Origin of the sequence: Xylanibacter ruminicola (assembly GCF_900142525.1) — a bacterium.
Classification (GTDB): Bacteria; Bacteroidota; Bacteroidia; order Bacteroidales; family Bacteroidaceae; genus Prevotella; species Prevotella ruminicola_A.
Genome location: NZ_FRBD01000024.1, coordinates 1 through 56549 on the forward strand (window position 1 = coordinate 1; position 56549 = coordinate 56549).

Annotated in this window: 55 protein-coding genes, 1 tRNA gene and 3 pseudogenes; 36 read left to right on the forward strand and 23 right to left on the reverse strand. The window is 49.5% G+C overall.

All coding sequences use genetic code 11. The features are described 5' to 3' along the window. Positions 1-379 precede the first annotated feature (379 nt). From BUB86_RS14340 to BUB86_RS14410, 15 genes and pseudogenes are all read left to right on the forward strand, one after another. Positions 380-982: a DUF4923 family protein gene (locus BUB86_RS14340; protein ID WP_073210739.1), complete on the forward strand. Its 603-nt coding sequence runs from the start codon at positions 380-382 to the stop codon at positions 980-982. 84 nt (positions 983-1066) lie between these two features. Further along, a complete protein-coding gene (gene argR, locus BUB86_RS14345) occupies positions 1067-1543 on the forward strand; it encodes an arginine repressor (protein WP_073210741.1) in 477 nt (158 codons plus the stop codon). A gap of 20 nt (positions 1544-1563) precedes the next feature. Next, positions 1564-2166: a GNAT family N-acetyltransferase gene (locus BUB86_RS14350; protein WP_073210743.1), complete on the forward strand. Its 603-nt coding sequence runs from the start codon at positions 1564-1566 to the stop codon at positions 2164-2166. Positions 2167-2207: 41 nt separating this feature from the next. Continuing rightward, positions 2208-3410, forward strand: coding sequence for an argininosuccinate synthase (locus BUB86_RS14355; RefSeq protein ID WP_073210745.1), 1203 nt, complete (start codon positions 2208-2210; stop codon positions 3408-3410). Positions 3411-3445: 35 nt separating this feature from the next. Continuing rightward, the gene (gene argC / locus BUB86_RS14360) at positions 3446-4411 is read left to right on the forward strand and encodes an N-acetyl-gamma-glutamyl-phosphate reductase (RefSeq protein WP_073210747.1); all 966 of its coding nucleotides are present in this window, start codon (positions 3446-3448) and stop codon (positions 4409-4411) included. Between the two features lie 20 nt (positions 4412-4431). After that, on the forward strand, positions 4432-5571 hold the full coding sequence (locus tag BUB86_RS14365) for an aspartate aminotransferase family protein (RefSeq protein WP_073210749.1): 1140 nt from the start codon (positions 4432-4434) through the stop codon (positions 5569-5571). Positions 5572-5576: 5 nt separating this feature from the next. Then, positions 5577-6356 (forward strand): pyrroline-5-carboxylate reductase family protein, encoded by a 780-nt coding sequence (locus BUB86_RS14370; protein WP_073210751.1) that lies wholly within the window; start codon positions 5577-5579, stop codon positions 6354-6356. Positions 6357-6385: 29 nt separating this feature from the next. After that, entirely contained in the window at positions 6386-7030 is a 645-nt protein-coding gene (locus tag BUB86_RS14375) for a hypothetical protein (protein WP_139261650.1), read from the forward strand. Between the two features lie 14 nt (positions 7031-7044). Next, a complete protein-coding gene (locus tag BUB86_RS14380) occupies positions 7045-7602 on the forward strand; it encodes a helix-turn-helix domain-containing protein (protein ID WP_073210754.1) in 558 nt (185 codons plus the stop codon). Positions 7603-7642: 40 nt separating this feature from the next. Then, positions 7643-9310: an AMP-binding protein gene (locus tag BUB86_RS14385; protein ID WP_073210756.1), complete on the forward strand. Its 1668-nt coding sequence runs from the start codon at positions 7643-7645 to the stop codon at positions 9308-9310. A gap of 24 nt (positions 9311-9334) precedes the next feature. After that, on the forward strand, positions 9335-9694 hold the full coding sequence (locus tag BUB86_RS14390; protein WP_073210758.1) for a YraN family protein: 360 nt from the start codon (positions 9335-9337) through the stop codon (positions 9692-9694). Positions 9695-9697: 3 nt separating this feature from the next. Beyond that, a pseudogene (gene proB, locus BUB86_RS14395) lies at positions 9698-10456 on the forward strand (glutamate 5-kinase); the annotation flags it as partial. Positions 10457-10472: 16 nt separating this feature from the next. Further along, complete coding sequence (locus BUB86_RS14400; RefSeq protein ID WP_073210762.1) at positions 10473-11660, forward strand: glutamate-5-semialdehyde dehydrogenase; 1188 nt, start codon at positions 10473-10475, stop codon at positions 11658-11660. Between the two features lie 23 nt (positions 11661-11683). After that, positions 11684-13747: a PP2C family protein-serine/threonine phosphatase gene (locus tag BUB86_RS17080; RefSeq protein WP_254795184.1), complete on the forward strand. Its 2064-nt coding sequence runs from the start codon at positions 11684-11686 to the stop codon at positions 13745-13747. A 25-nt stretch (positions 13748-13772) separates the two neighbouring features. Then, positions 13773-14738 (forward strand): acetylornithine carbamoyltransferase, encoded by a 966-nt coding sequence (locus BUB86_RS14410; RefSeq protein WP_073210764.1) that lies wholly within the window; start codon positions 13773-13775, stop codon positions 14736-14738. 8 nt (positions 14739-14746) lie between these two features. Here BUB86_RS14410 and BUB86_RS14415 read toward each other — a convergent pair whose 3' ends face one another. The 6 genes and pseudogenes from BUB86_RS14415 to BUB86_RS14440 form a co-directional block, all read right to left on the reverse strand. Beyond that, positions 14747-15586, reverse strand: coding sequence for a hypothetical protein (locus BUB86_RS14415; RefSeq protein WP_139261652.1), 840 nt, complete (start codon positions 15584-15586; stop codon positions 14747-14749). A gap of 12 nt (positions 15587-15598) precedes the next feature. Beyond that, on the reverse strand, positions 15599-16816 hold the full coding sequence (locus tag BUB86_RS14420) for a hypothetical protein (RefSeq protein WP_073210767.1): 1218 nt from the start codon (positions 16814-16816) through the stop codon (positions 15599-15601). 59 nt (positions 16817-16875) lie between these two features. Further along, a complete protein-coding gene (locus BUB86_RS14425) occupies positions 16876-18093 on the reverse strand; it encodes a DUF4421 family protein (protein WP_081373272.1) in 1218 nt (405 codons plus the stop codon). A 216-nt stretch (positions 18094-18309) separates the two neighbouring features. Beyond that, positions 18310-18966 (reverse strand): annotated as a pseudogene (locus BUB86_RS18070) (alkaline phosphatase family protein); the annotation flags it as partial. Between the two features lie 59 nt (positions 18967-19025). After that, the gene (locus tag BUB86_RS14435) at positions 19026-19589 is read right to left on the reverse strand and encodes a hypothetical protein (RefSeq protein ID WP_073210770.1); all 564 of its coding nucleotides are present in this window, start codon (positions 19587-19589) and stop codon (positions 19026-19028) included. Between the two features lie 14 nt (positions 19590-19603). Then, a complete protein-coding gene (locus BUB86_RS14440) occupies positions 19604-20314 on the reverse strand; it encodes a hypothetical protein (RefSeq protein WP_073210772.1) in 711 nt (236 codons plus the stop codon). Between the two features lie 280 nt (positions 20315-20594). Here BUB86_RS14440 and BUB86_RS14450 point away from each other — a divergent pair, with 280 nt between their 5' ends. Further along, positions 20595-21776 (forward strand): helix-turn-helix domain-containing protein, encoded by a 1182-nt coding sequence (locus BUB86_RS14450; RefSeq protein WP_073210776.1) that lies wholly within the window; start codon positions 20595-20597, stop codon positions 21774-21776. 2 nt (positions 21777-21778) lie between these two features. Here BUB86_RS14450 and axeA1 read toward each other — a convergent pair whose 3' ends face one another. Next, positions 21779-23224, reverse strand: a complete 1446-nt coding sequence (gene axeA1, locus BUB86_RS14455; protein WP_073210778.1) for an acetylxylan esterase AxeA1 — start codon at positions 23222-23224, stop codon at positions 21779-21781. Between the two features lie 14 nt (positions 23225-23238). Continuing rightward, positions 23239-24204, reverse strand: a complete 966-nt coding sequence (locus BUB86_RS14460; protein WP_073210779.1) for a DUF3089 domain-containing protein — start codon at positions 24202-24204, stop codon at positions 23239-23241. Between the two features lie 126 nt (positions 24205-24330). Between BUB86_RS14460 and BUB86_RS14465 the strand changes: the two genes are divergently transcribed. Genes BUB86_RS14465 through BUB86_RS14475 form a run of 3 tightly spaced genes read left to right on the forward strand, consistent with a single transcriptional unit; the run spans position 24331 to position 30069 of the window. After that, positions 24331-25359, forward strand: a complete 1029-nt coding sequence (locus BUB86_RS14465; protein ID WP_073210781.1) for a threonine aldolase family protein — start codon at positions 24331-24333, stop codon at positions 25357-25359. 42 nt (positions 25360-25401) lie between these two features. After that, positions 25402-27759, forward strand: coding sequence for a glycoside hydrolase family 9 protein (locus BUB86_RS14470; protein WP_073210782.1), 2358 nt, complete (start codon positions 25402-25404; stop codon positions 27757-27759). 48 nt (positions 27760-27807) lie between these two features. Beyond that, a complete protein-coding gene (locus BUB86_RS14475; RefSeq protein ID WP_073210784.1) occupies positions 27808-30069 on the forward strand; it encodes an alpha-xylosidase in 2262 nt (753 codons plus the stop codon). Here the strand turns inward: BUB86_RS14475 and BUB86_RS14480 are convergent. From BUB86_RS14480 to rpmH, 6 genes are all read right to left on the reverse strand, one after another. Continuing rightward, the gene (locus tag BUB86_RS14480) at positions 30066-30758 is read right to left on the reverse strand and encodes a hypothetical protein (RefSeq protein ID WP_081373274.1); all 693 of its coding nucleotides are present in this window, start codon (positions 30756-30758) and stop codon (positions 30066-30068) included. The genes BUB86_RS14475 and BUB86_RS14480 overlap by 4 nt on opposite strands. Before the next feature lie 12 nt (positions 30759-30770). Beyond that, positions 30771-31925 carry an acyltransferase gene (locus BUB86_RS14485; RefSeq protein WP_073210837.1) on the reverse strand — a complete coding sequence of 385 codons (1155 nt, stop codon included), beginning with the start codon at positions 31923-31925 and terminating at the stop codon, positions 30771-30773. 5 nt (positions 31926-31930) lie between these two features. Next, a complete protein-coding gene (locus tag BUB86_RS14490) occupies positions 31931-32923 on the reverse strand; it encodes a D-alanine--D-alanine ligase (protein WP_073210786.1) in 993 nt (330 codons plus the stop codon). Positions 32924-32929: 6 nt separating this feature from the next. After that, complete coding sequence (locus BUB86_RS14495; protein WP_073210788.1) at positions 32930-33967, reverse strand: RluA family pseudouridine synthase; 1038 nt, start codon at positions 33965-33967, stop codon at positions 32930-32932. Then, positions 33964-34611, reverse strand: a complete 648-nt coding sequence (locus BUB86_RS14500; protein WP_073210790.1) for a PASTA domain-containing protein — start codon at positions 34609-34611, stop codon at positions 33964-33966. Before BUB86_RS14500 ends, BUB86_RS14495 begins: the two co-directional genes overlap by 4 nt. A gap of 90 nt (positions 34612-34701) precedes the next feature. After that, a complete protein-coding gene (rpmH, locus tag BUB86_RS14505) occupies positions 34702-34857 on the reverse strand; it encodes a 50S ribosomal protein L34 (RefSeq protein ID WP_013063965.1) in 156 nt (51 codons plus the stop codon). A 175-nt stretch (positions 34858-35032) separates the two neighbouring features. Here rpmH and efp point away from each other — a divergent pair, with 175 nt between their 5' ends. Genes efp through BUB86_RS14530 form a run of 5 tightly spaced genes read left to right on the forward strand, consistent with a single transcriptional unit; the run spans position 35033 to position 38432 of the window. Next, entirely contained in the window at positions 35033-35599 is a 567-nt protein-coding gene (gene efp, locus BUB86_RS14510) for an elongation factor P (protein WP_073210792.1), read from the forward strand. A gap of 29 nt (positions 35600-35628) precedes the next feature. Then, positions 35629-36633: a glycosyltransferase gene (locus BUB86_RS14515; protein WP_073210794.1), complete on the forward strand. Its 1005-nt coding sequence runs from the start codon at positions 35629-35631 to the stop codon at positions 36631-36633. Next, positions 36630-37319 carry a RadC family protein gene (radC, locus tag BUB86_RS14520; RefSeq protein ID WP_073210795.1) on the forward strand — a complete coding sequence of 230 codons (690 nt, stop codon included), beginning with the start codon at positions 36630-36632 and terminating at the stop codon, positions 37317-37319. Before BUB86_RS14515 ends, radC begins: the two co-directional genes overlap by 4 nt. Positions 37320-37337: 18 nt before the next feature. After that, entirely contained in the window at positions 37338-37658 is a 321-nt protein-coding gene (locus BUB86_RS14525) for a metal-sulfur cluster assembly factor (protein ID WP_073210797.1), read from the forward strand. Between the two features lie 9 nt (positions 37659-37667). Then, positions 37668-38432, forward strand: a complete 765-nt coding sequence (locus BUB86_RS14530) for a UDP-2,3-diacylglucosamine diphosphatase (protein ID WP_073210799.1) — start codon at positions 37668-37670, stop codon at positions 38430-38432. Between the two features lie 47 nt (positions 38433-38479). On the opposite strand, the gene BUB86_RS14535 is transcribed toward BUB86_RS14530, so the two are convergent. Further along, the gene (locus tag BUB86_RS14535; protein ID WP_139261654.1) at positions 38480-39004 is read right to left on the reverse strand and encodes a hypothetical protein; all 525 of its coding nucleotides are present in this window, start codon (positions 39002-39004) and stop codon (positions 38480-38482) included. Between the two features lie 212 nt (positions 39005-39216). Between BUB86_RS14535 and BUB86_RS14540 the strand changes: the two genes are divergently transcribed. The 6 genes from BUB86_RS14540 to BUB86_RS14565 all read left to right on the forward strand — a co-directional run bounded on the left by BUB86_RS14540 (position 39217) and on the right by BUB86_RS14565 (position 43953). Continuing rightward, positions 39217-40254, forward strand: a complete 1038-nt coding sequence (locus BUB86_RS14540; protein WP_073210839.1) for a sugar kinase — start codon at positions 39217-39219, stop codon at positions 40252-40254. 87 nt (positions 40255-40341) lie between these two features. Beyond that, positions 40342-41079, forward strand: coding sequence for a porin family protein (locus tag BUB86_RS14545; RefSeq protein WP_073210803.1), 738 nt, complete (start codon positions 40342-40344; stop codon positions 41077-41079). 17 nt (positions 41080-41096) lie between these two features. Beyond that, on the forward strand, positions 41097-41786 hold the full coding sequence (locus BUB86_RS14550) for a hypothetical protein (protein WP_073210805.1): 690 nt from the start codon (positions 41097-41099) through the stop codon (positions 41784-41786). Positions 41787-41792: 6 nt separating this feature from the next. Further along, complete coding sequence (locus BUB86_RS14555) at positions 41793-42332, forward strand: RNA polymerase sigma factor (RefSeq protein ID WP_073210807.1); 540 nt, start codon at positions 41793-41795, stop codon at positions 42330-42332. After that, on the forward strand, positions 42329-43474 hold the full coding sequence (locus BUB86_RS14560) for a porin family protein (RefSeq protein ID WP_073210809.1): 1146 nt from the start codon (positions 42329-42331) through the stop codon (positions 43472-43474). Before BUB86_RS14555 ends, BUB86_RS14560 begins: the two co-directional genes overlap by 4 nt. Continuing rightward, positions 43471-43953, forward strand: coding sequence for a hypothetical protein (locus tag BUB86_RS14565; protein WP_139261656.1), 483 nt, complete (start codon positions 43471-43473; stop codon positions 43951-43953). Before BUB86_RS14560 ends, BUB86_RS14565 begins: the two co-directional genes overlap by 4 nt. Before the next feature lie 58 nt (positions 43954-44011). Here the strand turns inward: BUB86_RS14565 and BUB86_RS14570 are convergent, their stop codons facing one another. Genes BUB86_RS14570 through folP form a run of 4 tightly spaced genes read right to left on the reverse strand, consistent with a single transcriptional unit; the run spans position 44012 to position 47872 of the window. Continuing rightward, the gene (locus tag BUB86_RS14570; protein ID WP_073210813.1) at positions 44012-45202 is read right to left on the reverse strand and encodes an acetate kinase; all 1191 of its coding nucleotides are present in this window, start codon (positions 45200-45202) and stop codon (positions 44012-44014) included. 31 nt (positions 45203-45233) lie between these two features. Further along, positions 45234-46244 (reverse strand): phosphate acetyltransferase, encoded by a 1011-nt coding sequence (gene pta, locus BUB86_RS14575; protein WP_073210815.1) that lies wholly within the window; start codon positions 46242-46244, stop codon positions 45234-45236. A 40-nt stretch (positions 46245-46284) separates the two neighbouring features. Next, on the reverse strand, positions 46285-47064 hold the full coding sequence (gene cdaA, locus BUB86_RS14580) for a diadenylate cyclase CdaA (protein WP_073210817.1): 780 nt from the start codon (positions 47062-47064) through the stop codon (positions 46285-46287). 4 nt (positions 47065-47068) lie between these two features. Beyond that, entirely contained in the window at positions 47069-47872 is an 804-nt protein-coding gene (folP, locus tag BUB86_RS14585; RefSeq protein ID WP_073210818.1) for a dihydropteroate synthase, read from the reverse strand. 139 nt (positions 47873-48011) lie between these two features. On the opposite strand from folP, the gene BUB86_RS14590 reads away from it, so the two are divergent. The 4 genes from BUB86_RS14590 (at position 48012) to BUB86_RS14605 (ending at position 52429) form a co-directional block, all read left to right on the forward strand. Next, a complete protein-coding gene (locus BUB86_RS14590) occupies positions 48012-49364 on the forward strand; it encodes a UDP-N-acetylmuramoyl-tripeptide--D-alanyl-D-alanine ligase (protein ID WP_073210821.1) in 1353 nt (450 codons plus the stop codon). A 5-nt stretch (positions 49365-49369) separates the two neighbouring features. Then, on the forward strand, positions 49370-50248 hold the full coding sequence (locus BUB86_RS17300) for a hypothetical protein (RefSeq protein WP_073210823.1): 879 nt from the start codon (positions 49370-49372) through the stop codon (positions 50246-50248). Then, a complete protein-coding gene (locus BUB86_RS14600; protein WP_073210825.1) occupies positions 50226-52271 on the forward strand; it encodes a hypothetical protein in 2046 nt (681 codons plus the stop codon). Before BUB86_RS17300 ends, BUB86_RS14600 begins: the two co-directional genes overlap by 23 nt. A gap of 85 nt (positions 52272-52356) precedes the next feature. After that, positions 52357-52429: transfer RNA gene (locus BUB86_RS14605), tRNA-Pro, on the forward strand. Here the strand turns inward: BUB86_RS14605 and BUB86_RS14610 are convergent. From BUB86_RS14610 to BUB86_RS14615, 3 genes are all read right to left on the reverse strand, one after another. Then, entirely contained in the window at positions 52383-53966 is a 1584-nt protein-coding gene (locus tag BUB86_RS14610; protein WP_073210840.1) for a recombinase family protein, read from the reverse strand. The two genes, BUB86_RS14605 and BUB86_RS14610, sit on opposite strands and share 47 nt — an antisense overlap. Continuing rightward, positions 53950-54105, reverse strand: a complete 156-nt coding sequence (locus BUB86_RS17750) for a hypothetical protein (protein ID WP_175549516.1) — start codon at positions 54103-54105, stop codon at positions 53950-53952. Before BUB86_RS17750 ends, BUB86_RS14610 begins: the two co-directional genes overlap by 17 nt. 162 nt (positions 54106-54267) lie before the next feature. Next, positions 54268-54888, reverse strand: a complete 621-nt coding sequence (locus BUB86_RS14615; RefSeq protein ID WP_073210827.1) for a recombinase family protein — start codon at positions 54886-54888, stop codon at positions 54268-54270. A gap of 146 nt (positions 54889-55034) precedes the next feature. On the opposite strand from BUB86_RS14615, the gene BUB86_RS14620 reads away from it, so the two are divergent. Together BUB86_RS14620 and BUB86_RS14625 are read left to right on the forward strand one after the other, a co-directional pair. After that, on the forward strand, positions 55035-55325 hold the full coding sequence (locus BUB86_RS14620) for a helix-turn-helix domain-containing protein (RefSeq protein WP_073210829.1): 291 nt from the start codon (positions 55035-55037) through the stop codon (positions 55323-55325). Between the two features lie 8 nt (positions 55326-55333). Beyond that, a complete protein-coding gene (locus BUB86_RS14625) occupies positions 55334-56128 on the forward strand; it encodes a hypothetical protein (protein WP_175549517.1) in 795 nt (264 codons plus the stop codon). A 173-nt stretch (positions 56129-56301) separates the two neighbouring features. On the opposite strand, the pseudogene BUB86_RS14630 reads toward BUB86_RS14625, so the two are convergent. Further along, positions 56302-56549 (reverse strand): annotated as a pseudogene (locus BUB86_RS14630) (hypothetical protein); the annotation flags it as partial.

Below are 56549 nucleotides of genomic sequence, written 5' to 3' on the forward strand. Positions count from 1 at the left end.
CTCTCGCTTCTTGTACTACTTCTGTCTATGTAAATCTTTCAAAGAACTCTTTCTTTTTGTTGCTTGTCAGGTGGTGTTCCTGATTTGCGGGTGCAAAGGTACGGCTTTTTTTTGAACTACCAAAACTTTTCCCAAGAAATTTTCATTTTTCATGCATTTTTTATACTGCTCTTGATAATCATCAATCACAAAAATAGATTCACCTTATTATATATTATATAAGGGCAATAGAAACAAAGAATCTATCCCCTCTCCACTATTCCCCTCATCCCGAGAGGAGGGGAGTAAAAATTTCCCTAAAAAAGTTTTGGTGTTTAGAGGAATTAAAGTAACTTTGCAACAGGAAACGAAATACATTCATCTAAAAAAAAAGACGAACATGAAGAAAGTTGTGTTAGGTTTAGCTGCTCTTGCCTGCTTAGCGATGGCAAGCTGCGGTAACATGAACCAGGTATTAAGTGCTATGACAAATGGCACGGGTATAACAAACGCCATCTCAAGCGTTATCGGTCTCGACAAAGTGAAAGCCCAGACTCTGATCGGCACATGGAAATATTCTGCACCTGGTTGTGCATTCACCAGCGAAAACCTGTTGGCTAAGGCAGGTGGTGAGGTGGCTGCCGTACAGATTGAAGAAAAGCTACAGCCCTACTATCAACAGGTTAAGATATCAGCCAGCAACACATTCATCACCTTTAACGAAGACGGCACTTTCTCATCTAAGATAGCTGGCACACCATTCAGTGGTAACTACACTTTCGACGAGGCTTCGCAGAAAATCACCCTGAAGGGACTGCTGCTGTCAGTGAACTGCTACACTAAAAAAGAAACTAATGGCATCTCTATATTATTCGAAGCCAAGAAACTGCTCACCGTACTGCAGACGATGTCGGCCTTGAGTGGCAACAAAGACCTGCAAGCGATAGGCGATTTTAGCAAAAATTACGACGGCGTACGCGTTGGATTCGATATGAAACGGTAATATTTGCAAATATATTCATAAATATTTGGTCGGTTGCGAAATTTTGTATAATTTTGCAACCGATTTCTGAATAAATATACTGAGATGAAAGTAAAGACCAACAGATTAGAAGCGCTGAGACTGATTATATCAAGTCAGCAGTTAGGAAGTCAGGACGAGTTATTGAATGCCTTGCAGAAGGAGGGATTCAAGTTAACCCAAGCTACGCTAAGCCGTGACCTAAAGCAGTTAAAGGTGGCCAAGGCCGCATCAATGAGCGGCAACTACGTTTATGTACTACCTAACGAGACGATGTACAAGCGAGTAAGCACCCCCAACAGCGTCCGCGAGATGATGCGCGTACCCGGCTTTATCAGCATTAACTTTTCGGGCAACATGGGTATCATCAAGACCCGTCCTGGCTATGCCAGTTCAATAGCATGGAACATTGACAACAGCGACATACCAGAGATTCTGGGTACCATCGCTGGTGATGACACCATATTTATAGTAATTAAAGAAGGCATCAAATATCAACAGGTGATTGAAGCACTGAGCGATGTGGTGCCAAACATGAAGTAATTCACAATTCATAATTAGAAATGGAAGAAGAAATTGAAGTCTTGGTAGCAGGCCCAGAGCACGAGAAATACGTAGATACGATTCTCGACACCATCGCCGAAGCAGCGAAGGTACGTGGCACTGGTATCGCCAAGCGTACCCATGAGTACTTAGCCAAGAAGATGCTGGAGGCCAAAGCAGTCATCGCACTTACCAAGGACGGACGATTTGCAGGTTTCAGCTATATCGAGACATGGGAGAATCAGCAATATGTTACGACCTCTGGTCTGATTGTACATCCTGACTTCAGAGGCAAGCACATTGCCAAGCGCATCAAAGACATGACCTTTACACTGGCTCGTACCCGCTGGCCACACGCCAAGATTTTCTCACTGACGAGTGGCGCCGCAGTGATGGCCATGAACACCGCACTAGGCTATCAGCCAGTAACCTTTGCCGACCTGACCGACGACGAGGCATTCTGGAAAGGTTGTGAAGGATGCTGCAACGTAGATGTGCTGCATCGCACAGGTCGCAAGTACTGTATCTGCACAGCTATGCTCTACGACCCAACCGAGCATCTGCCCGCCAAGATTTCAGACGAGGTATTGGAGCGTATCCGTAAGATTGACGGAGAAGAGTGAAAAGTTAAGAGTTAAGAATTAAGAATTAAGAAATTAAAGATATGGCAAACAAGAAAGTAGTAGTCGCATTTTCAGGAGGTCTCGACACCTCTTACACAGTTATGAAACTCACCCAGGATGGTTGGGATGTTTATGCAGCCTGCGCCAACACCGGTGGATTCAGCGACGAGCAGCTGAAGAAGAACGAGGAGAACGCCTTTAAGCTGGGTGCAAAGGCATACGTTACCCTCGATGTTACTCACGAGTATTACGAGAAGTCTCTGAAGTACATGATCTTCGGAAACGTTCTGCGTAATAACTGCTATCCTATTTCTGTAAGTAGCGAGCGTATTTTCCAGGCCATCGCCATTGCCCGTTATGCCAAGGAGATTGGTGCCGATGCCATCGCACACGGCTCAACAGGTGCCGGTAACGACCAGATCCGTTTCGACATGACCTTCCTGGTGATGGCTCCTGGCGTAGAGATCATCACCCTGACCCGCGATAAGAAGCTGACTCGTAAGGAGGAGGTTGACTATCTGAACGAGCATGGTTTCTTTGCCGACTTCACCAAGCTGAAGTATTCTTATAATGTAGGCATCTGGGGAACCAGTATCTGTGGCGGCGAGCTGCTCGACCCCACACAGGGTCTGCCAGAGGAGGCATACCTGAAGCACGTGACTGCTCCTGAGCAGGAGGCTACACTCAAAATCACTTTCGACAAGGGTGAGATTGTAGCTGTTAACGACGAGAAGTTCGACGATAAGGTCAAGGCCATCCAGAAGATTGAGGAGATTGGTGCATCATACGCTATCGGTCGCGATGCCAACGTGGGCGACACCATCATCGGCATCAAGGGTCGTGTAGGTTTCGAGGCTGCCGCTCCAAAACTGATCATCGAGGCACACCGTCTGCTGGAGAAGTCAACACTCTCTAAGTGGCAGCAGTACTGGAAGGATCAGGTAGCCAATTGGTACGGCATGTTCCTGCATGAGAGTCAGTATCTGGAGCCAGTGATGCCAGATATCGAGGCTATGCTCACCAGCAGCCAGCGCAACGTAACAGGTACAGCCATCCTGAAGCTCCGTCCTTACGGATTCGAGACTGTAGGTATCGACTCTGCCAACGACCTCACTAAGAGTAAGCTCGGCGAGTATGGTGAGACACAGACTGGTTGGACAGCCGACGAGGCTAAGGGATTCATCAAGGTATCGAGCACACCTCTGCGTGTTTACTACGGTATCCATAAAGACGAGAAAAGATAATATTAGGCAACAAACTACAGGACTTTAGGACTTATATGATTAAAATTGGAATCCTTGGAGCAGCAGGTTATACAGGCGGAGAGTTAATTCGTCTGCTGCTCAACCATCCTGAGGCGGAAATTGTATTCGCCAACTCTGAGAGTAATGCAGGCAATCTGGTATCAGATGTACATGAAGGTCTGATAGGTGACACCAATCTGAAATTCACCAACGAGATGCCTTTCGACAAGGTTGACGTTGTGTATTTCTGCTTCGGCCACGGCAAGAGTGAGGCATTCCTTAAAGAGCACACCATCCCTGAGAACGTAAAGATTATCGACTTGGCACAGGACTTCCGTATCAAGGGCAATCATGACTATGTATATGGTCTGCCTGAGATTAACAAGGAAGATATCACAAAGGCTCAGCATGTAGCTAATCCTGGTTGTTTTGCCACATGTATCCAGGTAGCATTGCTGCCCGCCGCCTACTTGAACATACTGAAAGAGGATGTGGCCGTGAATGCCATCACAGGTTCTACAGGTGCCGGACAGAAGCCAGGTGCCACCACCCACTTCTCATGGCGTAACAACAACCTGAGCATCTATAAGCCCTTCCAGCATCAGCACATCGCTGAGATTCGTCAGAGTCTGAAGCAGGTTCAGGGCTATCTCGATGCCGATATTGACTTCATCCCCTACCGTGGCGACTTTGCCCGTGGCATCTTCTGCACAGCAGTCATCAAAACACCTGCACCAGTTGAGGATGTGATCGAGGCTTACAAAGACTTCTATAAGGATGCAGCCTTTACCCACTACAGCGACAAGTCGATAGACCTGAAGCAGGTGGTGAACACCAACAAGGCATTGGTACATGTAGAGAAATACGGCAATAAGCTGCTGGTAACCTCTGCTATCGACAACCTGCTGAAGGGTGCCGTAGGTCAGGCTGTACAAAACATGAATATTATGTTCGGCATCGACGAGACCGCCGGACTCAAACTGAAAGCATCAGCTTTCTAAATCATTAAGGAGGAGACGATATGAAACTATTCGACGTTTATCCACTCTTCGACGTGAACATCGTCAAGGGAAAAGGATGTAAAGTGTGGGACGACAAAGGTCAGGAGTACCTCGACCTATATGGTGGACATGCTGTGATCAGCATCGGTCACTCTCATCCCCATTATATTAGTAAGGTAACAGAGCAGCTCAACAAGATAGGATTCTATTCCAATTCTGTTATCAACAAGCTGCAGGTAGAACTGGCCGAGCGTCTCGGCAAGATTTCCGGCTACGACGATTATCAGCTGTTCCTGATCAACTCTGGTGCCGAGGCTAACGAGAATGCGCTGAAGCTGGCCTCATTTAAGACAGGCAACACACGTGTTCTCTCATGCGAGAAAGCCTTCCACGGACGTACATCGCTGGCTGTTGAGGTAACCAACAATCCTAAGATTGTAGCCCCCATCAACGATAACCACCACGTACGATTCCTGCCACTCAACGACCTTGAGCCATGGGTACGCGAGTTGTCGAAAGGCGGCGTAGCAGCCGTTATCCTGGAGTGCATCCAGGGTGTTGGTGGCATCCTGATGGCCACACCTGAGTTTGCTCAGGGCCTGGCTTACGCTTGTAAGCGTTATGGCGCCGTGCTCATCTGCGACGAGATTCAGTGTGGATATGGTCGAAGCGGCAAGTTCTTTGCTCACCAGTGGTTGGGCATCAAACCAGATATCATCACCGTGGCAAAGGGTATCGCCAACGGATTCCCCATGGGCGGCGTGCTGATTTCACCTGAGTTCGAGCCCGTATACGGACAGCTGGGAACCACCTTCGGCGGTAACCATCTGGCTTGTGCAGCAGCGCTGGCCACACTCGACGTATTCGAGAACGAAGGACTGGTTGAGAACGCCCGCGTGGTAGGTGACTACCTGATGGAAGGCATCCGCAACATCGGTAGCTCACATATCAAGGAGGTACGTGGTCGCGGATTGATGATTGGTATTGAACTCGACATGCCTCATAAGATGGTTCGCAAACCGCTTATCAAGCATGAGCATTGCTTTACCGGCTGTGCTGGTCAGGACATTCTGCGCCTGCTGCCACCACTCTGTCTCACCAAGGCAGAAGCCGATGACTTTATCGAGAGACTGATTAGAGTACAACCAGAAGAAGATTAAGCATTATGAAAATATCAGTAATAGGAGCAGGCGCCATGGGCGGCGCTACTGTAGAAGGCCTTATTAAGGGTCAGCAGTTCAAGAACGAGGATATCACCGTGAGCGATCCATCGCAGGCTGTGGTTGACAAGTTTGCCAAGATGGGCGTTAGCGTTACTACCGACAATAAGTTGGCTGCCGATGCTGCCGACATTGTGTGCGTGGTAGTAAAACCCTGGTTGGTAGAGAAGGTACTGACCGACATCAAGCCTGAGCTGGATCCCAAGAAGCAGTTGCTGATTGTGATTGCTGCAGGTGTATCGTCAGAGAGCATCAAGGGATGGTTGGGCGAGAAGTGCCCCCCACTCTTCCTGGTTATCCCCAATATCGCTATCGCCGAGATGGCTTCGATGACATTTGTTGTACCTGTAGGTGCTTCGAAAGAAGAAACACAGAAGGTGGTAGACATCTTCGATGAGATGGGTCACACCCTGATTACCGACGAGCAGCATCTGGCCTCAGGCACCACACTGGCCAGCTGCGGTATTGCCTACGCCATGCGTTATATCCGTGCAGCAGCCGAAGGTGGCGTGGAGCTGGGCTTCAAGGCCGACGATGCCAAGAAGATTGTGATGCAGACCATGAAGGGAGCTGTAGAGCTGTTGGAGGCAAGCGGTCTGCACCCCGAAGCTGCTATAGACCTGGTAACCACTCCTGGTGGTGTCACTATCAAAGGACTGAACGAGATGGAGCATGCAGGCTTCACCTCAGCCGTTATCCGTGGACTGAAGGCAGGACTGAAATAAGGGTGAGAAGGTCAGAAAGGGAGAAGGTTATGAGAAAGGAGATAAAAAGTGCTTGGTTGATGAGGGTGATGGTATTACTATTCACTCTTCACTATTCACTATTCACTATCTCGGCACAGGATAATGCCAATGCCCGTCAGGCCAAGCGTGTATTCAACACTGCCTGGAATCATATTTATGGAAAAGAAGGCGTACGTTTTCATTATAAGATAGACATCCTTCACCTCTATAAAGAAGAAGGTACATCGTGGAACAAGGGCGACAAGGCTAAGTCGGAATATAAAGGCTCCAAGATGTGGAACGACGGTAATGTCAAATATATCCTCCGCGAGAAGAAAGGCATCGTAGAGATTCACGATCCTAAAGTGAACAAGAAGGACGAGAAGTTGCAGATGTTCAAGTTCGAGCCCGACAGCTATAACTACTCCATCGCCAAAGATCCCGAAGGACTGCTGGTAACCCTTGAAGCCAAACCCGGCGTCAAAGTGAAGATGAAGAAGATTATAGCCCTGCTCAATCAAGGCAACTACTACCCCAAGAAGTTACGCATCAAGGTGAGCATCTTCTGGGCCACCATCACCTTCTCTGACTTCCAGGCCGGCAATATCGACGATAACATCTTCGTATTCCCCAAAGAGAAATATACAAATTATAAAATAGTAGACGAACGATAAATTATACGAATAATATGGATGAGCAATTAAAGCAAATCGGTGAGCGCCTGCGTGGACTGCGCGACGTGCTCGACATCCCAGTAAGTGAGATGGCAGAAACAATCGGAATCGACTCCGAGAAGTACGAGAAAATAGAAAAAGGCGAGTTGGATATTACCATATCAAACCTGATGAAGATTGCCCACAAGTATGGTGTCAGTGCCGAGGAGCTGATGTTTGCCGAGGCACCTCACATGAAGTCATACTTCGTGGTTCGTAAGGGCCAGGGCATGAGCGTAGAGCGCACCAAGGCCTACAAGTATCAGAGTCTGGTAAGCGGTTTCGTAAACCACCATTCCGACGTGTTCATTGTAACCGTCGAGCCTAAGCCCGGTGCACGTACCATCTATAAGAACACACACCCAGGACAGGAGTTCAACCTGGTTCTCGAAGGTAAGATGGAACTCTTCATCGGCGGTAAGACCATCATCCTCGAAGAGGGCGACAGCATCTACTTCGACTCATCAAAGCCCCACGGCATGCTGGCCGTAGGCGATAAACCCGTTAAGTTCCTCGCCTTCACAGTAGAGTAAGTGAATAGCGAATAGTGAATAGTGAATAGTGAATAGTAATATGATAGAGAGATTTTTAAAACAGACTAAGTTCACCTCAGTAGAGGATTACAATAAGAATCTGGAGTTCATCATCCCTGAGAACTTCAACTTTGCCTACGATGTGATGGATGCATGGGCTGAGGAGGCACCTGAAAAGCTTGCTCTGCTCTGGACCAACGATCAGGGCGAAGAGATACGTGCCACCTATGCACAACTGAAAGAACAAAGTGATCAGGCTGCCTCATACCTCATGTCGCTGGGCATTGGCAAGGGCGACCCTGTGATGCTGATTCTGAAGCGCCGTTACGAGTGGTGGATCATCATGCTGGCCTTGTGTAAGATCGGTGCCATCGTGATTCCAGCCACCCACATGCTCACCAAGAAAGACATTATCTATCGTAACACCCGCGCCAGCGTGAAGGCTATCATCTGCGTAGACGATGCATACGTCACAGGTCAGATACAACTGGCTATGTCAGAGAGCCCCACAGTAAAGCAGTATATCACTGTAACTGATCACGGCAAGCCCATCCCCGAAGGCTTCCGTGACTGGCAGGCAGAATGGAAGCAGGCACCGAAGTTTGTGCGTCCTGCCTTCGTCAACAACAACGAAGACACAATGATTATGTACTTTACCAGCGGCACCAGCGGTGAGCCTAAGATGGTGGCTCACGACTACCTCTACGCCATGGGACACCTTACCACAGGTTGTTTCTGGCATAACCTGCACGAGGGCTCGCTGCACCTTACCGTAGCTGATACGGGTTGGGGTAAAGCCGTATGGGGTAAGTTCTACGGACAGTGGTTTGCCGGTGCAACCGTGTTCGTGTTCGACCACGAGAAGTTTAATGCCGACACCCTGCTGCGCCAGATGGAGAAATACAAGGTGACCTCGTTCTGTGCACCTCCCACCATCTACCGCTTCATGATTCGCGAGGATCTGTCGAAGTACGACCTCTCTTCGCTGCAGTACTGCTGCACTGCCGGTGAGGCACTGAACCCTGCCGTATTCGACAAGCTGAAGGAACTGATAGGTCTCAACATCATGGAAGGCTTCGGACAGACCGAAACCACCATGACACTGGGCACCTTCCCTTGGATGACACCAAAGCCAGGTTCAATGGGTATCCCTAACGCCCAGTACAACATCGACCTGATTCGTGCCGACGGTACTCCATGCGAGGACGGAGAGAAGGGAGAAATCGTGGTTCGCGTGGGCGACAAGAAACCCGTAGGACTCTTCAAAGGCTACTATCGCGATGAAGAGAAGACCCGCGAGGCTTGGCACGACGGACTCTATCATACCGGCGATATGGCTTGGCGCGATGAGGATGGTTACTACTGGTTTGAAGGCCGTATAGATGACGTGATCAAGAGTTCAGGCTATCGCATTGGCCCGTTCGAGGTAGAGAGTGCCCTGATGACCCACCCCGCAGTAGTAGAGTGCGCCATCACCGGTGTGCCCGATGAAGTGCGCGGTATGGTGGTTAAGGCTACCGTTGTGCTGGGTAAGGAATGGAAAGACAAGGCTGGCGACGACCTGGTGAAGGAGCTTCAGCAGCACGTCAAGAAAGTAACTGCCCCTTATAAGTACCCCCGCATCATCGAGTTCGTCGACGAACTGCCAAAGACCATCAGTGGTAAGATCCGTCGCGTAGAGATTCGACAGAAAGACGCCAAAAAATAATTGATAATTGACAATTAATAATTAATGGCGGCGCATAATGAGTTAGGGAAATGGGGCGAGGACAAAGCCTCAGAGTACCTACAACATCATGGCTATCAGATCATAGAACGCGACTGGAAATCAGGTCGACGTGATATTGACATTGTGGCAACCGATGGCAACGAAGTCATCTTCGTTGAAGTCAAGACCCGCCGCAACTCTCTCTATGGTGCTCCCGAAGAGGCAGTAGACTATCGCAAACTGCAGAGTCTGCGTCTGGCCATCAACCACTATATCAAATATCGCCACGTGAACTGCGACGTCAGGTTCGATATCATCTCTGTGGTAGGCACGATTGGCCTGGAGCCGAAAATAGATCACATCAAAGATGTACCATTATATTAGAAAATGAAAAGAAGAATTGTTATCAAAGTAGGATCGAACGTGCTGACACGCGATGACGGCAAACTGGATGTCACCCGCATGTCGGCCCTCGTAGATCAGATAGCCTGGCTGCGCAAGCAGGATATCGAGGTCATCCTCGTTACTTCGGGTGCTGTGGCCTGCGGTCGCCGCGAGCTTACAGTCGACCACATGCTCGACTCAGTAGAACAGCGACAGTTGTTCTCGGCTGTTGGTCAGGTAAAACTCGTAGGTCTGTATTACGACTTGTTCCGCGAGTTCGGCATTCACGTCGGACAGGTTCTTACCATGAAAGAGAACTTCAGCGCAGGCGAGCAGTATCGCAACCAGCAGGCTTGTATGACTGTGATGCTCGAGAACGATGTACTACCTATCGTCAACGAGAACGACACCGTATCAGTTACCGAGCTGATGTTCACCGATAACGACGAGCTCTCCGGCCTCATCGCACAGATGATGAAAGCCGACTCGCTCATCCTGTTGTCAAACATCGATGGTATCTACACCGGCAACCCCGACGATCCTTCTTCTGAACTGATTCGTACGGTAGCCCCATGCACCGACCTCTCTAAGTATATCCAGACAGAGAAGAGTGCCTTCGGTCGTGGAGGCATGCACTCTAAGTATCACACTGCCAGCAACGTACAGTGTGCCGGCATACATGTGATCATTGCCAATGGTACCCGTGATGATATCCTGATTGATCTCATCGAGCGCCCCAAATCAACACCTCACACCGAATTCCTAACATAGAAGAAATATGCAACTGAAAGAGACATTCGAACGAGTGAAGCGTGCCAGCAAGAGTCTGGCTCTGCTTAGCGACGAGCAGCGCAACGAGATACTGAATGCCGTTGCCGATGCCATCGTTGGTAGTAAGGCAAGAATCCTCGAAGCCAACGCTCAGGATCTGGCAAAGATGTCGAAGGAGAATCCTCTTTACGATCGTCTGCAATTAACCGACAGCCGCTTAGAGGGCATCGCCTCCGATATGCGCAATGTGGCCACACTGCCATCTCCCTTAGGACATATCACCAAGCAGAAGACGCTGCCCAATGGTCTGCGTCTGTGTCGCGTATCGGTACCTTTCGGTGTGATTGGTATGATCTACGAGGCCCGTCCAAACGTTACGTTCGATGTTTTCTCGCTCTGTTTCAAGAGCGGCAATGCCTGCGTACTCAAGGGTGGTAAGGATGCCGACTGTAGTAACCGCGAAGAGGTGGCTCTGATTCATGAGATACTTACGAAGTATGGTGTTTCTAAAGATGTGGTAGCGCTGTTGCCAGCCACTCACGAGGCTACAGGCGAGATGCTAAATGCCGTAGGCTATGTTGATCTCTGCATCCCCCGTGGCGGTCGCAAGCTCATTGATTTCGTTCGCGATACCGCCCGCATACCAGTTATCGAAACGGGGGCAGGCGTAGTGCATATCTATTTCGACAAAGATGGTGACTTGGAGAAAGGAAAAGCCATTATCAACAATGCCAAGACACGCCGCGTCAGTGTGTGCAATGCGCTCGACACACTGCTCGTCCACAAAGACAGGGAGGGCGAACTTGACGAATTACTGGCTCCGATGAAAGGAAAGGTGGAGATCTTCTTCAACGATGAGAGCCGCTATGACACAGAATTCATGGATTACAAGATGAATGTCGTAACCGTCAAATCTTTGGAGGAGGCTCTCAACCATATCGACCAACACGGCAGTGGTCATAGCGAGGCCATCGTCACCGAGAATGAAGCGGCTGCCCGCAAGTTCCAGGCTCATGTCGATGCTGCCTGTGTCTATTGGAATGCACCCACATCGTTCACCGATGGAGCCCAGTTCGGGCTTGGTGCCGAGATAGGCATCTCTACCCAGAAGCTAGGACCCCGCGGACCGATGGCACTCGAAGAGATTACCACCTACAAGTGGCTCATCGAGGGTGAAGGACAGATTCGTCCATAGACAACAGATAAGGAGGGAACGATATGAAAAGAAAGATTACTGTATTACTGATTTTCCTTTTGCTGCCACTCGTACTGGCTGCACAAAACAATAAGGGCGAAATAGACCGGTTGACAAAAGAGATGTACCGACTGTACTCTACTCACGAGGTTGAGCAGTTCATGGATGTCACCGAACAGCTGAAGGATGCCTGTCTGAAAGCGAAAGACGAGGGACTATTCTACAGGACCTGGGCCAATCAGGCCTACTATACATTCTCTAAGATCAGTAGAGAGAAAGGTATGGAGGTAGCCAAGGCCATGAACGATTACAGTCAGAAGCACGACAGCAAACTGGGTTTCTACTATTCATCCCTGGCCAATGCCAGCCAAGCCAGTGCGCTGAGGATGGAGATAAAGGCCGAGGAGTATTATCTTAAAGCCATCAAATACAAGCAGGCTTATCTTCCACAGATCAATGCTGCACCAGCCTATCTGGGCTTGGCTAAGATATACCATAATCGCAGAGACCAGAAGAAGGTGCTGGAGATGACCGACAAGGCTCTTAAGGAACCGAACCTTAACGGGCCGTCGATAGTTGATGCGTGGAGCTACCGATGCATTGCTGCCATGCATAACAGTGGCGAGGCTCAAAAGACAGAACTGAACAAAGCCTATGCGGAATGGAAACGACTCTCGGAGAAATACAAATATCGCTCTACCTTTACCAACGATATTGAAATATACCATGCACAGGTAAACGGCGACTATGAGAAGATGCTGGAGGTGGCCCAACAGGTAAAGCAGCCGCAGGAGAAATACAAGATGATGTCTTATGCCTACGAATGGCAGGGCAAATGGAAAGAGGCCCTGAAATACCACAAGGAGTATAAAAAGGCTAGCGACTCAAGCAATACGTCAGATATTCGCAAGCAGGCGGCAGAGCATGCCATGCAGATGGATATTATCCGAGCCGAGAACAAGACTAAAGAGTTACTGCTGCACAACCAGTCGCTGAAACTGGCTCATGCCCAGGACGAACTGGAGCAGCGCCGACTGGAGGAAGAGGCACTAAGTCTTACGCTGAAGAACCGCGACATAGAACTGAACAACGCATCTATCAAACTTAAGAACGACAGTCTGGACCGCCAGGCACAGCAGTTGAAGCTGAGCGAGTATCAGTCTAAGCTCGAGGTGGAACAGCATAAGGAGAAGATAGAGCGCATCACGCTATGGACAGCCATCGGCGTGGGACTGCTCATCATCGCCTTCCTCTGCATCTATCTATACCGCCGCAGCCGCCACATGAAGGATCTTACCGTGGCCTACGACAAGTTGGAAACAGCCTACGAGCAACTGGAGCAGACCACCGCCGCCAAGGAGCGCATTGAGAGCGAGCTGCGCATTGCCCGCGAGATACAGATGTCGATGGTGCCACACGAGTTTCCCCAGCGCCCCGACTTGGATCTCTATGCATCGATGAACCCGGCAAAGGAGGTGGGTGGCGACCTTTACGACTATCTGCTTGAAGACGATATAGTATATTTCTGTCTGGGTGATGTATCAGGTAAGGGAGTGCCGGCCTCACTGTTTATGGCGCAGACCATACGTCTGTTCCGTGCGCTGGCCAAGCAGCACCAGATGCCTGCCACAATAGCCACACGACTGAACAACGAACTGACTGAGAAAAACGACAACGGCATGTTTGTAACAATGTTTATCGGGCAGCTAAACCTCAACACCGGACTGTTCCACTTCTGCAATGCCGGTCACAACCCTCCTGTAATCGGAGGCGACGAAAATCATGGTTCGTTCCTTGAGATGGAGCCGAATGCACCTATCGGGCTATGGCCGGAACTGGAGTACATCGGCGAGGAGATAGAATCCATCAAGGGGCGCCCTCTCTTCATTTATTCCGACGGACTGAATGAAGCCGAGAACACGAAACAGGAACAGTTTGGCGATGACCACATGCTCAATATACTGAGGCATACAAAGTTCAAGGATGCCCGCCACGTAGTAGAGCTTATGGAAGCAGAAGTGAAACGTCATCGTGATGGCGCAGAGCCAAGCGACGACATGACCATCATGTGCCTCAAAGCATTATAATAGTAATAAACAAAAGTATTAAGATATGAAGAGTTTTATAAACGTTGAAGACCTCGGTCCATTGGATAAGGCGATGGCCGAAGCATTTGAGATCAAGAACGATCGTTTCAAATATCAGCATCTTGGCAAGAACAAGACGCTCATGATGATATTCTTCAATAACTCCCTGCGCACACGTCTTTCTACCCAGAAGGCCGCTATGAACCTCGGCATGAATGTGATCGTGCTCGATGTGAATGCCGGTGCCTGGAAGTTGGAGACCGAGCGTGGTGTCATCATGGATGGCGACAAGAGCGAGCACCTGCTCGAGGCTATCCCCGTGATGGGATGCTACTGCGACCTAATCGGTGTGCGCTCGTTTGCCGGACTCACCGACCGCGAGTACGACTATGCCGAGACCGTGCTGCAGCAGTTCATCAAATACTCCGGCCGCCCCGTCTTCGCCATGGAGACAGCCACCGTTCACCCCCTGCAGGCCTTTGCCGACCTCATCACCATCGAGGAGCATAAGGTGGTTGAACGTCCTAAGGTGGTACTCACCTGGGCACCTCACTGCCGTGCATTGCCTCAGGCAGTACCTAACTCGTTTGCACAGTGGATGAACGCCGCTCCTGATGTGGACCTCGTGATTACACACCCCGAGGGCTACGAGCTCGACCCGAAGTTCGTGGGCAACGCCGTTGTAGAGTACGACCAGAAGAAAGCCTTCGAGGGTGCCGACTTTATCTACGCCAAGAACTGGAGTAACCCTGGTGTTACTAACCCTGCCGACTACGGAAAGATTACATCAAAGGATATGTCGTGGACCGTTGACACCGAGCACATGTCATGGACAAACAATGGTAAGTTCATGCACTGTCTGCCCGTACGTCGTAACCTCATTGTTACCGACGATGTCATCGAGTCGCCCAATAGCCTTGTAATACCAGAAGCAGCCAATCGTGAGATCAGCTGCTCAGTAGTTATCAAGCGAATGCTCGAAGCACTGTAAAGTCGATTCTAGAAAATCTTATAAGCTACACGTACCTGTATATTTGGCCAGGCCTTCAACCACGACAGTACATTGGTGATGCCCGAATTGCTGCCCGACGAATCGATCTCAGTTCCGTTGTTCAGTACGAATTTCGGTGATCCCCAGAACATGAGGCCTGCATCTACGGCCAAACTAACACGATGTGTCTTAGCCAGGTGCTGACCAAAGCCTACACCGATATAAGGTTTCACAGCATTGGTCTTCATGCGCACGTCGATGTTACCATTCTCATCGGCAGTGAATATGTAATCGCCGAATTTCAGTCCGATAGGCGGATAGTTAGTGCGGTAGAGTCTGTTGTAGTCTTCCACCTTCTGATTAGCATCGTAGAGGAATCCCAGCGCACCTTCGTTGGTGTTCTTGAAGTGAACAAAATTCTGGCTGCCGAAGAATAAACCTGCCGAGAAGTAGAAAGGCTGGTTATGGAACGGATGCACCTCGCCCAGCACGTAGAAGTTCCAGAAGTTAGGATTGACTTGCAGTTCTACCTTATCAACCATCTGTGCACGCTTGATGGCATCCTCTTCTACCATCTGCATCTGAGTAATCTCGGAGGCGGTGTTAATGGCCTTAAACTTGATCTTACCTATATTCCATCCAGCAAAACCGGCTCTTACCGTCACTAACTTGTGCACGGGCATAGCCACATCGACACCAGTACCTGTAAGTCCGGTGGTCAAACCTACAGAGAGGTGGTTGAACAAGCCGTCCTCGGCATGTATCTTATCGTCATTCTGAGCCTGAACCCCTGTTGCCGCAAACATCATCGCGATGAGAACGATGAGACTTTGAATATTGTGTTTCATACCTATTTATATTTATTTAAAGTGTAACTTGTTCGACTTAATAAGCAGGTTGGTAACCGACAGGCTCAAGGGGTGGAAGCCATATAGATAGTCGCTGGTATAAGGTGAGCCACCGTTGATGATGCAGTGTACGTAGTCGTGGCAAGCCATATCCATAGGTATGATGCCCACGGTGCCCTCGTATTTCTGCAGGTCGTCGACAACCAGCGGGTGCAGGTTGGAGGCATTGGTAATATATCCGCGTGGCGACACCTCGGTATAGGCCGAGCAGTGGTTCACTATCCAGATGTTCTCATCGGATGCGGTAGCCTCGCGTGCCGTGTGCATCATGTCGATCACTGTCTTCTGCTTGTTCTTCATGCGCTTCTCGGTAGTGGTCTTGTAGTAGTCTTGCTTGTAGAGCTTAGCCATCACCGTTTCATCTTCCATGCTATACATGGCACAGTTGCGCTGAGCCTCGGGGTTGAGTTCCTCATCGATATCGGGATCCTCATCGGGCCAGTCGCAGTACACGATTGGATAATGGAAGACTGCGTTAAACGGGCGCAGGTCGAAGCGGCTCAGCCACAGAATCTTGCCGCGCATCTCGGCTACGGTGATGTCTGGGCGCCAGTTCTCAACGAACAGACCCTGATACTTCGACATGTGCAATACATTGCTGAGCAGGGTGTACAAGTCTTTCTGATCTTCAAAACCGTTGTCGAACTGCAGCTTGACAATGAAGAACTCCGTCGGATGAGCTTTCAGGTAGCTTTGAAGCTGGTCGATAGTCCACTCGAAAGTGATGTCGAGCTCACTGATGCCGTGTGTCAGACGTAAGATCTTCTTCTTAGCAATTGTGTCGGTGCTCACCACAGGACGGATGTCGAAGAAGCGCAGACCGCTGGCCATCTGTTCGCCGAGTGTTGACACCTGACTGATAGCCGTCATGTTAAAGATAAACTTCAGCACAGGCTGATAGAATCCCATACCGGTCATGGTGTCGTGGGTACCAGGGATGCTCAGCTTGCACACCTTTGTCTCGTCCTTTACCATACTCAGCCAGTCGGTGGCAGGTGTTGGCAGGTCGTAGGCCACGATGATGGAGTCTTGATAGCCCTCAGAAAAAATGAAAGGCGAATCGAGCGAGGTGTTCTCGTCGTAGACTTTCTCCAAGTCATCTTGACTACAACTGTTCAATACTGTCATGGCCGCTATAGCCATGATGCCAAACATAAGTTTCTTGTACATAATCAGATTGTTTTAAGTTATTATTATCGGTTTTAATATTTTGCAAGTCAAGCCACAACTTAGAATCTCATTCCGAAGTTAATCTGCACGTCGGCCTCGCGGTTGTTTATCTTGGTATCGGCATTGTTTCGGTACAGATACTGGCGATAATTCGCAAGGAAATTCAGCAGATAACGGCCAAAGCTATAGCTCACAGCTACTCGCCCGAAGCAGTTGAACATAAAACGGCTGCGACCGTTATCCACCGCGTCGTAGTAGTGAGCGTCGTAGTTGCTCCAAAGCTGTCGCTCTGCCTCTATCTGATTGGCTCTTTCGGTTGGGTCGGTCGATGTGCCGGCGTATTCGTATGGTGAACTGAAGTCCTCGCCATGGTGATACAGATTGTTCCAAATGGAAATCATCGGTATTACCGACATGTGTACACACAATTTTCCGCCGTTGATAGCCCAGTTATATCCATATCCCGCGCCTAAAGAAAATTTCTTGTTGAAGAATATGTCGCGGTCGTAGTTGAAAAGATCATTGGCTCCGAACCTACTCTGGTAGTAATTACCCATTACAAACACGCTGCCTGCACTGCGTTTCTGCACCATGTCGCCGTAAGCACCGGCTGCTAGGCTGAATCTCTTGTTGTTGAACACGTAGTACCCCTCAATATAGAAAATCTTAAGGTCTATCTGACCTGCAGGGATGGTGCTTTCGGAGGTGATGGCAGGGTCGTGGGTTTCGTTCGCAAAATTGTCAACCCATTGTTGCGTGGCCTGATTATACGCATCGTCAAGAATACCCTCCATGTTCCTTAGCGACTTGTATCGTATGCGAGCGCCCCAAACAGAGCCGTTCTTCGCCAGTCCGAACGACATGCTGTAGCGGTTGCGTATGGGGATGGGCAGTTCTATAGATATGCCGCGCCAATCTATGCCCAGTTCTAACTCATTCTGGTAGGTGTGCATATCGGCCTTCATGTATTTCTTTTCCGAAAAGTTCGGTGGCATGTACTCTGTGAAAGGTATGTCGTTATTGTCGACCAACACGGGGAACGTCATGTCGTGCTGCTGAAAATAGCCATAATATCCCAGATAAACCATTCTACTCAGCTTGGGTTTGCGTATGTAGTTAGTGTCGACGCCTTCTTCCTGCATACGATCAAGCATGGCGTCGGTAGATTTCAGGAACTTGCCGAGTCCATGATCCCAGAAACTTCTTTTCTCTTGCGCAAGCGCGCTAAGTGAGACAGAACAGGCTAATAACAAAATTATATCATACCGTATCTTCATATTCAATGACTGCAAGATTGTTTTAAGTTACTATTTATAGTTTGCGGATATCCACTCGATAATATTCAGGAAGAAGCTAAGGGCTGCCGTCTCATGGTTGGTGGCGCCGAGTTCTTTGATCAGTTCGGAGCTGTACTCATCTTCATACGCAAACTCCTCGTACCACAGACCTACAAGGCTCTCTTCTATCTCCTGTTGGCTGGGGATTGAGGGGTTATCGCTGATGAGACACTGGCCGGTCATTTCCTTGGGCTGTTGCAGGCCCATGATGTGGAGCACGGAAGGGGCCACATCGGCCAGGATGCCGCTGCGCACCGTCGCGTTCTTGTTCGCCGTCACGTAGATGAAGGGGACAGGGTTCGTAGAGTGTGCCGTGTTGGGTGTGCCGTCGTCATTGATGGCATGGTCGGCATTGCCGTGGTCGGCGGTGATAATGACGTCGTAGCCCATTGTCTTGGCCGTCTCCACGACCTCGTTCAGGCACTGGTCAATCACCGTCACGGCCTTTCCGATGGCGGTATAGACGCCTGTGTGACCCACCATGTCGGCGTTGGCGAAATTTACTACAATCCAGTCGTACTTGTCGGTCTTGAGAGCCCCCACCAATCTATCCTTCACCTCGATGGCCGACATCTCGGGCTTTAGGTCGTAGGTGGCCTTCAGGTAGTCCATGTAAGGTGTGGCTGTCTGTGCAATCACGTCCCCCCGGCCCTTGTCGCCGATGCCCCAGCCGTCCAGAATTATCAGCAGTGCCTTCTTGGCGTGGCCGTCGGCCTTCGTCCCCGGGTTATCGATGTTCGTCGTACAAGCTGTGAACATCATCATGCCGCAAACAAAGATGGCAGCTTTCATCCAATGCATCATTCTAACCATTATCAAATTGTTTTAAGTTAATAGTAATGTTATCTATGTTTCGGTTAGTTTAATACGAACTACATGCTCCCCTTTTCGGCCTCGGTTACGAAGCAGGCCACCAGTCCGTAGGTGATGGTGGGGCGGATCCATATTTCCACCAGCAAATATTCGGTATATTCGTTGGATGGCTCCAGATAGATGTCCAGATTATAGAGTGCGGCAATGATCATATCGATGACGCAGATGGCCCACAGGTTGCGCTTGGTATAGCTTTTCCAGTTTTTGCGCGCATAGAAATAGGTGAGCATGCAGAGCAGCAGTACCGACAGTGTGAGGCACACCAGATGGAGCGAGCGATAGGCCAGCGGCGGCGCGAAGAGAATGTCACGCAGCAGTACCGTGATGCCCACCGAGATGGAACACCAGTAGTTGAAACTAAAGGTGTCGAGATGGTTGAAGAAATACATCCATATCATGACCAGGCTGGCAATGTAGAACATATTGAGCACCAGTTCGGGCCAGGTATTGGCCAATCCGAAGTGCATAACGGCGTAAAGCATGACGCCAACCGACAGTGTGCCACCCACAGCGGTAACCACAATGTCGAATATCTTAGCACCTTTCTTGAATCTTGTTTGCATATACCTTATTATATTTATAGTTCGTTTTCCAGTTCCTGTAATGTCTCCACGCGCCATAGCAGGAAGGCGATGATGACGATGGTGATGATCTGCGACAGATACTCGCGCATCAGCTCGCCGGCGTTCGAAGTATAAGCCACATAGACCGCCAACAGAGCGATGACGAACACCATGCTCTGCCAAAGCTCTTTGCGCTCCAGGTCGGCATAATTGTCGAGCAGCCAGCGCCCATACTTCCGCAGTGCGAAGATGTAATAGACCACAAAGACGGCGATGACGGCCATCTGCCAGTAGTGCGTCAGCTCATAGCCCCAGAACTCGCTGCGACCGACTATGCCCACCGCAGCAGCCAACACCTCGGGTACCTGAGCCAGCAGCCAGGGCCAGAGCGAGCGTCGACGATCTTGCAACATGGCCAGCAGCACGGCCATCACCAGCGGCACCAGCGTGACGTGGTCGAGCATGATGGCGGTGATGTTACGCGCCAAGCGGTCGTCAGTCAGCCAACAGATGCCCAGCACATACCACCACACGTGGCTGGCTGCCATCGCTGCCATCAGCGCTGCCGTCCAGCAGCGCAGCCTGCGACTCGACGTGATCTCCTCGCCAACGAAAGCATTGCCGCGTCTGAATATCAGGTACAGGCATGCCAGCAGAGCAAAGAACCCTGCCATGCCATAAAGCATGATGAATAGCACATCCTGTAGTCCCTGGTATTCGTACATGTCAAAAGGTTTTAGTTATTTCCGTGACAAATATAAGAAAATATTTCAGATTTTGCAATACCCTAAATGCCTGCAAAGAAAGATTTTGCAGATTTTGAAACAATTATTGCATATTTTGAAAGTCGGCCTTCAAAAATTGCATATTTTGAAAGTCGGATTGCATATTTTGAAAGTCAGTCAGGATTTTCGTCGAGGTTAATTATTTATTTTTTTAGGCAAATGATGCGGTAAATTCGAAAATTATTGTATCTTTGTCGCCATAAACTAAGATATTACGCCCATGTCTATCGAGCACATATCAGACGAGATGATACTGTTTTTTATCATCTATGGTATAACGGCAGCAATTCCGTTTATGGCAGCTCTATACCTGTTGTTGCGACGTGGCAATGCCTTTGCGCCGGGCGTTGAGCCACCTATGAGACTGCGACGTTGGGCTGCGTCGTTCTTTGCCGTAGCAGCACTGGGACATGTGTGGTGGTATCTGTTCTTCGTTTTTTCTGGCGAGATCAATTCTGCCAGTTATGTGCTAGTGACCGTGCTCGATTGTGTGGGGTTGCTCATTACGTTGGCTGGCACGCTGCTGGCCATGCTGCAAGACCGCCGTCGGCCCGTCTGGCCGGCTTTTGTGGCTTTGGTACCACTTTTGGCGCTTGGGGGATTGCAGTTAATCTATCCCAATCAATACTTCATGAACATCGCCACCGCATATATTCTTACGATTTATGTGCTCTTCTCCGTGTATATGGTGTTTGCCGTGAGGAGATACGGGCGGTGGCTGAACGACAACTATGCCGACCTTGAGAATAAAAAGGTATGGCTCAGCCAAGTAGTGTCGCTCGTCTGCCTGTTGCTATTTATCCTCTATTCACTCGTCGACACCGCCAACATCCTGCTTTACGTCCTGCATCTCTTAGAACTCGTACTCTTTACCCTCCTCCTATGGCGAGTAGAGACTCTGCCGCAGTTGGCAGATAATACAACCGAAGAAGAGATTATCGAGCAAGCTCCGGTAGAGCTGCCAACACAACCCCACGAGGAGCCGGTGACAGAGGTACCGGAGCCTCCAACTCCAACGACTGAAAGTAATCTCTCACCTCTAAAAAATACTCTCGACCTCGCCCAGATTGAGCAACTACTAGCCGAGCATTGTGTTGACACAAAACTCTTTCTGCGCCACGACCTTACGCTGCAGCAGCTAGCCCAGAATATTGGTATCAACCGTTTCTATCTCAGCCAGTATTTCTCGCGTCAGAGCATCACATATAATACCTATATTAATAATCTGCGCATCAACTACTTCATCAGCCGCTATAACGAGCTTTCGAAGGCTAACCAGCCCATCGTTGCCCAGGAGCTGGCCAACGAGAGCGGTTACCGAAGTTATAGCACCTTCAGCCTAGCCTTCAAACAGCGCACAGGCCAAAGCGTAACAGCATGGATGCGCGAAATATCTGATTAGACTTATTCCGTAATGGCCTTGGCGATGATATCGGCCATTTTCTTAGCACCCTCTCCGTTGGGGTGGATGCCATCGTCTACCACCTTGTCGGCATCGTTGGCCAGCAGGGTGTGCAGGTCGATCACCTGCAGGCCGTACTGCTTGGCTACTTCTTGTTGGATGGGGATGATCTCATCGGTAATCACCTTGTCGTTGATATTCCAACTAGGTTTGAATGCCGGGATTGGTGTGCAGAGATAAATCTTTGGGCCTGCAACCTTCACTGCCTTGGCCTTCTTACCTTTCTTCTTGCCAGCGGGCTGAGCCAGGTCTGGGCGCAGGGTGGTAATCATCTGCTGCAGGTCCTTCTTGAAGTCGGCACCATACTGCCAGTTCTCGGGCTTAGAGTCGTTGGTACCCAACTTGATAATCACTACATCGGGTTTGAATGCCAACGCATCGCGCCAAGCCTGCTCGTTCATATAAGGGAAGTCGCCCTTGTTCAACATGGTACGAGCGCTCACACCGAAGTTCTTCACCCAATAGCCATCGCCCAGAAGGCCCTGCAACTGAGCGGGATAGCCATACTTGGCGCGCATGTCAATGCCGTAGCCATCGGTAATGCTGTTGCCGATACAAGCCACGCGAACAGCATCCTGCTTGGGAGCTTTGATAGACTTGAGCCAGCTACCCAGGTCGTTCAGCATCTGGTCGTGATACTTGAACCAAGGACCGAATCCGAATCCGTGGTCGCCCGATGGATAGATATACATGGCACACTCGTTGCCGGCATTACGCATGGCCGAGAAGTACTGCACACCATTGGTAACTACAGGCACCAAGCGGTCGTCGCTGGCACTGATGATACAGGCAGGCGGCGTGAGGTGACTGCGCACGGCATTCTGAGTAGAATACATGTTTACAAGCTTGGGATCCTTATGTCCTTCTTCGCCCAGGAAGTTGATGCACGACCACTTGTGCGATACCCGCTCGTCCATCGAGATGACGGGATAGAACAGGATAGAGAAGTTAGGACGCACCTCGTAGGGCGAGAGTGTCGAGATGACCGACGAGAGATGTCCGCCAGCCGAGAATCCCATGATACCCACATCGTTAGGATTGATATGCCAAGCCTGAGCCGAGTCGCGCACCGTGCGGAATCCCTGCTCTACATCGCCTACGGGAATGGTACGGTTGCCGTTAGGCAATCGGTAGTTAACCACGAAATAGGCAATACCCTGCTTGTTCATCCAGTCGGATGCCAGATAACCCTCGTGCGTATTTGAGAGCATCGAATAGCCGCCACCAGGTACACCAACAATAGCTCTGCCCGAGGGATTCTCAGGTAGGAAACACACCATCTGAGCCTTACCGTCGTCGGTCAGGTTCAGCGTAAACTTTCTTGCTGTCTGTGCTTGCATCGTCATAGCAAGCATCATCATTCCTGTAATGAATAGTTTTCTGTTCATAGTTTTTTAATATGCTAGTTTTTATCTTTAAAATATGCTGCCACACGGTCGGCCATGTTCTGTCGGATGTAGGGATAATAGAACTTGAGTTCCATATGATGATAGTTTCCCGGCACCCCGATAACAGGCATCGGTTTATCGTTCTTGTAATCTCCTATCAGCAACAGGCGACTCTCCGGATCCAGTCGGGCCGTCAGTGTGTCGTTATGCTCTTTATCATGAAACACGAACCTGGCACTCGTCGTGTCGGTACGCCAGTTGATAGGGTTGATACAAAATATGTTTCCACCACTCACAATCGGTATCTCGCTCTTAGGCGTCTTTACCGAGTTAAAGCAAATAGACACGCCCGTATCAACAGCACCACAAGCCGAGCGCAGAAGCTTACACGCCGCTGTATCCTTGGCGGTAATCTTATAGCCTATGAAATAGGCAGCCACCATCCTTTCGGCGATGCTGTCGGGCATACGTTTCATGATTTCGGTTACGGCATACGCTCCCTGACTGAAACCTGCCAGTATAAACGGACGGCCCTGATTAAAATGTTTGATATAGTAATCCCAACTGTCCACACAGTCCTTCATGGGCAGCGGAATACGCCTCATAGCCATCTCCTCGGTAGCCCATGACTGCATAGAAGCCTGACGGTAATAAGGCGAATAGTAATTCAATTGACCCGAATAGAATGAGTCAACGGCATACATCTCGTGCTTCATTCTACCTCGCAGATAATTATCATAGGTATCGGCATAGTGCGACGTATCATTACCTATCATGTGATCACCGGTCTCGGTAGAGATGATATAGAAGAGGTCGGCCTCCCCATGCCTGTCGACCATAAACCACTGCGTAGAATCAGCATAATCAGGCGGTGTAGGAACAGGACCTACTGCAAGATTGCCATCACTATTCCACGACATGATGAATAGCGAAAAGCATATCCCGAAAAGAACCACAAAAGCCGTCTTAAGCCGATACATACATCTTTTATTGACTAATTTGCGTGCAAAAATACAAATTTCATTCGAAGTCTGCAAAAAAAGAAATAAGTTTCTTTGTTTTGCACTCAACTTTTCGTAATTTTGCACGCAAAAAGAAAAAGAAATATGATCTCATTTGAATGCGATTACAACAACGGGGCTCATCCAAAAGTTTTGGAGAACCTGATGAAATACAACAACGCCAAGCCAACTCCTTATGGCTTCGACGAGTTTAGCGAACGTGCCAAAGAGCGCATCCGCGTGGCCTGCGGCCTGCCCGATGCCCAAATATTCTTCCTGACTGGCGGCACACAGACCAACGCCACTACCATCGACTCGATGCTGTATCAGTACGAGGGCGTTATCTGCGTGGGTAGCGGTCATATCAACGTGCATGAAGCAGGTGCTGTAGAGTTCACCGAGCATAAGATTATCACCATCGCCGATAACAACGGTAAGATGGAGGCCAAGACACTCGACAAGTATCTCGACGACTATATGCACGATGGCAACAAGGATCACGCCGTACATCCGGGCCTGGTTTACATTACCTTCCCCACTGAGTTCGGCACACTCTACACCGCCAAGGAACTCGACGAGATCTATCAGGTGTGTCAGCACTACGAGATACCGCTTTATATTGATGGTGCCCGTCTGGGCTACGGTCTGTTGGCCGAGGGCAACGACATCACCCTGCCCTATCTGGCCCGCCACTGCGATGTATTCTACATCGGCGGCACCAAGATTGGTGCACTCTGCGGCGAGGCCGTGGTGTTTACCCACAAGAATGCTCACAAGCACTTCTTCTCGATCCAAAAGCAGCACGGTGCCGTTATTGCCAAGGGTGCGCTGATAGGACTGCAGTTCGATGCACTGTTTACCGACGACCTTTACTTCAAACTCTCAGAGCATGCCATCAAGATGGCCATGCGCATGAAACAGATATTCATCCGCAAAGGATTCGAGTTCTTTGTCGACTCGCCTACCAACCAGCAGTTTGTCATCATCGACAACGAGGAGGTAGACAAGCTCAGCCAGAAGATGCTGTTCACCCACTTCGGCCAGACCGATAAGTATCACACCATCTGCCGCTTCGTTACCAGCTGGGCCACAACCGAAGAGGAACTCGACGAGCTGGAACAGATTCTGGGCTAACCAAGACTCAACAATGTATTACCAACCAATAAAACAACAAAAATGAAAAAAACTATTTATGCAGTACTGGCGACCATGCTACTAGCCATGCCAGCCAACTGTTTAGCAACCAAACTCCTTGGAGTTAAAGTTATCGACAAAGACTATCTGATGCTGCACTTCCGCGACGGCGAGGTGCACTATCGCGACAGCGGTAAAGGCCAGAGCGCCTATCTGGGTCACTCGTTTGCCGAGGGCGACGACACCCTGCTGGTATTCGGCGAGCGTCTGAAGGCTGCCGAGGCTCAAAAAGCCGGCTTATGGCTGGTAAGCTCGCCCGATGACAAGACCTTCACCAAGAGCCAGCCCCTAGCCGTATGGCGCAAGTCGAAGCCTATGAACTTCGACAACACTCTGACCAGCGAACTCGATCACTGGCTATTCATCCAGATGCCAAAGTCTATGAAACAGGGATGCACCTACAAAGTGTCTATCCCATCAGGCATCGGCACCGAAACCGCAGAGGCATCCGTACGCTTTGATATCTGGAACGCGCAGTCGGAGGCCGTCCATGTCAACATCATCGGCTATTCGCCCTACGAGTCGGTACACGCTGCCGACCTTTACCAGTGGCTGGGCGATGGTGGTCAGCGCGACTACAAATCGCTCGAGGGCAAAGGCGTTTGGCTCTACAATGTCAACACCAAGAAGAAGCAAAAGGTAAGTACCATCAAGTTCTGGCAGCCAGCCTCAGCATCTAAGGAGGAGGCCGGCGGCAAGGCCCTCATCGGCACCGATGTATGGAACATCGACTTCAAGGCAGCCAAACCTGGCTGCTACCGATTGGTAGTAGAGGATGTGGGCTGCAGCATGGACTTCCAAATTAGCAACGACATCTACTACGAGCCTTATCGCTACTCGGTTCGTGGCTACTACTATATGCGTTTGGGCGAGCCCATAGACCCTGCACACGTCAACCCCATTCCCCGTCAGCCTCAGTTTATTCCCGAGACTGATCCTAAGGGATTCACCGTTTATAAGACCGACTTCCAGCCTTGGAGCAAGGGCTGGCGCGAGCTGCATACCGATGTGTGGGACGAACCCCACTTCAAGCAGCTCAAGGAGAGCATCTTCTGGCAGCACCGTCTGCCTGGCAACCCAGTGAACACCGAGGTGAAGGGTGGCCACTCCGATGCCTTCGACTGGGACCGCCATCTGGCTCACGTCAGCAACATCTACGATATGCTGCTGCCATATATCCTCACTAGTGGTAAGCTGAACGACGATGGCCTGGGTATCCGCGAGAGCGGCAACGGTATCCCCGACCTCATCGACGAGGCCCGCAACGAGGTAGACTTCTTCCTCTCAATCCGCGATGGCGAGGCTTACTCACAAGGTGTTACCAATCCTTGTGCCGACTGGAGCGTGATGTTCCAGGCAGGCTGCACCACCATGGCCGCCTGGGCCAATGCTGCTAACTGCGCCATCATCGCCGAGACCTTCCGCCTGAATAAGAACGATTCATTGCGCCAGTATTATACCGACGAGGCCATCAAGGCCTTCCGCTTTGCTTCAAAACAGGAGAATCAGCAGCTTGACGACCTGCAGGACGTTGGCTCGATGCAGATGCGCGGCCGCGACTTCCGTCAGATGGCAGCCGCCTTCCTTTATAATCTTACGGGCGATGAAGCATGGGAGAAGATATTTGCCGAGGAGAGTATGATCAAGGACAGTAAGTCGCAGCTCTTCAGCAAGGGTCGCCACGGATTCTTTGGTGTGGGCGTGATGCACGAAGAAGGCAAGCAGCTTGTTCCTTTCTGCCAGTATTGGGCAGCAGCCGCTTACCTCACCTGTCCACAGCCACGCCACTACGACGAGCTCTATCAAAACCTAAAAGCATGTATAAATGCACAGGCTAAGGAATACAACTACGGTCATGTGGATAAGCGCCCATCGCGCCGCGCTGCTAACGATGCCCGCTGGCAGACTTCGCAGAACCTGCAACTGGTGATGCTGGCCCACTACATCGCCGATAAAGCACAGCGCAAGCAGTTGGAGCACATCATGTATACCGAGGCCGGTTGGGCCATGGGCCGCAACCCCGGCAACATTGTTGAGATGACTGGTCTGGGCCAGCGCCACATTACTGATGTCTACTCAACAGGCCGTAACGATGGTGAGCCAGGCACACATCCAGGTCAGACCCCATTCAACGGCACCGAGACCTGGTCGCCAGGTCATAACGGCGGTGATGCCCGCATCATCCTGGCCTACTGCTATCCCGACTGGAACAACGGCGGCTGGCCCCGACAGGAGTCGTACTTCAACCAGCGCTACTTCTGGGTTAACGGCGAGTTCACACCCCGTGAAACCATGCGAGGCAAGATGGCCCTCCTGGCCTACCTCTATGCCATCAGATAACATAATGCCCCCACCGTAAATTATCAATCTAGAACATATCTTAATATTATGAAACGTATCATATCAATCGTGTGTGCTGCCTTGTGGACGGGGTTCGCCGCAGCACAAATCCAAACCAACGCAGGGATACAATACCTGCAGTGTATGCAAAAAGACATGTCGACAGACTTCTACGACTTGTCGAACACCTACTTTTTTGCCGACTCGCTAGTGAGTTTTGATGCCGCCAAGGGCGAAGGACTGGTACAATGGAAACGCTACAGAATGTCGCCACGACAGGCGTTTAACCTGAATGGCTACTGGCCCGTAAGGATGAAACAGCTGGATTTTCCTGATGCAGCCTATGATAACGACCCTAATCTGAAGATTAAGATTGAGTTCATTACGCCAAGAACTGCAAGAATAAGAATGCTGACAACACCGGTAGAGCCGAAGAATTCGGACCAGGAGGATGTCATGTTATGTGATGGGTTTAAAACAAAAGGAAATGGACAGATGTGGCGCACCACACAAAGCGGCGACGCCATCAAATACACCTCTGACTTTGGCTGCATTGAAATCAAAAAATATCCTTGGCGCATTGTGATTAAGAATGCCAAAGGCAAGGTGCTGACACAGACGCGCCATATTATCGACAATGACTCGAGCCAAGTGAAGTTGCAGCCATTCTCGTTTATCAAGCGCGGATCAGACAACTCGCGCAGTATCAACCCCGTGCTGACACTGGCACCAGGCGAACGCATCTATGGTTGCGGCGAATCGTTCACATCTCTTAATAAGGTAGGACAGAAAGTTCATTTAAGCGTGACCGATCCACAAGGGCCGGAAACCGACGGACAGTATAAGCCTGTGCCATTCTTCTTTTCGAATCGCGGCTACGGCATCTTTATGCACACATCGGCACCCGTGACCTGCGACTTCGGTGCATCGTACATCGGTGCCGACCGTTTGTTCATGGCCGACGAGCTGATGGACTTCTTTGTGTTCTTCGGAGAACCGAAAGACATACTATACGAATATACCGAGATTACCGGCAAGTCGCCCCTGCCCCCATTATGGAGTTTCGGCACATGGATGAGCCGCATCACCTACTTCTCGCAGAAGGAAGGGCTGGAGATAGCCCAACAGCTGAGAGCCAACCGCATACCCGCCGACGTGATACACTTTGACACGGGATGGTTTGGTGTTGACTGGCAATGCGACTACCAGTTTGCGAAGGACCGTTTTGAAAATCCTGTGAAGATGCTGAAGCAGTTGGCCAAAGACGGCTTCCACACCTGTCTGTGGCAGCTACCATACTTTACACCGAAGAACCGCTTCTTCAACGAGATCATTGACAAAGGTCTGCACGTAAAGAACGCTGCTGGCGGTATGCCTGTGGAAGATGCGATACTCGACTTCTCGAACCCGGAGACAGTTAACTGGTATCAGCAGAAGATAGAGGGACTGATGAAACAAGGCGTGTCGACCATCAAGTGCGACTTTGGTGAGGCTGCACCATACAATGGTTTCTATCATAGCGGCAAAGGCGGACTGTACGAGCACAACCTGTATCCACTGCGCTACAACAAGGCGCTATGGGAGGTCGTAGAGCGCAACCATCCCGGCGAAGGCATCATCTGGGCTCGCTCAGCATGGGCTGGCAGTCAGCGTTATGCCCTGCACTGGGGAGGCGATGCCGCCACCACCAACACTGGTATGCTGGGCGACTTGAGAGGCGGACTGAGTTTCGGACTGAGCGGATTTTCGTTCTGGAGTCATGACATGGGTGGATTCGTAACAGCCTCGCCCGAGGATATCTATCGCCGCTGGCTGCCATTCGGATTCCTGAGCAGCCATACCCGCGCCCACGGCGCGCCTCCTACAGAGCCATGGCTGATATCAGAATCGTTTACCGATGCCTTCCGCGAGTGCGCCGAGATGAAATACAAGCTGATGCCATACATCTGGGAGCAGGCCAAGGAGTGCTCAAAGTTGGGACTGCCCATGGTGCGCGCATTACTGGTAGAGTTCCCACACGACCAAGGTGCATGGTATGTAGAGGATGAATATATGTTCGGCTCGAAGATACTGGTGGCACCGCTGTTGGAGAGTGGCAACAGTCGTAGCGTATACCTGCCCAAGGGTAAATGGATTGACTACCAGAACGGTAAGGTTTACGAGGGCGGCTACCAGACTATAGAGGCAGGTAAGATACCTGCTATCATCCTGGTTAAGGACGGAAGCGTGATACCTCATGCACCATTAGCTCAGCGCACAGACCAAATAGACTGGAACGCTGTAGAAAACAAAGAATATAAAGCAAATTAACGGCAACGGCGTTTTACGATAATCTCGCCATTGTCGTATGTATTGATGCTGATTCCAACCGAATCGGCATCAATTTTATTCGTAGGGACGCTGATATAGACCTGACGAGAATAATATTCTGGAATATTACTCTGATCGTGAAACAAGATAAGATGACGAATACATTTGTTATCAGGATGAACAATCAGCTTATCTTGAATGATATCCAATTTCTGAGTAGCAGAGCTATCGTCGGCTTCACCTGTTTTTACATAGAGACTAAGGTTGAGATATTTACCCGTTTTGCTCAACCACATGCTCTCGAACTTAACAGGATCGGTAATCAGGCCCTTGCTTAAACCGGCAGGCAACAAGATGGTAGGACATGTAACCTTAGCCATCGACAAAACCTCGGCCTTGCCTTCCACCTTATTATAATATAGGTAACAACGATAAGTGGTGTCAGCCTTAGAAACCCATTTTGCCTTATATGGTGTAGTAAGGGCAAGTTCGTCGCCATCGTCGGTAACAATACTTGTTACCTGCTTATTGCTATTCACAAAGGCTTCAGCAAAATCAGCCCGCATCAGAGAATACTTGCCTTCGCCCTTCTCATAGGCATCACGAGTGCAAGAGTAGAGAAGAAGGGAGAGGGCCAACAGAATCATCTGCCACCAACATCTCTTCTTATATGCATCCTGCTTTCTCATAGCCTCACCTTTTCACTTTCTCACTTTCAACTTGTTTCTTACCGGGTTGGCATACATGGTCAACATACGCTCACGCAGAAAAGCCTCGTCCTTATTGGGGAGTTGGATCTTTGCCATCTGACCGGCCAGATACTGTTCGAAGCGTTTCTTATCGGCATCGGTGTAATGAGCCGCATTGGCATTATCGCCATTCAACTCATCAAGAGCAATATAGTTGCATGGATAGAGTTCGTAACCACTATGTATCTCGCGGTCCATACGCTCAGCTAGTGCCTTGAACCATTCCGTCTTAGGCAGATCAGAGAGTTCGTCAATCCAGGTGTTGATGGGAGCTGCAGGACGATAGACCACCCTACCCTTATAACCGAAGATACCGGTCTTCATATTATCCAGATCATCCTGACGCGACTTCTTGAATGCAGGGTTATCGCGCTTCTGCTGAAACTCCTGCGCCTTGAGATAGTCGCAAGGATCAAATTCGTAGCTGATAGTGAGCGGCACAATGTTCAGTTCCTTAAGATCGCCGCCCATGGCCAGCATCTTAAGTACGGCATCCTGCGTATGATCGCTAGAATCCTTGGCTCTACCCTCGCGCTGGGCAATCCAGAGGTTTTCCCTTTTCTGAGTAACAGCATAGTGGATATAGCGACTCATGAGCTGCGATGCAGCCAACGTTTCGCGGAGCGATAGACCACGACGCACGGTGAAGGCCTTGTTCATGCGAACCAAGCGCTTGATCCAAGGATAGATGAGCAGGTTATCGCCAATGCCAATCTCAACAGTGGTGGGATAGCCGGCATCGATGAGCAACACATCAAGAAATGCAGAATCGAGTACGATATCACGATGATTGCTCACAAAGGTATAACGCTCGCTCTTGTCGTATGATGCGATTAAAGAGTCGACGATTTTACAGCCATCGGTATGCTTGCGCATGATGTACTTAACCACAGGCTTCATGAAACGCTTCTGGAAATCGAGCGGTGTCTTTACGCCCGTAAATGCCAGCCGTAGCAATCCATTCCGCAATGACTTAGGCAGCCAAGGGGCAAAGCCCTTCAGCACCAACTGGAACTGGCGATCGGCAAGCTGTTCTTCGAACGCCTGCTTCATCTCCCCTGCCTCATAAGGCCTAATCGCATCGAACTCTGCTCTCTTGGTAGTCATCATTATCAATTGAATTGGTTCTCAACAATCTCAGTCAATACATCTGTCATTGAGAGGCCTGCAGCCTTAACCTGCTGAGGAATGAAACTGGTAGCTGTCATTCCGGGTGTGGTATTCACTTCAAGCATCGAAATCTTACCCTCCTTAGAGATAATGTAGTCGATACGGATGATGCCATTGCAGTGCAGGATGTCGTAGATATGAGAGGTGATCTGACGAACACGCTCGGTAATATCCTCCGACAAACGAGCAGGCGTAATCTCCTGAACCTGACCGTTGTACTTAGCATCGTAGTCAAAGAACTCGTTGGTGGTTACAACCTCGGTAGCAGGCAGCACAACAGCCTTCTCCTTGGTCTTATAAACACCGATAGATATCTCGGTTCCCTCAAGGAAGCTCTCGACCATGATTTCAGGACTCTCAAGCATAGCCTTACGGATGGCAGGTGCCAACTGATCCTTGTTCTTCACCTTAGACACACCGAACGACGAACCGTCGGCAGCAGGCTTTACGAAACAAGGCATACCGATGCGCTCTTCGATCTCATCGTCGCCCACCAGTTCCTCATAGCCTTTACGAATCAGCAGTGAGTCGGCCACGCAAACTCCATAGCCACGCAGATACTGATTCAACACAAACTTATCGAAAGTCATGGCCTCTACCAACACACCACTAGTGCTATATGGCAGACCAATCAGGTCGAAATAGCCCTGAAGCAGTCCATTCTCGCCAGGTGTGCCATGGATGGTGATATAGGCATAGTCGAAAAGCTTGGCCTCGCCGTTCTCAATAAACGAGAAGTCGTTACGATCTATCTTGGCTGTGGTACCATCGGGCAGTTCAACATGCCAGTCCTGGCCCTTTACGTCAACAATATACACATTATAACGCTCCTTATCGAAGAAGGAGTAAAGTCCCTGTGCCGAGCGCAGAGAAACGTCATGTTCTGATGAGTCACCACCACAAACGATGGCAATCGTTCTCTTCAAATTTTTCATTGCGTATTATTCTGTATCTTTAAACTTTATATAATTTCTCCATTTATCAATCAAAGCTTTCATATCATCAGGCCACTCTGAGGTAAAGTCCATCTGCTTACCTGTAGTGGGATGCACAAAGCCCAAAGTCTTAGCATGCAATACCTGACGCGGACAAAGCTTAAAACAGTTCTGTATGTATGCCTTATAACTGGCCGTACGCTCGCCTCTAAGCAACTCGGTACCACCATAGCGCTCATCGGCAAACAATGGGTGACCAATATGCTTCATGTGGGCACGTATCTGGTGGGTACGACCCGTTTCAAGTATACACTCTACCAATGTAACATAGCCATATCGTTCCAACACTTTGTAGTGGGTCACTGCGGGCTTACCTATCTCAGAATCGGGCGGGAACACAGCCATACGCAGACGATCCTTTGGGTCGCGACCGATATTGCCTTCTATTCTGCCCTCGTCTTCAACAAAGTTTCCCCACACCAGAGCATTGTAACTACGATGCGTGGTCTTGTTGAAGAACTGTTTGCCCAACGAAGTCTTGGCATCGGGTGTCTTGGCTACCACCAGCAGACCACTGGTATCCTTATCAATTCGATGCACCAATCCTACTTCAGGATCATTCGGATCGTAGCTGGCCAAATCCTTCAGATGCCAGGCAATGGCATTGACCAATGTGCCATTGAAGTTGCCACAACCAGGATGAACCACCATACCAGCAGGTTTGTTGATAACCATCAGATCGTCGTCCTCGTAAACCACCTCGAGTGGAATATCCTCGGGCTCGATAGTAGTATCGTAATGCGGACGATCAAGCATCAGCGTAATGACATCACCAGGACGAACCTTATAATTACTCTTAACGGGTTTGTCGTTAACGTGTATAAAGCCGGCATCAGCAGCTTGTTGGATACGATTACGACTGGAATGAGGTTGATGCTCAACCAGGTACTTATCGATACGTATCGGCACCTGTCCCTTATCAACCTCCATTCGGAAGTGCTCGTACAGCAACTCCTCCTCTTGTTCCTCGAAATCGTTCGTCATTCTGTTACCTCCACAAAATCATCAACCTCGCCGTTGCCACTTTCCATCTCAGCGTCGGGTTCCACAAAGCCTATCTCCTCGTCCATGCCATACTGACCACTACCAACAAGGAGTGTTAAAGGCTGCTCGATAGAGATACGTTCACCCGTAGACACTTTGCGACCATTACACGACACGCCATACACCCAGTCCCTCTCGCCTGTCACATATTGAGGAGGCAGAACCTTGAATCCCAACGACACGAGTTTAGCCTCAGCCTCGCGATAGCTGCAGTTATCAACAACATCAGGGATAGCTACCTTAGGTGAATTTGAAGAATTGATTGTTACATAGATTGTATGACCCGACTTTACCGTCAGGCCAGCACTTGGACTCTGAGTTAATACACAATCAGCAGGCAGACGCTTGTTATAACCAGAATCGGTTACAACAATCAGCAACCCGTTTTCTTCAAGCAGGGCTCTGGCCTTAGATATCCCCATACCCTCGATATTAGGAATCCTGATACTCTCACCATGATGGGTATACCAGTCGAGGCCGTAGTTTACGCCTACAAGCAGAGCGAAGATAACCAGTACCATCGCTATCAAGTTACCAATCAGAAACTTGCTGCAGAACTTACCGAAGAATTCTTTCGCTTTCATGGCTGCAAAGGTATACAAAAAAACAGAAAGAAGCAAAGATTTCGCTCTACTTCTTTCTATTTTAACTCATTTTCTAAGTTCCCGTCCGAATTACTTTCCGTGATTCTCATCAGAAACTGTCAACTTCTTGCGGCCCTTGGCACGACGAGCAGCCAGTACTCGACGACCGTTCTTGGTGGCCATTCTCTCACGGAAGCCGTGCTTGTTTACACGACGGCGATTGTGTGGCTGAAATGTTCTCTTCATTGTGATATACTTATTTAATTTTGTTATTTATTTACCGATTTGGGGTGCAAAAGTACTCATTTCTTTTGAAATACGCAAATTTTATACGATTTTTAGCTAAACTTTTTATGTTTTTTTCCAAAAAAGCAGTACCTTTGCACCCGAAAACGATATAAAAGTAACATTTTAAAGGTTTATGATTAATTCACAAGACATTAAAAAAGGCACCGCCATTCGCATGGACGGTGGCATTTGGGTGTGCATTGATTTCCAGCACCGCAAGCCAGGTAAGGGTAACACCATCATGATCATCAAGGTTAAGAACGTATCAGACGGTCGCGTACTGGAGCGTCGCTTCAACATCGGCGAAAAGCTTGAGGACGTTATCATCGAGCGTCGTCCTTATCAGTATCTCTATGAGGACCAGTCAGGTCGTATCTTCATGAATCAGGAGACTTTCGAGCAGACTCCCATCGACAACGAACTCGTAATCGGTCATGAGTACATGAAGGAAAGCGACATCGTGGAGGTTGTTTCAGATACTACTGACGGTACTATCCTGTACGCTGAAATGCCAGTTAAGACCGTTCTCCGCGTTACTCACTCTGAGCCAGGCGTTAAGGGCGACACAGCTACAAACACTCTGAAGCCTGCTACACTTGAGACTGGTGTTGAGGTTCGCGTTCCTCTGTTTATCAACGAGGGCGACCTGATTCAGGTTGACACACGCGATGGTTCTTACCTGCAGAGAGTAAAGGAGTAATTCTTCTATTGAACATTGAAGATTGAACATTGAAATATTCGATCATTGTCCCCGTTTATAACCGTCCAGATGAAGTGGACGAATTACTCGAAAGCCTGACTCTCCAAACACTTAAGGATTTCGAAGTAATCATTGTGGAAGACGGGTCGATAAAGACATGCAAGGATGTTTGCGACAAATACGCAAACATCCTTGATTTGCATTATTATGCCAAGGAAAACAGCGGACCAGGCCAAAGTCGCAACTATGGTGCAGAGCGCTCTAACGGGGAATGGCTGATCATCCTTGACAGTGATGTAGTACTGCCCGAGATCTATCTCACTGCGGTAGATAAAGCCATCACCAATCACCCAACATCCGAAGCCCCAATCACCGCCTGGGGCGGTCCAGATGCTGCGCATCCATCGTTTACGCCAGTACAGAAAGCCATCAGCTATTCGATGACCTCGTTCTTTACTACTGGCGGTATCAGAGGAGGAAAGGCGAAACTAGATAAATTCTATCCGCGATCATTCAATATGGGTATCCGTCGCGATGTATATCTACAACTCGGGGGATTCTCAAAAATGCGCTTTGGCGAGGACATCGACTTCTCGTATCGCATAGTCGAAGCTGGCTACATGCCACGCCTGTTCCCTGATGCATGGGTATGGCATAAGCGCCGCACTGACTTCCGTAAGTTCTTCCGTCAGGTTTATAACAGCGGCATAGCCCGTATCAATCTCGAAAAGCGTCATCCCGGCACCATGAAACTGGTTCATCTGCTACCCACCGTCTTTACACTCGGCGTCATCGGGCTGCTGTTGATTACACTGTTCTTTCCTCTCGCGTGCGTACCTATTATATTATACTGCATTATTATTTGTATCGACTCCAGCATCAAGAACAAGAGTCTATGGGTAGGACTGCTGAGCATTCCAGCTGCCTTTGTACAACTGATGGGTTACGGATTCGGCTTTATTGAGTCGTGGTGGAAGCGCTGCGTACTGAAACAAAGCGAATTTACTGCCTTTGAAAAGAACTTCTACAAATGAGTGACAAACTGAACATCAATCAGTGGGCCGAGGAAGACCGCCCAAGAGAGAAAATGGCAAATCTTGGAACAGAAGCTTTGTCGAGCGCAGAGTTACTGGCTATACTGATTGGTTCGGGCTCTACCAAGGAGAGTGCTGTAGACTTGATGAAACGCATTCTTAACGACTGCAACAACAGTTTAAACACACTAGGCAAAAAGTCGATAAACGACCTATGCCAATATAATGGTGTGGGACCAGCTAAGGCCATTACTATTCTGGCAGCCTGCGAACTGGGCAAGCGCAGACAGATGGAATCGCCAGAAGAAAGGCCTGATCTTGGTACAGCAACAAACATTTACAACCACATGCATCCCGTGATGCAAGATCTGGACGTCGAGGAGTTCTGGGCGCTGATGCTCAATCAGAACTACCGACTCATCAAGAAAGTGCGCATAGCCCATGGCGGCATCACCGAAACAACTGTCGACATCCGCATTATCATGCGCGAAGCAGTGCAATGTAACGCTACACAACTGGCTGTGTGTCACAATCATCCATCTGGAAACAGCACACCAAGTGAGCAAGATGATATCCTCACCCGAAGCATCATGCAGGCATGCAACGTGATGAATATCCATTTTCTGGATCATGTCATCGTAACCGATGGCGTCTACTATAGTTACCACGAAAAAGGGAGATGCTAACAAACAAAAATATACATTATGACACAAGAAGAGAAAACACAGATAGAAGAGAGGATCGTTGATGTGCTGAAAACCGTCTACGACCCTGAGATTCCCGTCAACATCTACGACTTAGGCATGATCTATAAAATAGATGTACAAGACGATTACACAGTAGACCTTGATATGACTTTTACTGCTCCCAACTGTCCCGCTGCCGATTTCATCCTTGAGGATGTGCGCACCAAGGTTGAAAGTGTGGAGGGCGTAAAGGGATCGAATGTAAACCTAGTTTTCGAACCCGCATGGGATCAATCGATGATGAGCGAAGAAGCACGAGTAGAACTTGGATTCGACTAGTTGACAGTTATGAAGAATATATATTTCCTCTCTGATGCGCACCTTGGGTCGCTGGCCATTCCACATCAAAGAATGCAGGAGCGCCGACTGGTTCGTTTTCTCGACAGTATCAAAGAGAAGGCTGCCGCCATCTATCTATTGGGCGACATGTTTGACTTCTGGTACGAATATAAATACGTGGTACCCAAAGGATATACCCGATTCCTAGGTAAACTGTCGGAGCTCACCGACATGGGGGTAGAAGTGCATTACTTTACCGGTAACCACGACATCTGGGCCTACGAATATCTGGAAAAGGAGTGCGGTGTTATTCTGCACAAAAAACCAGAGACTACCGAGATATACGGCAAGATGTTCTATCTGGCTCATGGCGACGGATTGGGCGATCCCAACAAGAGTTTCAAACTCATTAAAAGTATATTCCACAACAAGGCGTGTCAGTGGGCTTTCTCTGCCCTCCACCCACGCTGGGGCATGTGGTTCGGATTGAACTGGGCTAAGCACAGCAGGATGAAACGCCCCAACGGCGAGGAACCAGCCTATATGGGTGAGAACCGCGAGCATTTGGTGCTATACACCAAGCAATATATACAGTACCACTCTAACGTAGACTACTTTATCTATGGTCATCGCCATATAGAAGTAGACCTACAACTTACTAAGAAGGCGCGCATGATTATCCTTGGCGACTGGATTACACAATTCTCCTACATCGTCTACGATGGTGAGCATCTTCTGCTCTCGCAATATATAGAAGGAGAAAGTAAGCCATAAAAGCATAGCTTTCGCATGACAAAACCATAGCTTTCAGAATGCAAAAGCTATGGTTTTGTTACATTTTGTCTTTTATACGATGTTGTATCTTGGAGTGCCGTCCAGCGCTGTTCGTACTCCAGCTCCTGCGCCCGGACCTTCTTTAACGCTTGTTTGCGTCGATGACGATCAGCGATTTTAGGACCTACCGTTACATCATAAAGCCAAGCCAACATGGCCAACACATTGGGACCTGCAGCCACAACCTGCGGCAACGGAACTTCCTTTGGAGTAGTTGGCCGTAACATATTTGTCATCATATCCTTGCGACGGTCTTTACCTAATATCACCACCTCGTCGATAGCACGCAATGTGGGAATCAAGAATATAGTATCACCATGTATCTCATCGCGAAGCACATAGCGGCGCTGAAACTTGGGGTGGCAGAAGTCAATACGTTTAAAACTATCAGGAATCTCAATCATTCCGTTCCATGGTGTACGAATCTCAGAGCCGTTGTCTATGCGCACCTGTACATCGCGCTGGGGAGCCTTCGACTCAAGACTGGCCACAACCAGTTTACGTTGAGCCATCACCCCAACACAGCATAACAAAAATGTTGCTATGAAATACAGCCGATTCATGATTTAGTCTTTTCAATACTGCTGCAAAATTATGACTTTTCTGCATATCTAACCAAAATGAAGTATTATAATATCTTATAGATATAAAAATTAATGTAAGATTAAGTCTTTTTGAATTAAAATATGTATCTTTGCAGCAATTTCTAATGGATAAGACCAACATGAGCAGAAAGAAGATAGTAACATTCGGCGAGTTATTACTTAGGTTCTCGAAACCTGGACAACTCAGACTGACACAGGGCGACCTGTTTACCAGCAAATATGGTGGTAGTGAAGCCAATGTAGCAGTATCACTGGCCACACAAGGCGAGGATGTAACATATATAACCCGATTACCAGACACACCTGTAGGACATGCAGGCGCCATGAACTTGGCACAGTTAGGTGTAGACACAAGCGAAGTACTCTATGGGGGACAGCGCATAGGCACATATTACTTTGAGCCAGCAGCCGGCATGCGTGCTGCAAAAGTTATCTACGACCGATCTGGTTCGGCCTATTACGACCTGAAACCGGGCATGATACCCTGGCGCAAGATACTTCAGGACTGTGCCTACTTCCATGTATCGGGCATCACAGCCGCCATCTCATCACAGGCAGCCGAAGCCACCTTCGAGGCTCTTGACATCGCTGACGAACTGGGCGTTACCATCTGCTTTGACATCAACTACCGAAAGAACCTGTGGAAGTACGAAGGAGCCCAACCTCGCGAGACACTGAGTAGCATGCTGTCGCGCTGCGACATGATGTTTGGCGACGCCATCGAGTTCGAGTGGTTATCGCAGCATAAGCAGCCCCCATTCACTGCTACCGACTCCAACTTCGAAATGCAGATGAAGGAGTATGGTGAGTGGTTCAATGAACTACACGCACAATATCCCCGACTGAAAAACTGGATGATGGGCATGCGAAATATTGTCAGCTCTAACCACCACACACTTACAGCACTGCTATGGACAGAGGGAGAACTGCTACAGGCACCTATCATAGACATCCCCGATGTGATAGACCCTGTAGGTGTGGGCGATGCATTCATGGGCGGATGGCTGCACGCCATCAATATCTTCTCCGATGACAAGCAGAAGCAACTCAACTACTCACTGGCCGCTGCCGCACTGAAGAATACCATCCCCGGCGACTTCAACCTATCGACCGAGAATGAGATAACAGACGTGATGCAGCAGTACGATCTTATTTAGTCTTTTATAATATTTAACGTTTCAGCGTGCAGGGTTTTTGCCTCTATATCGTTTATGTAGATAAAGAACCATAAAACGGTAATAGAGATGAAAAGAACAAAAGTGGCTTTGACCATTCTCATGCTGGTTGTATCAACCATTACTACCCAAGGACAGGACATCAACTGGCAGGCAAGAGCCGGAATCGGCTCTGCAAGCCTCATAGGCGGCGTGTCGAACATCGACGAACGAACAGGTTTTCATATCGGAGGTGGTGCCGACATCGGCTTATCGAAGAACGGCGTATTCAGGCTGCAACCACAACTGAGATTTGAACAAAAAGGCTGGCAGTTTGATGGCTATTACGGAAACGAACAGATTATGAAGGCGCACTTTAAAACGCATCTTGACTACATAGAACTGCCCGTGATGGCGGCAGTCCGTTTGCGTTTAGCCAAGAAAAGCTATTTTACCTACAAGACAGGTTTGTATGTGGCTTACGGTATGAACGCCAAGACCAAGATGGAGATTCTTAACACAGAAGGCAAAGAGACCTTCGACAGCAACCACTTCAGCGAATCTTGCGACTTCCGTGATATTGTCTACGACAAAGACACTCGTAAGACCGGCTACCCCAAGTTTGACCGTTGGGATATAGGCATGATTGGAGGCATCGACCTAACATTCAACCACTTTATTATAGGTGGAGAAGTATCAGTAGGCATCAAACACCTGTGTGAATCTAGTTTTATTGGTGGTACGTTAAACAATATCATCAACTATGTGTTCACAGGAGGTAGTCCCAAAAACATATCAGCAAGCCTATCTGTTGGCTACCAGTTCTAAATTAATTCGTGTAAACAATGAAAAGAATATTTCCACTAACAATCATCATAGCAGCGCTGCTATCAGCATGCAGCCCGGGCGGCGACTGGCTTAACTATGAAGATCCAAAGATTGAGTATTCCGACCTACCTTCTCTTGACTACACCTTCAAAGGCGTATGGACAGTTGACGACATCAAGGGCGACGAAACCTATTCACGCATACTCATTGACTTTAAAAGCAAGAACCTGATATCTTGTGGTACATTCCCTTACGCAACCATTATGGAAGCACTCTTTCCAGAGGTTAAGGTTGCCAAGATATGCGACAACTCAGCCGAGAGTGGCACGCCATCACCAGAGGAGGATCTCTGGGAGCAGACAGTCATGAGCCATGGTACTAATCTCTGTCTGATGTCGAGTCTCGGCATACCCTATCGCTGCATTGGTATTTCCGAACAGTCAATCTACCTGGAGATGAAGCCCGACATGACATATGGCATACTATACCTGCCGTTTGTAGTAACTAAGGACAACGGCACGCTGATGGCAGTAATGCTGACAGTTGCACCTACTGAATCAACAGCCTTACTCGATAGAGATGGCGCCTCGTTCTCAAACAGGCTAACAGTTACGCAAGTAGAAACCATCATCGACGGACAGTCGGAAATAAAGAGGCTGAATCCCACGATGCAACTCAGATTCACCAGTATCGAAAAAGTCAAGTAAGCAGAAGTGGAAAACGAACAGCAACTGCTATCAGCCATCAACCAAGGCGATCGTACTGCCATGCGGCAACTCTACGAGCGCTATAAGGGTTATGCCATGTCCATAGGACTAAGGTATACCCCCGAAATGAGCGATGTGGAGGATGTAGTGCAAGATAGCTTTGTGACCATCCTGACCTCTATCGACAAGTTCGACTACCGAGGCGAGGGCTCGCTGAAAGGTTGGATAGGCAGGATTGTTGCCAACAAAGCATTCGACTTTGTAAAACAACATGAGCGCATCACATTCGTTGACACCATCCCGGATGCCCCGAACGATGAGCCTGAGATAGAACGTATTCCGCCCGATGTGCTCACGGCAATGATAGCAGAGCTGCCTTCGGGCTACAGAATGATACTGAATCTCTATGTATTTGAACACTGCTCTCATCGCGAGATAGCCAACAAGTTAGGCATTAAAGAGAGCACATCCTCCTCACAGTTGTCGAGAGCACGACAGTTATTAGCCAAGATGATGACGGATTATTTAAAACGACACGAGACATGAAGCAAGAAGAATGGGCCGAAAGGCTGAACAACCATCTGAAAAACTACCAGCAGGAGCCCACACGCGACCTGTGGGAGGGCATCGAAGCTTCGCTCGACAAGCAGGCTAAAGGCCCGATGCGCCTGATGGTCATGCGTCGTTGGCTGATGGCAGCCGCCATCATTGGCATTATCTTTGGTGGAACATATCTACTATGGCATCATGAGGTTCCCCCACAGCCACAAATAACCGAGGCGAAGCAAGCCCACAAGGCAGAGCAGACAGACAAAGCGCCAGAAAAATTCATCGCACAAGCAGAAGAGTCACACACGATAGCAGCTAAAACAACCGAGCAACATGTTCAGCAAACTATGGTTGAAGAAGAAACTGATGTGCAACAGAAAGAAGAGAACGCGCTACCCGACGAAAAGTCTACAATACCCCAAGAGGATACACCAAGTCCACAGCCACATCGTCCGCTACCATCGGAGCCAAAAGTTGATTATCAGCATACAGAACGTCAACAGCATCAGCCGCTGCGCCTAACCATAGGGTTGTTTGCCCAAGGCAATACAAACGACATGAACAGCAGGAATGGTGTGGTGATGAATACCAACATCATGTCACGCGCTGCAGCAACACGTGCTTATCTGCTGAACTACGAAGAGCGTGAAAGCCACGATCAGCCCGTTTCGTTCGGTCTAACAATAGGTTACCCGCTCAACAAGTGGCTATCTGTATATTCTGGTGTGGTTTACACCAAGCTACACTCATCGTTTACTACCCTGATGCTCAAGCACCAGATTGTACGCAACCAGAAACTCCACTACTTAGGCGTGCCCCTTAACCTACAGGCCCACCTGGTACAGTGGCATGGCATCGGTCTCTATCTGACGGCTGGTGGACAGGCAGACTGGAACATTAAAGCTGAATCGAACACCGACGGCATCGACCAAGTGATGGATAAGGACCGTATGCTATGGTCGGTTGGCGAAAGCTTAGGTCTGGAATACCGTATTATTCCCCAGCTGAGCCTTTATGCAGAGCCTGGCATTCGCCACTACTTTAATAACGGTAGTACCATCAATAACTATTTTAAGGACAAACCTACGAGTTTCAACCTTCAGTTGGGACTCAGATTAAACATCAACACCACAAAATGAAAAGATTAGTATTATTCGTCATGTTGGTCCTCTCGCTTGCAGCCAATGCGCAGACCAACGAGAAAGCCACAAAAAGTATCTCTCTCGAGTTCCTCGGTGTGCACCACGGCTGGGGTCTTAACTACGACTCACGCATCAAAGGAAACGAGGGGCTGGGTTATCGTGTAGGACTTAGTTATGCCTATGCCTTTCCTGGACAAGATATAAGCTACAAGGGTGTGGCCGTTCCATTAGAGGTAAACGGGCTTTTTGGCAGCAAGGTAGCGAAGTTTGAGTTGGGTATAGGTACAAGCTTAGGCTATTACCGCAAGGATGACCACAGCTTAGGCACAAGTGTATACAGTAACAGATTCCGCATTCTGCCCTTTACTAATCTGGGACTTAGATTACAACCCAAGCAAGGCGTTACACTACGATTGGGAATAGCACCCCAATTAGAGTTAATATACCCCTACATAAGTCTGGGTTATGCTTTTTAACAACAATAATCCCCGCTCAGCAGTTGAGCGGGGATTATTTATACATAGACAGAAGTAGTTAAAGCAAGTTCATGGTATCGGTAGCAATCATCAACTCCTCGTCGGTTGGAATGACAACAACCTTTACCTTTGAATCATCGGCAGAGATGACTGCCTCCTCGCCACGAACGTTGTTCTTCTCCTCGTCGAACTTAACGCCCAGGAACTCAAGACCCTCGCAAACTGCAGAACGCATAGAAATCTGGTTCTCGCCTACTCCAGCTGTGAAGACAATCACGTCTACACCACCCATAGCAGCAGCATAAGCGCCGATATACTTCTTAATACGGTAGAAATACATCTGCTGAGCCAGTACGGCACGAGGCTCACCAGCCTTAGCAGCATTCTCTACATCGCGCATATCCGAGCTACCGCCAGTGATACCAGCAACACCGCTCTTCTTGTTGAGCAGGTTGCTCATGCCATCGGCATCCAGGCCCAGCTTCTTCTCAAGGAAGGTAACGGCACCGCCGTCGATATCGCCAGAGCGGGTACCCATGACGAGACCCTCAAGTGGAGTAAGACCCATAGAGGTATCGATACACTTACCGTCCAGGACAGCAGCGATAGAGCCACCGTTACCGATGTGGCAGGTAATCATCTTTGTACCCTCAGCCTTCATGCCCAGGAACTCGAGTGCGCGGGCTGAAACGTAGCGGTGAGATGTTCCGTGGAAACCATAGCGACGCACACCATACTGCTCGTAGAGCTCGTAAGGAATAGCGTACATATAAGCCTTAGCTGGCATGGTCTGATGGAAAGCGGTATCGAACACACCTACCTGTGGCAGACCAGGCATCAGCTCCTTAACGGCGTTTACACCCTTAAGGTTTGCGGGATTATGCAGTGGAGCAAGGTCAGAGCACTCCTCGAAGGCCTTCAGCACCTCATCGGTGAGGATGACAGACTTATTGAACTTCTCGCCGCCGTGCACCATGCGGTGACCTACTGCGTCGATCTCGTCGAGGCTCTTGATAACACCGATTTCAGGATCAGTGAGCAGAGAGAAGATGAACTTTACGCCCTCGGTATGCTCGGGGATGTCGTGCATAATCTGCTTCTTCTCGCCATTGGCCAGCTTTACCTTTACAAAGGCATTGTCCAAGCCTACACGCTCAGCACCGCCACTGGTCATAACACTCTTGTCGTCCATATTGTACAGCGCGTACTTGATTGACGACGAACCACAATTCAAAACAAGGATTTTCATGATTTCTTAACTCTTAATTCTTAACTCATATTTACTTCTTCGCGTCCATAGCCTGGCAGGCAGTGATGGCAATCATGTAGTAGATGTCATCAACAGAGCAGCCACGAGACAGGTCGTTAACAGGACGTGCGATACCCTGCAGCACAGGACCGATAGCGATAGCGTCGCCCAGACGCTGTACCATCTTATAGCCGATGTTACCAACCTCGAGGTTAGGGAATACCAGCACGTTAGCCTTACCGGCAATGTCAGAGCCTGGAGCCTTCTTGGCGCCAACACTTGGAACCAGAGCAGCGTCAGCCTGCAGCTCACCGTCGATCTTCAGTGTAGGATCGAGCTCCTTTGCCAGACGGGTAGCCTCAATCACCTTGTCGCATACCTCGTGCTTGGCACTACCCTTGGTAGAGAAGCTGAGCATAGCTACGCGTGGCTCCTCGAAACCGGCCACAGCCTTTGCCATCTGAGCGGTGCAGACTGCAATCTGCGAAAGCTGATTGGCATCGGGCATTGGTGTAACAGCTACGTCGGCAACAACGAGCACACCATCCTCACCATACTGCTTCTGCTTAGAGATGAGCAGCAGACCACCGCTCACGCAGGTGATGCCAGGCTGGCACTTGATAATCTGCAGAGCAGGGCGCAATGTATCGCCAGTAGTAGAGAGAGCACCGGAAATCTGACCGTCGGCACCCTCGGTCTTGATAATCATACATCCCAGGTACAGAGGATTCTTAATCAACTTACGGGCCTCTTCGATGGTCATACCCTTTGACTTGCGGATTTCAGCCAGCTTCTCAGCTAGCTCCTCGCTCTTGTCATAGTTCTCAGGGTCGATGAGAGTTGCCTTACCAATGTTAGTGAGTCCCTTTTCCTTAGCCAGGGCCTCAACCTTAGCGGGGTTACCAATCAGAATAATGTCTGCGAGGTCATCAGCCAGAGCCTTATCGGCTGCACACAGAGTACGCTCCTCTTCAGCTTCAGGGAGCACGATGCGCTGCTTGTTACTCTTAGCACGCGCTACAATTTGACTTAATAGATCCATAATTTGTTTTATATTAAAATGTTAATACTGTGATTCCTTATTATTCCAGCTCCTTTGTCAGGATACTCTCCAGCTCCTCGGCCGAGAGCCGCAGGCGGAACTGGCCGTTCACTGCAACGGATATGGCACCCGTCTCCTCCGACACCACTACTGCCACGGCATCACTCTCCTGCGACATACCCATAGCGGCACGGTGGCGAAGGCCCAGCTCCTTGGGGATGTCCATATCGTGGCTCACCGGCAGGATACAGGCTGCTGCCCTGATACGATTCTTCGATATGATCATGGCGCCGTCGTGCAGCGGAGAGTTCTTGAAGAAGATGTTCTCTATCAGCCGCTGGTTGATGTTCGAGTCAATCTGGTCGCCCGTCACCGCTATCTCATCCAGCGGCATCGTGCGCTCTATAACGATGAGCGCGCCAACCTTACCGCGACTCATGTTCATCGCTGCCATAACGATAGGCATAATGGTCTCCTTGAGCGCTTTCTTGCTCTCGCCGTCGTCGTGCTTGGATGTAAACAGACGTATAAAAGCCTTCATACGGCGATGGGCTCCCACATTATACAGGAACCGGCGTATCTCTTCCTGAAAGAGCACGATGAGCGCAATAACACCCACGCTCACCAGCTTGTCCAGAATAGAGCCCAGCAGGCGCATCTCCAGAATCTGCGACACAAACAGCCACATAATCACGAACACCATAATGCCAATGAACACATTCAGCGAACGTGACTCGCGCATCAGCCTGTAGATGTAGTAGAGAATCATCGCTACAAGCAGTATGTCGACAAAATCCTTGATTCCGAATTCGAAGAACATATAATCAAAGGTGAGAAGTGAGAGGTGAGAGTTGAGACATCATTTTTACGCACTCCACTGCCTGCTTCACGTCGTGAACCCGCAGTATGTGTGCCCCCTTCATCAGCGAGATGGTATTAAGCACCGTTGTGCCGTTAAGAGATTCCTCGGGAGTTATTCCCATGAGTTTATAAATCATCGACTTGCGTGATATGCCCACCAGCAGCGGCAGCTCCATCACGTGCAAGCGCTCCATACAGTTCATGATATCGTAGTTCTGCTGCAAGGTCTTACCGAATCCGAAGCCGGGGTCCAGGATGATGTCGCAAGCCCCGACATCGCGCAGCTGCTGCACCTGGCGGGCAAACTGCAGCAGCATCTGCTTCATGCTGGGCTGCGTCGACATTAATATATAAGGTACGTGCAGGCGTGATACCAGCCTGTACATCTCCTCGTTGCCCTCGCTCACGTCGTTGATGATGTCGGCACCAAACTCCTCCACCGTCATACGGGCCACATCGGTCCGGAAGGTGTCAACAGAGATCACGGCATCGGGCAACTCACGACGAATAATACCCAAGCCGAAACGCAAACGCTCCATCTCCTCAGCCTCAGAAACCTCGGTGCCGCCCGGGCGTGTAGAACACCCGCCCACGTCGATCATACTGGCACCTTCGTCTACTATCTGGTGGCAACGCTTAACAATCTCGGCCTCCGTCTGCACCCTGCTCCCGGCATAGAAAGAGTCGGGCGTTACGTTCAGGATACCCATCACCTGGGGGGTGCTGAGATCCATCAATCTACCTTTGATATTAATAGTATAGCTCATTTCGCCCACAAAGATATAAATTAATTATGAATTAAGAGTTAAGAGTTAAGAAAAACATTCTCTATCATACATTTTTTCTTAATTCTTAACTCTTAACTCTTAACTTTTCCTTATCTTTGCACCAAAATTCACGAAGATTATGGATATAAAGGAACTATACAAGCTGTATCAGCAGCACCAGTGCATCACCACCGACAGCCGCGACTGCCCCGAGGGAAGCATCTTCCTCGCACTGAAAGGCGAGTCGTTCAACGGTAACAAGTTCGCCCTGCAGGCCCTTGAGAAGGGATGCAGTTATGCGATTGTTGATGAGGATTTAGAGAATCTAGACAGTTTGGACAATCTAAAAAAGCGAATCATCAAAGTTGATGATTGCTTACAAACTTATAAAGATCTGGCTCGCGAGCACCGCCGCCAGTTCGACATACCTGTCATCGGCATCACCGGCACCAACGGTAAGACCACCACCAAGGAGCTCATTGCCGCCGTCCTCTCCAAGAAATACAACGTGCTCTACACCCAGGGCAACTTCAACAACGACGTCGGGGTGCCCAAGACACTGTTCCGCCTTAACAAGGAACACGAGATTGCCGTGATTGAGATGGGAGCCAGTCATCCCGGTGACATCAAGACACTGGCCGAGACCGCCGAGCCCACCTGCGGCCTGATTACCAACGTGGGCCGCGCACACCTCCAGGGCTTCGGCTCGTTCGAGGGCGTCATCAAGACCAAGGGCGAGCTCTACGACTTCCTGCGCAGCCGCGAAGACAGCCTCATCTTCATCAATGCCGACAACGAGTACCTGATGGACCAGATAGGCGAGGACGAAGACATCTGGATGTCGCCCTACTCTACCGACCCCGACAACCAGTACTCCTGCATCTCGGGCGAGATCATAGAGTGCGACCCGTTCCTGAAGTTCCGCTGGCGCGAGCCGCTGATGGTGCTCGAGGAAGAGGGGCGCAGCACCAAGTGGCACAAGGTGCAGACCAAGCTGATCGGCTCTTACAACATCGACAACCTGCTGGCCGCCATCGCCGTGGGAATCAACTTCGGCGTTGACCGCAAGAAGATATGCGCCGCGCTCGAGGAATACGAGCCGTCGAACAACCGCAGCCAGATGACCGTTACCGAGAAGAACCACCTGATTGTGGATGCCTACAACGCCAACCCGTCGTCGATGCAGGCTGCCCTCGAGAACTTCAAGCTGATGCAGGCCGACCACAAGATGGTTATCCTTGGCGCCATGCGCGAGCTCGGCGAGGTGTCGGCCGAAGAGCACCAGCACGTGGTAGACTATCTGAAAGCTACCGACGTAGAGACGGTATGGCTGGTTGGCGAGGAGTTCGAAGGCGCCCGCTGCGACTACCGCAAGTTCAAGGACGTAGAGGAGGTGAAGGCCGCCATCGCTGCCGAGCAGCCCGAAGGCTACTACATACTCATCAAGGGTTCTAATAGCACGAGACTTTATCAGCTGCCGGAGCTGCTGTAACTGTCGTGAGAAACATCATCATCTTCTTTTGGCTTATACTGCTGACGGCGGGATGCGCCAGGCAGGAGGCTCAGGACGCTTACCTTGAGCAAGGCAACAGCGTTTACTACTGGCGCACCGAGCTCAGGCTCGACTCTGCCGAGAGGGCCTTCCTCAGCCACTACCATATTAATAAGGTGTACTGCCGCTACTTCGATGTCGTCATGAACGACGGCGCCGCCGAGCCAACGCCCAATGCCACCATCACCATCGCCGACACGCTGCCCGACGGCATCGACATCGTCCCCACCGTCTACATCACCGAGGACTGCATGCACCAGCCGCACAACGACCTGGCCGGGAAGATAGTAGACCGCATCCTGCAGATGAACGAGACCAACGACATCGCCCGCGTCAGCGAGATACAGATAGACTGCGACTACACCAGCAAAAGCCGCCACACCTACTACAGCTTTCTGGAGGAAGTCAGGTCCAAGCTCTCCGCCGTCCATGCCCGGCTCTCCACCACCATCCGCCTCCACCAGCTCTCCATGCCCGCACCGTCTGCCGACTACGGCGTGCTGATGGTCTACAACACCGGCGACCCGCGCAAGTGGCAAGAGCGCAACCCCATACTCGACTACCGCGACGTCTTCCCCTACCTCAGCCGCCTCGCCAGCTATCCGCTCCCGCTGGCCACCGCCTACCCCGTCTACCGCTGGATCAGGCACATACAGCACGTCAGGGTGGAGCACACCGTTGCCGCCGGCGAGATACTGAAGGTAAAGCATGCCTTGGAGAAAGCGCGCCCCGGCCTGGCCCGACACATCATCACCTATCATTTGGAAACAGATAATATTAACAGATACACACCAGAGACCTATGAAGAAATTTATCGTCATTAGCCTGCTGACCGCCCTCTCGCTGCCATCGTTCGCATGCGCCTGGGGCGAGCCCGAAAACCCCTACTTGTTCAGCATGTACGTGCAGAACGACTTCAAGACCCGTGTAGAACGCATCTGCAACGACAACTGGAAAGCCTACCTCGGCTCTACCGAGGCCTACTTCTGGTTCGATGCCGACGACGCCATCAAGGCCGCCCGCCGCAAGGGCGACGCCCTCATGGTGAGCTACGTGCAGAACCTCAAGAAGTACCTCGACTGCGTAGCCGTAGAGCAGAACAAGCAGCACGAGTGGAACTACCCCACCAAGAAAGAGATTGCCACCCAGCAGCGCAACCTGCAGGCCGTGCGCACCTACGCCCTGGGCAAGACCAAGACCAGACTGCGCTCGCAGCACGCCCTGCTCTATATGCGATGCAACATGATGCTGGGCCGCCACCAGGACAACATCAGCTTCTGGCAGCAGACCGCCAGCCAGTACATCGAGACCGTCTATAAGGACATGATGAAGAACATCTACGCCGGCGCCCTCTACAAGACGGGCCGCGAGGCCGAGGCCGGCCGCATGTTTGCCGAGATGGACGACTACGAGAGCCTCATGACCATCTACTACAACAAGCGCTCCTTCCAGGCCATCAGCGACCACTACCGCCACGCCCCCAACTCCAAGGTGCTGCCCTTCCTGCTACAAGACTTTGTGAACAACGCCCAGGAGGCCGAGGACGCCAAGACCGAAGGCGCCTACGGCGGCAAGCTCTTCATCCGCGACATCAACCAGCAGGAGTCGCGCCTGATGCAGCAGTTCTGCGACCAGGTGGTACGCGAGGGCAAGACTGCCACGCCCCTCATGTGGAAGTGCGCCAAGGCATGGCTCGAATACCTGGCCGGCAAGAAGCAGGATGCCTTGAAGGACATCGAGGCCGCCATGAAGCTCGAGGGCACCGACCGCATGAAGGACAACGCCCGCGTGCTCCGCTTCTACATCACCGCCGCCACCGCCAAGCCCGGCGACAAGTTCGACAACTACCTGGCTGGCGAAATCACCTGGCTCAAAGGCCAGGCCGACCCCTTCTTCGCCCGCGCACTGCAGCGCACCGTCAACCAGGCCCTTGTGCCCCACTACCATGACCGCCCCAACCAGCTGCTGGCCCTGCTCAGCATCACCGGCAACAACAGCTTCGACGCCCGCCAAGACACCATGCGCGTCGACCGCCTCGAGCAGTTCTACAGCTACGCCCGCACCCCGGCCTCCAAGAAGTTCGACAAATACCTGAAGAGCCAGCTCAGCCTGAACGACACGGTCATGGCCGAGCTCATCGGCACCAAGCACATGCGCATGGGCCAGTGGGCCAAGGCCGTTGAGTGGCTCAACGCCATACCCGCCAGCTTCTACAACCACCACCGCAACTGCGAGTACCGCTACTACTCACTCCAGCGCAGCTACACCGTCGAGCCCTGGCTCAGGCGACAGTGGCTCAACAGCGCCCGCGCCTACGAGGGCAGCCAGGCATGGACCGCCAACCTCAAGCTGCGCTTCAGCCAGGAGATGCTGGCCATGGAGCAGCAGCTCAGCGTGCTCGACGGACTGGCCCGGCAGCAGCGCTGCTACGACCTGGCCGTGCGCTACGCCCAAGCCAGCCGCAAGGGCGACTGCTGGTGGCTGACACACGACAGCAAGAGCTGCTGCGACTCGGTGGGGGCCAACGAGCTCGACTTCGGCGCCAAGGCCGCCGCGCTGCTGCAGCAGGCAGCCGCCGCCACCGATGCCGCCCTCAAGACAAAGGCCCTCTTCGCCATGGGCTACCAGGAGCTCTACAACGCCACCCCCGGCGCCCGCCTGTGGAAGAGCAACGAGTGGAGCGACCAGGCCGCCGACTACGTCACCCGCTACAACCGCCAGTCGGCCCAGTTCCAGGCCTTCCAGTCGCTGTTCCAGCTTGTGGGCGACACGGGCCGCGAGCCGGCCTACGTGGCCAGATGCGACGAATATGCGCAGTTCAAGAAGTACTACCGCAGGAATAAATAATAAAAATTTCCCCAAAACCTGCACGTATTTCAAAAATTAGCAGTACCTTTGCCGGCGAATTTAAGAAAGCCTCTAATAAAAGGCTCGGGATGTAGCGCAGTTGGTAGCGCACTACGTTCGGGACGTAGGGGTCGGGCGTTCGAGTCGCCTCATCCCGACCCAAGGCGACAAAGGAGTTTTTTCCTTTGCCGCTTTTTCTTTGTCGATAATGTAACCAGTTGATATTGTGCGGAATATACGGAACACCTCGTTCTCGTTTTCTGTTCGATAACTGCCCAAATGCTTGTCGTACAAAATACCGTCAGGATATACAAGATTTTGTAGTTTCTGACGTGTACGGAAGTCACCCTCTTGCCACAAAGTGCCTAATTTACAAGACATTGCGATTACGTCAGCAATATATTTCTTCTCGTTCGATAGGTCACGCTCCGCTTCTTGGAGTGCCTTGTGTATCTGCGTCAGCTGGTCGTTCAAGTGGGCTGATGTGGCGTTGTAGATGTCTTTGTCTATCTCGCCCAAACCGCAACGAATTTTAAGTTCCACTTGCTTACGTTCGATTTCGCTCTTGTTCTTCAAAAGGAGTGTTCTTGTGTCACTTCGCTCTTGGTTGTATTCCCTAAACACCTTGTGTAATACTTTGGTTAAGATTGGAACAAGCGGTTTGGGGATGCTGTACGTGTTCAGCAAGGCGCAATACTGCTGGTGTAGTCTCTCGGTGCTGTGATTGCTCTTGCAACCCTTCTTGTTACACTTGTAGTAGTCCTTGCCTCTGCTCTTGACTGTGTAGCCTGTCAAGTAGCCTCCACAATCAGAACAGCGAACGTGTCGTTTCAGTGGGAATGGCTCGGTTTCCTCTTGGTGCTCGTAGCCTGCGTGTGTGATACCTTGTATCTTGTTGAAGGTAGCCTCATCGATTAGCTTCTCTTGCTTACCTTCGACAATTTCATCCCCTAACAGATTGTGTGTAATCTTACCGCAATAGAACGGATTGTGTAGTATCTTGTTGAGGTGCTTGCGGTCAATCCGCAAGCCCTCCAATGCCAAACGCTCGACAATCTCAATGTCGCCCATACCCTCGTTTGCTTTCCACAAAAAAGCTTTCTTCAAGATGCGCCCATCGTCATTGACGGTCAATATATGAGTCTTGCCAACCTTCTTATGGTCGTAGCCTAATGGTGCTTTGCTGTACCACTCGCCACGTTTCAAGCAAGCAGTCATACCAGTGACTGCTTTGTCACGTCTGAGGCTGTTCTCAAACTGATTGAACAGAAACAATATGTTCTCCATAAATTCGCCAGCGATGCTGTCAGTGTCTATTGGTTGGGTGGCACTGATAACATATACCCCCTTGGATTTGAGATAGGCTTTGGTCATTATCGCCTCGTTTCCTGCTCGACTGAAACGGTCAAATGAGTAAACGAGAATGATGTTGATGTCTCTGTCTGCTGCCACCTCTGCTATCATCTTGCGGTATAACTGCCCCTCAGTCTTTGCACTCTCGTGCGTACCTCCGTACTGCTTTTTGATGGTGATGCCGTGTTTGGCTGCGTACTCTCTGCAAATGCGTTCTTGTGTTTCAAGGCTGCAATTATTCTCTTCTTGTCGCTCCGTTGATACCCTCGTCCATAGGGCTGCGACCTTATTCTCCAACTCGGAGAACTTCGTAACTTTCGTCTGTTTAATTTTCTTCGCCATAACTACCAATATTAAAATTGTATATTATCTTTCCTAATCGATAGAGGTATTCTAAAACTTCTTTTTGCTTTGCTTCTTCTGTTATTCCTAATTGTTGCAATTCTTCTGCATATTCATTAATTTCTAAATTCGTAAACATTTATTACTAATTGTTTCAATGTGTCAAAGGACACTTATTTTCACCCTACACTTAGGGTCTGGAGGGCTTCCACCTCCTCTTTTTTGGGCGATTTGCAAATCTGTTCGAACAATGCAAAGATATAGAAAATAATTCATAAATCCAAATTTTTGTGAATAAATATTAAATTAAAGTTTGACACTTACGAATCGTGTTGACGCTCGTACCTGTGATTTTGGCAATGTTACGGAGGCTGATACCCTTACGCAATAGCCGTATTTCCTCGGCATATTGCTCACGCATTGCCCCGTCTGACTTCTTGTAGCCCTCCTTACGTCCGACCTTGCCGCCATTGGCTCGGAAGTTCTTGTAACCGCTCTCGACACGCTCACGGATGGTCTTGCGCTCCATCCTTGCGACCTCTGCAAGTATGGTGATGAGGAACTGAGACATTGGGTTCACCTCTCCGCTCTCGGTCAGTGTCTCGATACCGTAGTTCTGTATGTAGAGGCTAATGCCTAACTTGTTGAACTGCTCAATGACTTCGAGCACTTGCAACGTGTCACGTCCAAGGCGTGAGAGTTCAGTCACTGCCACCTTATTGATATTGTGGGCTTGAACGTACTCTACCATACGGCTCAGCTCCTTACGCTCAGTGTTTTTCTTGGCTCCGCTCACCTTCTCACAGAAGACAGCCTCAACGCTCCAGCTGTTACGCTGAGCGAGGGTGTTAAGTTCATTTACTTGACGCTCGTAGTCTTGAACGTTAGTGCTAACTCTGGCGAAGATACAAATTCTTTTCATATTTGATATATGCGTTAATTATTTCTTTTTCAAAGGTACAAAAAAGTTAATATATAGCCAAATAATAATTAACTTATTTTCCTAATAAACCTAAAATAATTTGCATTATACAACAATAATCACTAAATTTGCAGAAAATTCATGGTATGAGTAAGATACTGGCTGACAATGTAAAGCGAATCTGCAAGGAGCAAAACAAGCAGATGAAAGACCTTGCTGCGGATATGGGGATAGACCCAGCATCTCTTACGAGGGCGTTGAATGGTAATGCTCGCCTCGATACGATTCAGAAGATTGCGACCGCCTTAGGTGTGTCGATGAAAAGCTTATTCGAGCCGCTGGATGATGTCGAGGGTTTCATCCGCATAGGTGATAAAATATATCAGTTCAATAGTAGATTTGAGTTGGAAAAACTATTACAAAAGAACAAGTATTAAAACTAACTATGCGTAATTTATTGAAGTTTTTGCCGATGCTTATTGTCACAGTCCTAATAGTCTTATTTTGGATTGATGACTTTATAGCGTTCATGATTGCTATCTCCTTGTTTTTCTTATTTATTCCTGCTATTATAGCAGCCATCTATTTTACAATAAAATCTTGGAGGCTTTCAAACCGATGGCAGAAAGGATTATTTGGGTGGGGAATATTTAATCTATTATTCCTTTTGGCATATTTGGTATTCAGACTTCCAGCCCAAAGATGTAGTGTACCTTTGATGGCAGAACATTATGAGAAGAATGCGAAGAACATGGAAGAGTTGATAGAATACATAGACAAGGCATTAGATGATAGTGCAGCAATATGTTTGGAATTTGAACATGGAAAGGCTTCCATTTTCCATGTTGCCTCAAAAGGAGATTCACTAATGTCATGTCACTGGGATGATGCAGAGATGAAAAAGGACTCTCTAATGAAAGTTGTCGGACTGACACGTGACGAATATGAGAGCATATACTCTCGACTTAGAAGTATTGATTGTATTGGTTTTGAAATGAATAAGTCACATCTTAAGAATGAAACCATTATAAATTTTAGGCGTGTAGGAATGGGAATGTATTCTTTCGTCCTCTATAACAGCCCCATGAATCAAGATGAGAAAGATAAATATCTGAATGATGGGCAGTATATCCCCTATAATGAGATGGTTGTATTTATGTATGGTGGAGGTGCTTTTGGACTACAAACATTTCCTAATGAAGAAAAAGAAACATTTCTCCTTAAGCACAAACCTTGGTAACAACATGTTTTTGAATAGACTTTGTCATCATAATTTTTTAAGTTAGAATGATACAAAAAGAATGTATCAATGTGGTCGATATTATGATTACATTGATACATTTTTAATTTGACATGTACTTCCCTAGAAAAAGTTGAATGGTTTTTAACTTAACCCTGCCATTGGTTGAATGCCTATTGGGTACCTAAATTCTTATCCCTGACAGAAGTTGAACAATTCTCTTTTAACCCTTGTTTTTGTTGAATAAGCTCCACGGAAAGCCGTTCAATCATATTCAGGGTTTGTGGTGCAAAGGTACATGCTCCTTCTTGAATTTCCAAATTTTCTAGATACTTTTCTCTAAAACTGATCCATTTTTTCTGTATTTTACCCATACAAGAGGCTGCCTGATGTGGAGTCATGTTGTTCAGCGACATGTGTG

Bases quoted from the DNA above. Each gene is read 5' to 3' on its own strand.
- BUB86_RS14610 (WP_073210840.1), bottom strand. From the start codon at position 53,966: ATGGCGAAGAAAATTAAACAGACGAAAGTTACGAAGTTCTCCGAGTTG.
- BUB86_RS14380 (WP_073210754.1), top strand. From the start codon at position 7,045: ATGGATGAGCAATTAAAGCAAATCGGTGAGCGCCTGCGTGGACTGCGC.
- BUB86_RS14530 (WP_073210799.1), top strand. From the start codon at position 37,668: ATGAAGAATATATATTTCCTCTCTGATGCGCACCTTGGGTCGCTGGCC.
- BUB86_RS14440 (WP_073210772.1), bottom strand. From the start codon at position 20,314: ATGTACGAATACCAGGGACTACAGGATGTGCTATTCATCATGCTTTAT.
- BUB86_RS14495 (WP_073210788.1), bottom strand. From the start codon at position 33,967: ATGACGAACGATTTCGAGGAACAAGAGGAGGAGTTGCTGTACGAGCAC.
- BUB86_RS14620 (WP_073210829.1), top strand. From the start codon at position 55,035: ATGAGTAAGATACTGGCTGACAATGTAAAGCGAATCTGCAAGGAGCAA.
- BUB86_RS14340 (WP_073210739.1), top strand. From the start codon at position 380: ATGAAGAAAGTTGTGTTAGGTTTAGCTGCTCTTGCCTGCTTAGCGATG.
- BUB86_RS14410 (WP_073210764.1), top strand. From the start codon at position 13,773: ATGAAGAGTTTTATAAACGTTGAAGACCTCGGTCCATTGGATAAGGCG.
- BUB86_RS14625 (WP_175549517.1), top strand. From the start codon at position 55,334: ATGCGTAATTTATTGAAGTTTTTGCCGATGCTTATTGTCACAGTCCTA.
- BUB86_RS14590 (WP_073210821.1), top strand. From the start codon at position 48,012: ATGGATATAAAGGAACTATACAAGCTGTATCAGCAGCACCAGTGCATC.
- BUB86_RS14475 (WP_073210784.1), top strand. From the start codon at position 27,808: ATGAAACGTATCATATCAATCGTGTGTGCTGCCTTGTGGACGGGGTTC.
- BUB86_RS14500 (WP_073210790.1), bottom strand. From the start codon at position 34,611: ATGAAAGCGAAAGAATTCTTCGGTAAGTTCTGCAGCAAGTTTCTGATT.
- folP (WP_073210818.1), bottom strand. From the start codon at position 47,872: ATGAGCTATACTATTAATATCAAAGGTAGATTGATGGATCTCAGCACC.
- BUB86_RS14370 (WP_073210751.1), top strand. From the start codon at position 5,577: ATGAAAATATCAGTAATAGGAGCAGGCGCCATGGGCGGCGCTACTGTA.
- BUB86_RS14355 (WP_073210745.1), top strand. From the start codon at position 2,208: ATGGCAAACAAGAAAGTAGTAGTCGCATTTTCAGGAGGTCTCGACACC.
- BUB86_RS14535 (WP_139261654.1), bottom strand. From the start codon at position 39,004: ATGGCTCAACGTAAACTGGTTGTGGCCAGTCTTGAGTCGAAGGCTCCC.
- BUB86_RS14470 (WP_073210782.1), top strand. From the start codon at position 25,402: ATGAAAAAAACTATTTATGCAGTACTGGCGACCATGCTACTAGCCATG.
- BUB86_RS14450 (WP_073210776.1), top strand. From the start codon at position 20,595: ATGTCTATCGAGCACATATCAGACGAGATGATACTGTTTTTTATCATC.
- BUB86_RS14415 (WP_139261652.1), bottom strand. From the start codon at position 15,586: ATGAAACACAATATTCAAAGTCTCATCGTTCTCATCGCGATGATGTTT.
- axeA1 (WP_073210778.1), bottom strand. From the start codon at position 23,224: ATGAACAGAAAACTATTCATTACAGGAATGATGATGCTTGCTATGACG.
- argC (WP_073210747.1), top strand. From the start codon at position 3,446: ATGATTAAAATTGGAATCCTTGGAGCAGCAGGTTATACAGGCGGAGAG.
- BUB86_RS14560 (WP_073210809.1), top strand. From the start codon at position 42,329: ATGAAGCAAGAAGAATGGGCCGAAAGGCTGAACAACCATCTGAAAAAC.
- BUB86_RS14390 (WP_073210758.1), top strand. From the start codon at position 9,335: ATGGCGGCGCATAATGAGTTAGGGAAATGGGGCGAGGACAAAGCCTCA.
- BUB86_RS14385 (WP_073210756.1), top strand. From the start codon at position 7,643: ATGATAGAGAGATTTTTAAAACAGACTAAGTTCACCTCAGTAGAGGAT.
- BUB86_RS17080 (WP_254795184.1), top strand. From the start codon at position 11,684: ATGAAAAGAAAGATTACTGTATTACTGATTTTCCTTTTGCTGCCACTC.
- BUB86_RS14480 (WP_081373274.1), bottom strand. From the start codon at position 30,758: ATGAGAAAGCAGGATGCATATAAGAAGAGATGTTGGTGGCAGATGATT.
- BUB86_RS14565 (WP_139261656.1), top strand. From the start codon at position 43,471: ATGAAAAGATTAGTATTATTCGTCATGTTGGTCCTCTCGCTTGCAGCC.
- pta (WP_073210815.1), bottom strand. From the start codon at position 46,244: ATGGATCTATTAAGTCAAATTGTAGCGCGTGCTAAGAGTAACAAGCAG.
- BUB86_RS14400 (WP_073210762.1), top strand. From the start codon at position 10,473: ATGCAACTGAAAGAGACATTCGAACGAGTGAAGCGTGCCAGCAAGAGT.
- BUB86_RS14460 (WP_073210779.1), bottom strand. From the start codon at position 24,204: ATGTATCGGCTTAAGACGGCTTTTGTGGTTCTTTTCGGGATATGCTTT.
- BUB86_RS14365 (WP_073210749.1), top strand. From the start codon at position 4,432: ATGAAACTATTCGACGTTTATCCACTCTTCGACGTGAACATCGTCAAG.
- argR (WP_073210741.1), top strand. From the start codon at position 1,067: ATGAAAGTAAAGACCAACAGATTAGAAGCGCTGAGACTGATTATATCA.
- BUB86_RS14425 (WP_081373272.1), bottom strand. From the start codon at position 18,093: ATGAAGATACGGTATGATATAATTTTGTTATTAGCCTGTTCTGTCTCA.
- BUB86_RS14465 (WP_073210781.1), top strand. From the start codon at position 24,331: ATGATCTCATTTGAATGCGATTACAACAACGGGGCTCATCCAAAAGTT.
- BUB86_RS14550 (WP_073210805.1), top strand. From the start codon at position 41,097: ATGAAAAGAATATTTCCACTAACAATCATCATAGCAGCGCTGCTATCA.
- BUB86_RS14350 (WP_073210743.1), top strand. From the start codon at position 1,564: ATGGAAGAAGAAATTGAAGTCTTGGTAGCAGGCCCAGAGCACGAGAAA.
- cdaA (WP_073210817.1), bottom strand. From the start codon at position 47,064: ATGTTCTTCGAATTCGGAATCAAGGATTTTGTCGACATACTGCTTGTA.
- BUB86_RS14375 (WP_139261650.1), top strand. From the start codon at position 6,386: ATGAGAAAGGAGATAAAAAGTGCTTGGTTGATGAGGGTGATGGTATTA.
- BUB86_RS14435 (WP_073210770.1), bottom strand. From the start codon at position 19,589: ATGCAAACAAGATTCAAGAAAGGTGCTAAGATATTCGACATTGTGGTT.
- BUB86_RS17750 (WP_175549516.1), bottom strand. From the start codon at position 54,105: ATGTTTACGAATTTAGAAATTAATGAATATGCAGAAGAATTGCAACAA.
- BUB86_RS14525 (WP_073210797.1), top strand. From the start codon at position 37,338: ATGACACAAGAAGAGAAAACACAGATAGAAGAGAGGATCGTTGATGTG.
- rpmH (WP_013063965.1), bottom strand. From the start codon at position 34,857: ATGAAGAGAACATTTCAGCCACACAATCGCCGTCGTGTAAACAAGCAC.
- radC (WP_073210795.1), top strand. From the start codon at position 36,630: ATGAGTGACAAACTGAACATCAATCAGTGGGCCGAGGAAGACCGCCCA.
- BUB86_RS14545 (WP_073210803.1), top strand. From the start codon at position 40,342: ATGAAAAGAACAAAAGTGGCTTTGACCATTCTCATGCTGGTTGTATCA.
- BUB86_RS14490 (WP_073210786.1), bottom strand. From the start codon at position 32,923: ATGAAAAATTTGAAGAGAACGATTGCCATCGTTTGTGGTGGTGACTCA.
- BUB86_RS14600 (WP_073210825.1), top strand. From the start codon at position 50,226: ATGAAGAAATTTATCGTCATTAGCCTGCTGACCGCCCTCTCGCTGCCA.
- BUB86_RS14615 (WP_073210827.1), bottom strand. From the start codon at position 54,888: ATGAAAAGAATTTGTATCTTCGCCAGAGTTAGCACTAACGTTCAAGAC.
- efp (WP_073210792.1), top strand. From the start codon at position 35,033: ATGATTAATTCACAAGACATTAAAAAAGGCACCGCCATTCGCATGGAC.
- BUB86_RS14540 (WP_073210839.1), top strand. From the start codon at position 39,217: ATGAGCAGAAAGAAGATAGTAACATTCGGCGAGTTATTACTTAGGTTC.
- BUB86_RS14420 (WP_073210767.1), bottom strand. From the start codon at position 16,816: ATGTACAAGAAACTTATGTTTGGCATCATGGCTATAGCGGCCATGACA.
- BUB86_RS14570 (WP_073210813.1), bottom strand. From the start codon at position 45,202: ATGAAAATCCTTGTTTTGAATTGTGGTTCGTCGTCAATCAAGTACGCG.
- BUB86_RS14485 (WP_073210837.1), bottom strand. From the start codon at position 31,925: ATGACTACCAAGAGAGCAGAGTTCGATGCGATTAGGCCTTATGAGGCA.